This window comes from Rathayibacter sp. VKM Ac-2879 (assembly GCF_015351245.1).
Classification (GTDB): Bacteria; Actinomycetota; Actinomycetes; order Actinomycetales; family Microbacteriaceae; genus Rathayibacter.
In genome coordinates, this window is record NZ_JADKSO010000001.1 from 890,669 (window position 1) to 946,180 (window position 55,512).

A 55,512-nucleotide genomic window follows, 5' to 3' on the forward strand; every position below is an offset into this window, starting at 1 on the left:
AGCAGCCCGTCGCCGCCGCGCGTCACGACCGCGAGCTGCGCGCCCAGGCCGAGCAGCCGCGTGAGGACATCGTCGAGCTGCATCGTCGGGTAGAGCCACTCCGCGTCCTCGTCGCTCAGCTTCACGATCTCGCAGGCCGCGGCGACCCGCTCGAAGCGGGCGAGCGCCTCCCGGTGACGCCCGACGAGCGCCGGGCGGATGTTCGCGTCGACGCTCGCGGTGACGCCGGCGGGGAGGGTCTCGAGAAGCTCGACGACCGCGGAGCCGCCCGGCTCGAGGTAGACGGCGATCGAGCCCGTGTGGACGTGGTCGGCGCCGCTCGGGTCCGCGGCCGGCGGGTTCCAGGACAGGTCGAAGACGTAGTCCGCCGAGCCGTCCTCGCGCAGGAGCGCCCGAGCGGTCGAGGTCCGCGCCGCGTCGCCGTGCAGGACCGTCACTCCAGAGGCGCTGAGGTGCTCGGCGATGCGGCGGCCTCGGTCATCGTCGGCGATGTCGGTGACCAGGGTCGCGTCGCGGCCGAGGCGAGCGAGGGTGAGGGCGACGTTCGCGGGGGAGCCGCCGACATGCTCCGCGCTCTCGCCACCGCGCTCGACGATGTCGATCAGGGCTTCCCCGATCACCAGGATGCGGGGCGCCGCGCTGGTGCGGCCGTCGGTGCTGGACATCCCGCCATTGTGCCGCGCCGCCGTGCCGACCGCCTAGACGCCGTTAGACGTCGACGCGGCTAAGCCCCGAACTGTGGGTTCCGCAGCACCTCGTCGACTGTGGTCAGCGTGATCAGCGGCGCGTAGAGCGCCATGGCGTCGAGGGCTCGCGCGTGGTCGGTCTCGGAGGCGCCCGCGCAGGCGTCCCCCACCGCTCGCACGTGGACGCCCGCGTCCGCCGCCGCGAGCGCGGTCGACAGCACGCAGCACTCGGTCGAGACGCCCGTGAGCACCAGTTCGCGGGAGGCGTCGAGCGCCGCCTCGAGCTCGGCTCCCCACTTGCCGAAGGTGGTCGCCGTGACCGTCCGGTGCCCGTCGAAGCCGTCGACGAGCTCGTACAGCCGGTCGTCGGCCGGCGCCAGTGCGAAAGGCCACTCGCGGTAGTACGGGATCCACGCGCCGCTCGGCTCCGCCGGCGCGACGAACCGTGTCATGACCACGCGCTCGCCGAAGGCCTGCAGGAGGCGTCGCGTGCCGTCGGCGGCGCGCGCGAACTCGCGCGACGCCCACGGCGACTCCGCGTCGGCGAAGACGTGCTGGAGGTCGATTGCGACCAGGAGGCTCATGCGCCCGACTCCTGGCGCCGTACCGTGTGGCGCGAGAACACCAGAGTGCCGAGGAAGCCGAGCGCGAGCGCGAGCAGGACCCCCAGGTTGGCGTAGGCCCAGTCGCCGTCGCGGCCGCCGAGCGGGCCGAGCAGGTACCCCTCCCACTCGAATCCGGGGGAGGTGTTGACCACGAGACCCCAGCCGACGACCGAGGCGAGCAGCACGAGGACCACCGGAGCGATCGCGACGCTGCCGTAGCGCCCGCGCGCGTCGTACAGCGCCTCCTCGTCGTACTCGCGGCGCCGGAGCAGGAGATCGGCGAGGAACACTCCCAGCCATCCCGCGACCGGGACGCCGAGCGTGATGAGGAAGCCTTGGAACGGCCCGAGGAAGTCGCCAGCGACAAACACGACGTAGATCGCGCCGAGCACCATGAGCACGCCGTCGATCCCCGCCGCGACCGGTCGCGACACCTTCAGCCCCGTGCTGAGCAGCGCGAGTCCCGAGGAGTAAATGTCCATGACCGCTCCGCCGACGAGTCCGAGCAGGGCCACGACGATGAAAGGGAGAAGGAACCAGGTCGGCAGGATCCCGGCGAGCGCGCCGATGGGGTCGGCGGCGATGGCGGAGGAGAGATCGCTCGAGGAGGCGGCGAGCAGCAGCCCGACCACCACGAGCACGACGGGTGCGATCGCGCCGCCGACCGTCGTCCAGGCGATGACCCCGGAGGCGCGCGCACTGCGAGGCAGATAGCGGGAGTAGTCTGCGGCAGCGTTCACCCAGCCGAGTCCGAAGCCGGTCATCATGAACACCAGGCCGCCGATCACGGCGGCGATCGATCCCGCGGGCAACGCTCCCACCGCAGCGAAGTCGATGCGGTCGGCCACGAGGAGGACGTACAGCACCGTCAGCACCCCGGTAGCGATCGTGATCGCGAGCTGGAGGCGCATGATCAGCCGGAATCCCGCGACCCCCGCCACCACGATCAGCGCGGCGACGACGATCAGCGCGACCACCTTGGTCGGCACTCCGCCGTCCCAGCCGAACTCCTCGAACACCGTCGCCGTCGCGAGCACCGCGAGAGAGGCGAGCACCGTCTCCCAGCCGACGGTGAGCAGCCAGGACACGACGGCGATGAGGCGGTTGCCGTCGACCCCGAAGGCCGCCCGGCTCAGCACCATCGTCGGCGCCGATCCGCGTTTGCCGGCGACGGCGACGAAGCCGCAGAGGAGGAACGAGACGACGATCCCGACGATCCCGACCGCGGTCGCCTGCCAGAACGAGAGCCCAAACCCGAGCAAGAACGAGCCATAGCTGAGCCCGAGCACCGAGACGTTCGCGGCGAACCACGGCCAGAACAGGTCGCGAGGGCGACCGTGCCGCTCCGACTCCTGGATCGTGTCGAGGCCGTTGAGCTCGATGCCGCCGACGGTGCGGGCGGTCGTGGGGTCGGGAGAGGTCATGGCGTCCTCGTTCTCGCGGGCGCCGGCACTGCGCCGGAGCTGGATCGAACCTACAGCTCGGCCGGGCCGCGGCTCTCGAAGAGGAGGCGCAGAGCCTCGAGGTCGTCGGCGACGCGCGTGCAGTCGTCGTCCCACTCCTCGAGGCTCATGCCCGGCCGGCGGCGCACGGTGAAGGCGACCTCTGCGCCGTCCCCGTTGACGAGGATCCGCAGCGGGTTGTCCACCGCGGTCCCGTCCGGGAGCGTCACCACATGGTCGGCGACGCCGAACGGGTTGCGCGGGGCGAAGCGCACCTCGACGCGCCCCATCGGCGATTCAGCGAACCAGCGGCCGTCCACTTCCTCCACCGTCGAGGAGGCCAGGCCCGCGGCCCAGCGCGGCAGCATCGCCGGGTCGGTCACGAAGTCGTACACCTCGTCGGCCGGAGCCTGGATCACGACGCCCACCGGGCGCGATTCGTAGAGCGTCATGCCGTGTGTGTCCTAGTCCTGCAGTCGTCGATGCGGTGTCGTCGTCGCGCCGGGCAGCACCCCTCGCCTCCGAACGTCCACCGTCGCCTTCTGGACTACCAGAGTGCGGGGCGCATCGCACGTTCGACCCGCCCGACCGAAGCTGCGGCGGTACCGGATGGATCCGCGGCGATGCTGAACCGATCGCCCTGGCGCTACGTTCTCCCTGGATGAGGTGGACATGTCCGAGGACCAGGCCGAGATGCTGCGTGCCCTGCACGACGAGCACTCGAGCGCGCTCTGGCGTTTCGTCCTGCGGCTGACCGGAGACCGGCAGCTCGCCGAAGACGTGGTGCAGGAGTCGCTGTTGCGAGCCTGGAAGCATCCGGAGATCCTCGCGCAGGGCGAGACGGCGGCCCGGTCCTGGCTGTACACCGTCGCGCGCAACATCGTGATCGACGACCGGCGGAGCGCTCGTCACGCACGGGAGTTCGGTACCGACGAGGTTCCCGAGCGGGCCACCGACGACAAGACCGACCAGGTGCTCGATGCGTGGCTGCTCTCGGACGCCCTGGGCGGGATCAGCCACGATCACCGCGCGGTGATCGTGCACGCGTACTACGGCGGTCGGAGCGTGAACGAGATCGCCGAGCTTCTGGGTATCGCACCGGGCACCGTGAAATCGCGGATGCACTACGGGATGCGCGCGCTGAAGCTCGCGCTGCAAGAACGAGGAGTGACCGAGCTGTGAACCGCGGATCGAACGAGTCCCACGGGGCCGAGCACGACGACGCGTTCCGCGACTGGGACGCCGCGTACCTCCTCGGTGCCCTCTCGATCGCCGACCGTCGTGCCTATGAGCTGCACGTGCGCACGTGCCGTGGCTGCAGGGAGGCGCTGGCCGAGTTCGTCCCCCTTCCCGGCTTGCTCGCCCACCTGCCGCAGGAGGAGGCGCTCCGCCTCCTGGAGGAGCCGCGCGTGCACGAGGAGGTGGCGTCGCCTCCCGCGCTGCTCACGCGCCTCGCGGCGGCGACCGAGGCGATCCGCCGGCGCGCTCGGGTGAAGGTGGCGTTCCTCGCGCTTGCCGCCGCCGGAGTCTCGGCGGCGACCGCGATCGCCCTCCCGCTCGCCCTCGGCCCGTCGGGGACGCCGGTCGAGACGGTCGGCTCGACCGTCTCGCTCGCGGCGGCGCCCGGGGTGCCGGTGCAGGCGTCCGTCCGCTTCGTGCCTGAGCAGTGGGGCACCCGCATCGACATGGACTGTAGCTGGAGCGACACTCAGGCGCAGTATGCCGGCGCGACCGGCTACGTCATGTACGTCACCGACAGCTCGGGGGCGACCGAGCCCATCGGCTCGTGGACGAGCACGCCGGGTTCGACGATGGAGCCGAGCCTTTCGACCGGTCTGCCGCTCGCGTCGATCGCCTCGGTAGAGGTGCGGCTGCAGGATTCGGGCGAGGTCGTGCTCACCGGTCACCCCTGACTCTGCTGTTCTCAGCTCGAGCCCGAGAGGACTGAGTAGATTCTCAGTCATGACGATCGCGACATCCGCCCTCGCCCCCGCCTCCGCGGCGACCTCTTCCTCGGACAACATCGACCAGCTCTCGGGCCTCGTCGGCGTCGCCGCCCGGGTGATCGCCGCGCTCGGCGAGGTCGGCGTTGGGCTGATGACGTTGATCGAGACGGTGTTCCCGCCGATCCCGAGCGAGTTGGTGCTGCCGCTGGCCGGGTTCCTCGCGCAGCAGGGGCGGATGAACCTCGCGCTCGTCGTGGTCACGGCGACGCTCGGCGCCTACCTGGGCGGGCTCGTTCTGTACTGGCTTGGCCTTCGGATCGGGACCGAGCGCTCGATTCGTCTGCTTGCGAAGTTGCCGCTGGTCGACCGCGAGGACTTCGAGAAGGCGGTGGGCTGGTTCCGCCGTCACGGCACCTGGGCGGTGCTGTTCGGCCGACTGATCCCCGGGGTGCGGAGTCTGATCTCGTTGCCTGCGGGTGCGGAGCGGATGAACCTCCTTCTGTTCTCGGCACTGACGATCCTCGGTTCCGGCGTGTGGAACGGACTCCTGATCGGGTTCGGCGCGGCCCTCGGCACGCAATACGAACTCGTCGACCAGTACGCGAGTGTGCTCGATGCCGTGATCTACGGGGTGTTCGGCGTGCTGCTCGTGATCCTCGTCGTCCGCCGCGTGCGGAGGCACCGTGCCGTCACGCGCGCGGGCGCCGATCGCTGATCGATCGGAGGTCGGCGGAGCCGCGCGGCTCTCGGCACAAGTCCCTCCGCCACGACCCCGGCGTGCCCTAACGTTCGAGGTGTCAGCAGTGCCCGAGGAGAAGGAGCCGCACCATGTCCGAGACCGCAACTCCCACGATGTCCCGCACGGCCGTCGAGCGCGGCTGGATCCTCGCGGTCTCGGTGATCGCCATCGGTCTCGGCGTCATCGCGGTGCTGATCCCCGGACCGACCCTGTTGACCGTCGCCATCGTCTTCGGCATTCACCTCATCGCGGTAGGCGTCTTCCGGTTGCTCCAGGCGTTCACGGCCGCGCGGCTGGAGGCGCGCGTGCGCTGGCTCGCCGGTCTGCTGGGCGGGCTCATCGTGGTCGCGGGCATCCTCTGCCTCTCGAACCCCTTCGAGTCGCTCACGGTTCTGGGCCTCGTCATCGGCCTGGGCTGGATCCTCGACGGCGTCTCGAGCATCACGAGCGGCAGGACCGCGATCGGTCCGGCGTGGCTGCCGATCGCCGCGGGCATCGCCTCCGTGATCGCCGGGATCCTGACGATCATCATGCCGGTGCTCGCCCTGGCGAGCTTCGTCACGGTCGTGGCGATCCTTCTCATCGTGATCGGTGTCGCGGGGCTCCTCCTCCTGCCCGGCCGTACTCGGGCGGAGCCAGAGCGGGCGTGATCGGTTCCCACCCCGCTCCCGAGCTGCTCGTCGTCGATCCCGACGGATATCTCCTCCGGTTCCCGTCCTCCCTGGGTCGGCGTCCTGCGCCGCGCTGACGCCTGGTCCTCGCGCCATCGATATGCCATCCGCTGGGTGGGCGAGGTCATGCTTGAGGCTGATGCCGAGGGACGCTCGGAACTGCTTGGCTCCCACCATGACGCTGTATTCGTCCACCGAGACCCTCGAACAGATCACCGACGCACCGACACTCTCGACGGACCACATCGAGTTCGATCCGCTCGTGCGCCCCGCCGACCTCGTGTCGGGTCTCCTGGGTGTCGCTCTGTGCTTCTACGCTCTCTTCGTGTTCGCGATCGTCCACTGGCAGTACTTCGGGCCCGATGTCGACGAGGTCGGGATCCTCGGCTGGGTCGCCCCGCTCGTCGCCGGAGCTGCCTGCCTCCTCGCCGCCGTGACCTCGGTCGCCCTGCGAGCCTCTGCCCGCCGCGCCGACGCGCGCGACGAGGCCGCCGCGTGATCGGCGAGTCGGCGCCGGTCCTCGCAAGCCCGGTCGTGCGTGTCGCAGAAGAACTGCTGCGGCGCGCCGGCTGCCTTCGCCGAGAGCACCCGTGGAGCCCCGACGCCTCCCGCGCCACCGTCGACTTCGCGCTTCTCGCCGAGCAGGCGGGAGTGCTCGACCTGTCTGAGGAGGCGGTCGCTCGCATCGCCCTGTCCCTCGCGACGGGGCGGCCGGTCGACCTCCGTCGAGCGGCCGGGTTCCTCACGCGAGGCCATGCCGAGCTCGTCATGGTCGCCATCGCCATCGCGGCCGGGCACGATCGTGCGACGAGCAGGATCCGCGTGGTGGGCGAGGAGCGTCGGGTCGAGGTGGCGCCTCCGCTCGCCGTGTGGCCCGACGACGCCGGCGTGTAGGCAGATGCCGCCGATCCGTCGTGGACTCGGCACCCCTTCCGCGTCGCTACGACCTTTCGGAGGTGGCCGGTTTAGGGTAACCGTGTGCAACGAGTCGACGAATTCCCAGGAGCCGGACCGGTGGCGACCTCACCCGAATCCGGGCACTCGGAAGCGGCGTCCGCTCATCGACTCGCTCCGAATGCCACCTCTCCCATCGAGGTGACGAGCGGCGAGGCCGGCTATCAGAGCGGCAATGTCGCCGATCCCGTCTGGAAGTCGTGGCGGGACGAGCTCGCGACGGTGGGCGGCCCGTCGCCCCTCCTGCACTTCGTCGACTCGCCGCGGACCCGCATCGAGCTCTCGACCACGCATCCCGGCGGCCTGCCTCTGTTCATCTCGGGCAAGACGACCCTGCTCTCCTCCCTCATCCGCGACGAGCTCGCGCTGCGTACCGCCAAAAGTGCGGCAGGAGCCATCACCGACAAGGGGATCGAGCTGCGCTCCGTGCGCGGCATCGAAGGCGTGCATCTGGCCATCGGGCTCGCCCAGTGGCGCGCGGGCGACACCGAGTTCACCGCTCCCGTGCTGCTACGTCCGCTCGCGATCCGCCGCTACGGTCGCGACTTCGAGCTCAAGCTCAAAGGACAGCCCTACTTCAACCCGCAGCTCGCGCGCGCCCTCAAGCAGCAGTTCGGCATCACGATCGACCCGCAGCAGTTTGTCGAGCTGGCCGTGCAGAACGGCGTGTTCAAGCCGCAGCCGGTGATCGACCAGCTGCGCGGGCTCACCTCGCACCTGCCGTGGTTCGCCGTGCATCCGCGGCTCGTCGTCTCGAGCTTCGCCGACGTCGCGGGCGACATGCTGCGCGATGCTCGGATGCTCGAGCATCCGGTGCTCGACGCGGTCGCAGGCAACCCCGCCGCGAAGCGCGCTCTGCAGCAGTCGCAGAAGCTCGCGACGATCATTCCGCAGGACGAGCGACCGCCCGCGACCGACAACCTCCTGCTCGACGCCGACGCCGAGCAAGAACAGGTCATCGCGAACATCGCGGCGGGCAATTCGCTCGTGGTGAAGACCCTCCCGGGCACGGGAGGCACTCAGACGATCGTGAACGCCATCGGCGCCCTCGCGGCGCAGCACAAGCGGGTCCTCGTGGTCGGCGCTCGCCGATCGAGTCTCGACAGCATCCACCAGCGCCTGCTCTCGGCGGGTCTCGGTGGCATCGCGGTGAGCCCGCGCACGCTGCGACGCGACCTGATCCAGTCAATCGGGCGCAACGAGAAGGCGTCCCGTCCCTCCGTCAGCGAGATCGACGATGCCCTGTTGCGCTTGCGCAAGGTGCTGCTCGACTACCGCGGCGCCCTGTCGCGCCGCGACGAGAGCTTCGGAGTCTCGGCGCTCCAGGCCCTCGAGGAACTCGCGCGCCTGTCGCAGCTGCGCACGCCTCCCTCGACCACCGCCCGCCTCGACCGTGGCGCTGTCGCGGCGCTCGCGCACAGCCGTCCGGAGGCGACGCGGATGCTGATCGAGTCGGCCCGGCTGGGGGAGTTCCGTTACGGCCCGGGCGATTCGCCCTGGTATGGCGCCCAATTCGACTCGACCACCGAGGCCGAGGCTGCGCACGAGCTGGCCAAGCGCCTGCACCTGCGTGACCTGCCGCGCCTGCTCGACCGTGCGCAAGACGTCATCGGCCAGACCAGGATGCGCCCCTTCGAGTCGATCGCCGAGCTCGGCATCTATCTCCGGCTCCTCCAAGACGTGCGCGAGACGCTCGACAAGTTCCAGCCCGCCGTCTTCGACCGCTCCATCCAGGACCTGATCGTCGCGACCTCCGGGCGTCGCGAGGCCGCCGAACTCTCCTCCGCGAGCCGCCGTCGGCTCAAGAAGCTCGCGCGAGAGTACATGCGGCCCGGGGCCCACGTGACCGACCTCAATGCGGCGCTCCGTCGTGTCCAGCAGCAGCGCACGCTGTGGCAGCGCTACGCGGTCGCGGGCACGGTGCCGGAAGTGCCGGTCGGCGTCGCCGACGTTCAGGTCGCGTTCCAGCAGGTGAGCGAGCAGCTCACGAGGCTCGACGAGCCGCTCGGGCGCCGCGGCACGAACCGGCAGCTCGCCTCCCTGCCGTTGGCCGAGCTGCTCTCGATGGTCTCGGGACTCGCCGAGGACAGCGAGGTGCTCGCCAACCTGCAGGAGCGGACGACCCTCCTCTCGACGCTGCGCGACTGGCACCTCGACCCGCTGCTCGCCGACCTCTCGCGCCGGCACGTGCCTCCCGAATTGGTCGCGGTCGAGCTCGATCTGGCGTGGTGGCGCTCGGCGCTCGAGATCATGCTGACCGACGAGCGTGCGCTGCTCGGAGGCAACACCAGCGTGCTCGACCGGCTGGAGGCCGACTTCAAGCTCGTCGACGAGGCGCATGCCGCCTCGAGCGCCGAGCTGCTCGCGTGGAAGCTCTCGGAGACCTGGAAGATCGGGCTCGTCGACTGGCCCCAGGAGCGCGACGCCCTACGTGCCCTGCTGCGCTCGGAGGCTGCGATCACGCCCCACGAGTTGCAGAGGGCCGCGCCGCACCTCTCGCGCGTGCTCGCTCCGGCCTGGCTCGCCTCGCCCTACGAGGTGCACCGCATCGGCACCGAGACGACCTTCGACGCGGTATTCCTCGTCGACGCCGGAGCGACGACGCTCGCGGAGAACGTCGGGGCGATTCGCCGAGCCAAGCAGGTCGTCGCGTTCGGCGACCCGGTGACGCAGACGCCGACTCCCTTCGGACTGCGGGTCGACGAGGCCGTCGAGTTCGGTACCAGCGCATCGCGCACCGACGTGGAGGCGCTTCACGCGCAGTCCGCGCTCGCGCGCCTCGGGGAGCTGCTCAACACCGTCACCCTGACCCGCAGCTACCGGGCAGGAGGCGAAGACCTCGCCGAGCTCGTCAACCGGCGGTTCTACGGTGGCCGCATCGACTCCCTGCCGTGGGCCGGCTCCTTCCTCGGCCATGACTCGCTACGGTTCCACTACATCGCGAGCGGGCACGGCATGCCCGAGAACGACTCCGGAGCGGTCGAGTCGGTCGACGCCGAGGTCGCGAAGGTGGTGGAGCTCGTCCTCGAGCACGCCGTGATCCGGCCGCGGGAGTCGCTCATGGTCATCACCGCGAGCCCGCGTCACGCGGTGCGAGTGCAGCAGGCGGTCCTCACAGCCTTCGCCAAGCGCACCGACCTCAACGACTTCATCCTCGGCGACCGTCCGGAGCCGTTCGCGGTGGTCACCCTCGAGCAGTCGGTTGCGCAGAGCCGCGACCGCGTCATCTTCTCGATCGGGTACGGGCGCACTCCGCACGGGCGCCTCCTGTCGAACTTCGGTGCGCTGGCCGAGCCGGGCGGAGAGCGTCTGCTCGCGGTCGGCATGACGCGTGCCCGCCGCTCCATGGACATCGTGTCGTGCTTCCGCCCGGGTGATATCGACGAGTCGCGCATGCGGTACGGCATGGTCGCCCTCGCTCAGGTCTTGCAGGAGGCGGAGGACCGCGTCCAGCCGAGCGACCGCGACGACTATTCCGAGCCCATGCTCGTCGACCTCGCGGCACGCCTCGAGCGTCGCGGTCTGCGCGTGAACATCGGCCACAAGGGCAAGCTCGCCCTGGTGGCCGCGCACGGCACACGCGCGGTGGTCGTCGAGACCGACCGCGATGTCAGCACGCAGAGCCTTCGAGTGTCGCTGCGCCTCCGGCCTGAGCTTCTGCGGCGACTGGGGTGGCACTACCTGCGGGTGCACAACTTCGAGCTGTTCGCCGACCCGGAGGCGGTGTCCGCGCGAGTGGCCGGGCTGATCGGTGCGCCCGGCGTCGAGGCGAGCGGCGGCACGCCGGTCGCGGTGGGTGCACCCGCAGCGGCTCGTCCGGTGTCCGCAGCGTCGAACGAGGCCGAGACTCAGCCGATCGCTCCGCTTCCTCGCGACTGACCGTGCCCACGCCGGAGGCGCCCGCGGGCGGGGACCGACCGCTGCGGAGCTCGCGGGGCGGCCGGCGTGTGACCCTGCCCCCGAAGCCGGGCACCGACCCGTCCCCCCAAGACACGCTCGTCTCGGACCCGGAGGCGCCTCCGCCCCGCCCCGACACGGGCCCGAACGACGCCCGCCTGCGCCAGGACGTCCCGCCGCACTACTGACCGTGCGCCTACGTCAGGTGGGCCGCGCGGCCCACCCTCCGTTCACCGGAACACGAGTATCCCCTCTCGCCGTCCCCGGCCGTTTCCGCCTGCCGGGCGCAACGGACAGGACGATTCAGTCGACGTGCTTGCCCGAGTTCGAGGTGGTGGGGGTGCCGCCGTTGGCAAGCAGATCGCGGATATCAGCGAGGAGCTCGAGCTCGGTCGGCGCCTTGTCCTCGGCTGCCGGAGCGTCGGCGGCCTTCTTGGCGAAGGCGACGTTCTTGAGATGGTTGATCGGCAGGACGAACGCGAAGTACAGCACGATCGCGACGATCACGAACTGGATGAGCGCGGAGATGACGGCGCCGTAGGCGATGACGCTGGCGGGCTCGGTCGCTGTGGCGGCGCGGATCTGCCAGGTGAGCGAGTCGAGCGAGGACGCGTCGAAGATCACTCCGATGAGCGGGTTGAAGATGCCGACGACAATCGCGTTGACGATCGTCGTGAAGGCGGCGCCGATGACGACAGCGACAGCCAGGTCGATGACGTTGCCGCGGAGGATGAACTCTTTGAAACCCTTGATCATGGTCTGTTCTCCGTTTCTGAAGGCGGTTGGTTCCCGAAGGCGGTGGTGCGGGGAGTCAGGATCAGCTCCCCGAGGAGGCGGCCCCCGAAGAAGGAGGTGCCGCAGGCGATGCGGACGAGCCCGAGGACCCGGACGAGCCGGAGGACCCGGACGAGCCGGACGAGCCCGAGGACCCGGATCCGGAGGACCCGACGTCGCCCGCCTTCACGGGCGTCGCGCCTCCGCTCGAGGCGTCCTTCGCGGGCGACTCCGACGAGCGCGAGTCGGTGCGGTAGAAGCCCGATCCGTTGAAGGTCACTCCGACGGCACTGAACACCTTGCGCAGCGCGCCCTGGCAGCTCGGGCACTCGGTGAGGCTGTCGTCGGTGAACTTCTGCACGATGTCGAAGGCGTTGCCGCACTGGGTGCAACGGTAGGAGTAGGTGGGCACTGATGGCTCCTCGGGAGACGGGTGGGGAGGGGGATCAGCGGAGGTCGAGAACGCCCGAGGGCGTGACGACTCCGTCGACCGCCTGGTCGTGGACCTCGCGGGGCACGCGGTCGACGAGCTCGCTGTCGAAGACGACCGCGTAGACAGGAGGGCACTTCTCCATCGAGCCGAGGGTCTTGTCGAAGTAGCCGCGACCCCAGCCCATGCGCATACCTCCGCGATCGACGGTGGCGGCCGGGACGATGATGAGGTCGACGTCGTTGATCGCGATCGGGCCGAGGAGCTTGCCGACAGGTTCGGGCATCCCAAACAGTCCTTGCGTCTCGGTGTGCCCGTCGCCGACAGCCCAATCGAGGAGTCCGTCCGCGCGCGAGATCGGGAAGAGGACTCGCAGGCCATGGCTCTCTGCCCAGCCGAGGAACGGGCGGGTGTTGGGTTCGTCGGGAGCGGAGAGGTAGCAGGCGATCGATCGCGCCTTCGTGCGGGTGGCCAGCTCGATGAGGTGCTCGGTGATGTGCGTCGTCGCTTGCTCGCGAACGGTCGAGGTCTGCGTGCGGCGGCGCTCGCGGAGCTCGGCGCGCAGCGCCCGCTTCTCGTGAGTGATGTCGGCTGGCATGCGCTCAGTCTAGAACCGGCACGTCACCCGGCAGCCGCGGAGGAGAGTGACGGACTCTCGCCTAACGGCGGCCCTTAAATGGGGTGGAGGCGTGAGCGCTGGTGGTCGCGGAAGGGAAACATTCGCGTCGTATGCCGCCGATAGGATGACGCCCCATGGGCACTCGAATCCGCAAAGCCGTCATTCCCGCAGCAGGCCTCGGCACTCGCTTCCTGCCGGCGACCAAGGCCATCCCGAAAGAGATGCTGCCGGTCGTCGACAAGCCGGCGATCCAGTACGTGGTCGAGGAGGCGGCGAACGCCGGGCTCCAAGATGTGCTCGTCATCATCGGACGCAACAAGAACGCTCTGGCGAACCACTTCGACTCCGTCCCCGAGCTCGAGCAGAACCTCGTGAAGAAGAGCGACGACAAGAAGCTCGCCCACGTGCAGTACGCGAGCGACCTCGCCGACGTGCACTTCGTGCGCCAGGGCGAGCCGAAGGGACTCGGCCACGCCGTGTCGCGCGCCCAGCGCCACGTGGGCGACGAGCCCTTCGCGGTCCTGCTCGGCGACGACCTGATCGACGCCCGCTTCCCGCTCCTCTCGCGCATGATCGAGGTTGCGGAGCAGCGTGAGACCACGGTCGTCGCGCTCCTCGAGGTCGACCCGGACCAGATCCACCTCTACGGCTGCGCCGCCGTCGAGGCGACCGACGAGGACGACGTGGTGCGCATCACCGGCCTCGTCGAGAAGCCCTCCAAAGAGGATGCCCCCTCGAACCTCGCGATCATCGGGCGCTACGTCCTCAAGCCCGACGTGTTCGGCGTGCTCGAGAACACCGCGCCTGGCAAGGGCGGCGAGATCCAGCTGACCGACGCCCTCGAGCGCATGGCGCAGGATCCGGCCGAGTTCGGCGGCGTCTACGGGGTCGTCTTCCGGGGTCTCCGATACGACACCGGCGACAAGCTCGACTACATCAAGGCCATCGTGCAGCTCGCCTCCGAGCGGGACGACCTCGGTCCCGATCTCAAGCCCTGGCTGAAGGACTTCGTCGCGGGATTCTGACCCGCCTTCTCGCGAGAGTCCACCGCCTCCTCCCGCCGCGGCCGGCGCAGTAGGGTCGCATCATGCCGCTGACCACCCCGACGTTCACCGAGGGTCGGGTCGCCCTCCGCCCCATCCGGGTGCGCGACGCCCGAGCGCTCGAGCGTGAGCTGATCGTCAATCGGGCCTGGCTCCGGCAGTGGGAGGCCTCAGACCCGCGAGGCGGCGCCGCCTTCGACGTGCGTGCGAGCATCCGGGCCTTGCAGCAGAACGCTCGAGCGGGCGGAGGCGTCCCCTTCCTCGTGGACTGGGACGGTGAACTCGCGGGGCAGCTCAATGTGTCCAACATCGGCTACGGCTCGATCTCGTCTGCCTCCATCGGCTACTGGGTGTCCGAACGGTTCGCTGGTCTCGGCATCACCCCCGTCGCGGTCGCCCTCGCGAGCGATCACGCCTTCTTCGACCTCGGCCTGCACCGCATCGAGATCTGCATCCGCCCCGAGAACCGGCCGAGTCTGAGAGTCGTCGAGAAGCTCGGCTTCCGCTACGAAGGTCTGCGGCGGCGGTACATCCACATCAATGGCGACTGGCGCGACCACTTCTGTTTCGCGCTCGTGAGCGAGGAGGTGCCGCGCGGAGTCCTCCGCCGCTACCTCGACGGCCAGGTGCCGCACGACATCGGCGTACCGAGCGATGCCGATCTCCGCGCCTCCCGCCGCTCCGGCCTGTCCGGTCCGCCGGACGGCGCCGGCCTCCCCTCGATCGGTCGACTGATCCGGGATCCGCGCGGACACACCTCCCCGTAATGACGGCCGCGAGCCCCGCTGACTCCTAGCGTGGACCGCATGAGTAGCGACTGGCTGGGCGGGGGCGTCGTCTGGGCGCTTGCCGCCGTTCTGTGGGTCGCCTACCTCGTTCCCACGTGGATGCGCCGGCGGTCGTACAACGCGACCGAGCGCAACGCGGTGAGGTTGCAGCAGACGCTGCGCATCCTCGCCGAGACCGCGGAGATGCCCGAGCACGTGCGTGCGGAGGCGACGGCCCGAGAGGTCGCGCTGCAGCAGCGGCGCCTCCGGGTCACCGAGACACGACGACGAGCCGAAGAGAAGGCACAGGCAATGGAGCTGGCACAGGCGGAAAAGGCGGCGCGTGAGGCGCTGCAGCGGGCGGTCGCGAGCACGAGGCAGAGCACTCGCTCAGCCTCCGGTGCGCTGCGTTGGCGACGGGGCGCGGCGTCGATCGTGCTGATCGGCTTCGCGGCGGCGATCGTCGGACTGGCGATGCTGCCGTTCGGAGGCGGCGGTGTGCTGCCGCTGCTCGGGGGACTCGTGACCGCTCTCGGCCTCGCCGTGCTGATCGCGCTCGCGCCCGGTCGCCGTCGTGCCGCGGCTCCCGCTGCTCGCGCGACCGACGTCGATGAGACCGCCTACCGCCGCGCCGAGGTCTTCGAGGCCGAGCTCGCCGACGAGGCGCAGGCCACGGCGGAGGCGCCCGCGGAGGTCGCCGAGGAGGCGCGCTGGACACCCCGGCCGCTGCCCAAGCCGCTGTACCTCTCGCGCGGCACGGTCGCCGCCTCCGCGATGGCCTCGATCGACGCGGTCGAGCGTTTGCGCGCAGCCGCGGCGGAGGCGGAGCTCGCGCAGCGCGCCGCTGCCGCCGACATCGCGCCACTGCGCACGCCGAGGGTCGCCGAAGCGCCGCGCGCCGCGGAGGCGCCGCACGCCGCGGAGAGCACGCGTCCCGCTTCTCGCTTCGCCTCGATGGGTGTGGTCGACGGTGTCGACGCCATCGACCTCGACCAGGCCCTGCAGCGCAGGCGGGGCGCCTGACTCGTCTTGGTGGCGCCACCGCCCGTGGTAGTGTTGACGAGTTGTTCGGGCCGGAGACGTCCCGAAGGTACGGGTCCGTGGCGCAGTTGGTAGCGCGCTTCGTTCGCAATGAAGAGGTCAGGGGTTCGAATCCCCTCGGATCCACCAAAGTGTTATTATTCAAACTCTTGGCAAGAGTCAAGGCCGCTTCGTTCAAAGCTTGAGTCCCCGTCGTTAGACGGGGTCTTTTTGCGTGTGCGGTGCGGGCTCGCTGCTGGAGCATCCAGGCTCGGGTGGCGGTGGGGACTGCTGAGGGTTTCGTTGACTCGTTCTCTGTGCCGCGAGTGCGGTGGTATCGATCGTCTCGAACTTGATCGGGGTGAGTGTGCTGAGGGCGCGTTGTCGGCGTTGTCGCCGCACGCGCCGACTCTGCCCATCGATCCTTTCACGCCGGCTGCAGTGATTTCAGCGACGTGTTTCCGTGAACGGAATGGGGATCCACGGTCCGAATGTATGACCGTTCCGACCGGGTCTCGGTGACTGACAGCGCTGCGCAATGCCTGGACCGCGAGGGACGCTTTCATCCTCGAGTCGATCGACTATCCGACGATCCGGTTCGAGTACACGTCCTTGATCGCGCAGAGATACAACGTGCCCTCCCAGTGTTGTGCTCGGTGATATCGGTCAGCCAGACCCGGTTCGGACCGGATGCGGCGAACACGCGACGGACCCGGTCCTCGTGCACGGGCGGCCCGGCCTTACGGGCCAGGCCGCGCTTCTTCGCGAACACCGACCAGATCCGCTGCTGCGAACACACCCGCAAAACGCGCCGCTCCGACGCGGTGAATCCGGCCGCTCTGAGCTCCTCAGCGAGGAACCGGTACCCGAACGTCGGATCGTCACGGTGGCCATCGAACGCGGCGTCGATGAGGTGGGCGTCGTCCCAGACACGGTCCGAGAACGACTGCTTCTTCCCGGCAGAGAACGCCTGTCTCGTGACACCCAGAACCCGGCAGGGCACCGCGACGAGGACACCGTCTGCGGCAAGCTCAAGGACCAGCGGGAACCCCATTTTGGGCCGACCTCGCGGGAAGCGAAGTACGCCAGAGCCCGCCACATCACCTCCGCTTCCTGCCCCAGAAGCCGCTTACGGCGCTTCAGGTCCCGCATCTCGGCGGATTCGGCCGAGGCAACGCCGGACTTCACGCCGTCCTCGGCATCGGCCCTCTTCATCCAGTTGGTGATCGAGTTCTCCAAGATCCCGAAGTCCTTCGCGATCTGCGCCAGCGGCGTCCCGCCCTTCCGCGCGACGGCGACGACATCCCGGCGAAACCCTTCCGGATATGGCTTCGGCATGACTGCCATCCTCCCAACGGCCACCAACGGCCACCACACCTCAGGAGACAACCGAACCCTCAGCAGCCCCAATTCTACGCCGGAGTGCGCATGGCGCAGACTGGGGGAGTGGCGAAGAAAGCGACCCTTGTCGACGGCCTGCTGGCACCAGACGGCTCGACGGTGCGGTTCTCAATCGACGACGACATCTACGAGATTGACCTGTCTCCGAAGAACAGCCAGGAGCTCCGGACGGCCTTCCGTCCCTACGTCGATGCCTCTCGGCGTGCGCGCCGCCGAATCATTGACCTGCCTATCGTCGGGCTGAAGAAGTAGAGCCTGACCGCTGTAGTGATCAGTTGCGCCTAAGTGCAGCAGGTCCTGCAAGACTTGAAATATTCTCGGAGTGGCCTCTAGTAGTACTTGGTAAGGTCTGTTAATTCGTTCGGGTTTCTGTTGACTTCGCCGTGTGCAGGCGGATGAGGTCGATGAGGTGCGGAAGCTGTTGGACGCGTTCGTGGAGGACGTGTGCCGCCTCGAGCGCTCAGGCATCCGTCAGGCTCTCGCTGGAGTTGTGGTCGAGATCGGCCGGAGCTGACCCACGGTTTCCCAGCAGTGAGTCCGAGAAGGAGCTCGTCGACGATGCACCAGGGTGTCCGCCGCTCGCAACGTACTGACGAAGTTTTTCGCGGTCAAGTTCCATCGACTATGTGTCAGCGGAGTGCATCCGCCTTACGAGCTAGATTCGCGGCCTCTCTGCGGGACGAGAGTTGCTCGCAGGACTGTAGTTGAGACGACATGTCTCTACGTTCTCGCCCTCATTAAGGTGGCAGTAGGCCTGTGCGGAGACCATCGCCTGACGGCCACCTCGGCCGAGAAAGGCCTGGTCGGTCAGTAGAAAGGTGGGGGGTCATGCACGGGCGGTTTCAGCAGACGATCAAGGTTCTTGCATGTTCGTGCAACAGCACGGAAACATTCAGCTTAGGTGTCGACTGTAGAGGTGTTACTATCCCCACAGCGATAACGCTAATGGGGGCACCGCTTGGTGCTACGGAGAAATGGGGAAAGATGATCCGAAGCAAGGTTGCAAAAATCGCCGCTGGCATCCTGGTCGCAGGCGGCCTCGTCATGGTCGGTGCTACTGCCGCCTCCGCCACGACTGTCTATCCGTCTGAGGGCGGGGTCTGGAACCACGGTGTTCGATCTGGCGGCATCTACGGTAGCGGCGGACAGGTCTACTCCGAGTACCAGCACAGCGGTAAGACCCACAAGTCCACCGCCTGTGGATATCAGGGATGTGCTTACAGCGGGTGGAAGCCGTCTTCCACCCTCGCCGTTGCTCACTGGTCCCCGATGAAGGCGACGGGGAACACCGCCTACTACGACGTACTCTCCTAGGTGGTAGTGTGCCGGCGGGCCGAGCGTCCGCCGGCACGCGGTAGGATGACTGAAAACTTTCCAGCTAACGCCTCACAACGGGCTTAGCCTAATCTCCGGGCGGTTAGACATGTTGACAAAAAAGTGGTCATTGTTGGGATGCGCAATCTTGCTCTCAGGTCTCACCGCGTGTTCAAGTCCATCTCCTTCCCCAAGTGGAGCCGCGCTAGCCCCGTCAGACGTCAAATTCACCGGACCCTGGGCTGCTGAGTTCTCGGCCAGCTACGAACGCGCATCGGATGACTTCTCGCGGAACGCAATCGTTGATGGAGCAATCTCCGAGCAAGAGTATTCAGAAATGATCGATCGCTTCAAGGGTTGCGTGTCCGGTTTGGGGTATAAAATCGACGAATACAAGCTGGACGGTTCGTTCAACCTCAATTTCCCGCCTGACACAGATGCAGACATTGCCAATGAAGACGTGAAGTCTTGTTCCCGTGATTCGGGTGAGGCGGAGATCGGCTCGCTATATAGTTGGACGCACCGTAATCCGGACAGGATGGACGAAGACACCCTCATCGTCGATTGTCTCGTCGAGGCAGGAGTTGTTCCGTCATCCTACTCGATCAGCGACTACACGAGCGACACTACTCGCGACGACTTTCCTTTCGTCGACGAAGACAAAGGTCGTGACACCCTCGAAGAGTGCCGGGTCGATCCGCTTGGCGTCCAGTCTTGAAGGTGCTCGGCATAGCGGCTGACCGTGAAGTCAGGCTGTCGCAGACTGGAAATCGGCATGAGGGCTAAAGGGTTCGGACTCACTGTGCTGGCAGGCATCTCTATCGCGGGCTCAGCATTCGTCGCAGGCCTTGCCCTTTCCGCGTCACCTGTCATCCCGCAGTCCGCTGCTTTTGATTCGTCGGCGCAGGCGAATTTCGAATTGACGTCTCAGACCCTCCTAGATGCTCGTGCTGTGAAGCTGACAGTCGCTCAGGGTGCCCAAACGGAGGTGCAGGTTCCACGGACGGGAACTGTCACGGCCATCGGATGCGTTCCGGGTATCGCCATTATGTCTTGGAGCAATTTCATCGCGGTGGATGGCGTCAAGTTGCTGAGCCTGGCAACGACCACACCTCTGTATCGTGATCTACGCGCTGGAGACAGCGGCGACGACGTTCGGGCGCTGCAAGCTGAGCTGGTGCGCCTCGGTGAGAATGTCCGAGTGGATGGAGTTCTAGGATCAAAATCGATCCAGGTCGTGAACAATCGAATTCGTGAAATTGGCGGCGTTCCCTCGTCGGTTGATACGATCTCGAAAGATGAAGTCGTTTGGCTGCCGATGGAAACGGGAACGGCGGCATCGTGCCCTATTGCGCTCGGAGCGTCAGTCGCGACCGGGGATGTCGTCGCCGCGCTGGAAACACAAGCGACAGGCGCCAACGTGAGTGCGCTCCCAAGCGATCTAGTTCCCGGACCTCGAGTCGCTGTAGTGGGTGATCTCCGTCTCGCGGTCGACGAATCCGGACGAATTGTGTCCTCGGAAGAGATTGCCACCCTGCGAGCAAGCCCGACGTTCGCGCAGGCATCTCAAGGTTCCGATGTGTCCGGCGCGGCCGGAAGCGCGCAGCCTGAGGCTTCGGGCGGCGGGGTGGTCATTGACGCAAGTCTCGAGCTCGCTTCGCCTCTCGAAACGTGGGCGGTCCCTCCAGGCGCTGTCTTCGCTTTGAACAATGCGCGTGGTTGTGTCAGCTCAAACGGAGAAAGTCTCGTCGTAGATGTCGTAGGATCCGAGCTTGGCAAGACATATGTTCTGTTTCCGAATTCTGAGGTGCCACAAAGTGTGGATGTCTTAGCCGACCCTCCGAGTACGTGTCAGGCCTAGAATTGAGCGACACCTCGAGGGATCCGAATATGAAGTCCGTCGAGCTGCTCGAGGTACAACATTCTTTTAACGGCAAAGGATTCTTGTTCGCTCCTATGTCTCACATCTTCCTGCCCTCGCGGAGCTACGCCCTCATGGGACCATCGGGCTCCGGAAAGTCCACGCTCCTGGGCATCGTAGCCGGTTCTGTGGATCCGACGTCAGGGTCAATCGTGAAGACTGGTATCACAAGTACTGGCTGGGTGTTTCAAAATCCTCACGGATCCGCGAGAAGAACAGCCGTTGACCACGTTGTATTGCCTTTGCTCGCAAAAGGCGAGAAACGTAAGGCCGCCGAGGAACAAGCCATGTCCTTGCTTGAAACGTTTGGATTGCGGGACAGAAAAGGCGCGCCGTTCGCTCAGCTTTCTGGTGGCGAGGCTCAGCGTCTGATGCTAGCAAGAGCAGTTGCATTCTCGCCAGATCTGCTCCTAGTTGACGAGCCGACTGCACAGCTCGACACCAAGACAGCGGAAGTGGTCATCGAGGCACTAGCGCAGGTCTCCAGCGGTGGAAGCATTGTGGTCGTTGCAACACATGACCCGCGTGCGGCCTCGGCCTGCAGCACGACCATCGAGCTGGTGGTCTGAATTGCGGCTTTCGGTTGTGCTTTCCGAGGCCTTGAGAAACGTTTCCACTCGTACGAGCAAGCCTCTCTTCGCATTTGTCTGCTTCGTTGTGGTGGTTGGCTCATTGTGTGTTTATGACGCCGTCACCGTTACGTCCGTTCTTGGGAAGTTCCGGGAATTTCAGGCGGCTGGGGCAACAATCTCGACCGTGAGTTCTGCAAATAGCGTAATTGGAACCGCTTGTGAACGTCTTGCAAGAGTGTCGGGCGCTCGCGCAGCGGGAGCGTTGTCGGAGGGCGAAGGCGTTGTCTTCGAAGCCCTTCCATCTTCTGCGGTGCCATCGAAAAGAGTGACTCCTAAGTTCATCGAACTTCTCGACAATCAGCACGATCCCGGAGTTGCCGGCCTGTATTTCTCTCAAGACGTAGCCACCGCGTTGAGCGTCGGGGTCGGGGATGTCGTTCCGACTAAGAGCGGTCCTGTTTCGGTTGCGGGAATTTTCAACTACCCTGACGACGGACGACTTCCCGGGCTCGGCTGGTCGGTTCTAGTGCCGGCACCGGCGAATGAAATGTTTGACTCTTGTTGGCTCGATGTCCCGTTTGTTCAGTCGCAAGCCGCATCATTTATCCTCACGGCGGTCGCCCCGGGCAACGTCGAGAAGCCGACCGTGAGTCAGCTGAACAGCCGATTGGGTGAGAATTATGATGTCGCAGAAGTTGTAGATACTCGGCAATCATTAATTGCGATTCCCAGCGCGCTTATTTTTGCGATTTCTCTGGGCTATGCCTTGACTCGGTCCCGTCGCCTCGAACTGTCATCGGCGTTGCACGTTGGTGTAAGAAGATCAGCCCTCGTGGTGCAGGCCACTGCCGAGAACTCCATTTGGCTTATAGCGGCGAACATCACGATCTTCTCCTGTGCGGCGTTTGTCGTGATACTCGAATCTCCGATTGATCGAGGTGCGATCTTGCTCGGAGTTGGGCGAATTGTTATTTTGGCGTCTATGGCATTGTTGCTCGGTTCTTGTCTAGGTGTAGCGGTTACTCGGGAACGGCATATGTTCCGTTATTTTAAGGAGCGATGAGGACCGATTTGTTATGGACTGGGCGTCGGCGCGCCGACGATGTTGCGCGCGTGACTCAAGCCGAAGGGGCCAGCGAAGGTGACTAGCCGACGATCCGTTCGACCGTCTCCGCCCAGCTCTTCGCCGTGTGCTTTTGACGTAGCCGGGCGCTGAGCTGTCCCGTTTCATTCTGGTTACTCCTCGATAAAACATCGAGTACTCGATATTTCAATGCCATCAAGTAAAACTCCTCGTCGGTTATGGGTTCCGCACGCGGAACTCAACATGCATTTCTCAACTCGCTATCCTTTGTCAGAATACGCACGGTAATCCGAGGAAATCTTGCAGTCTTATTCCTGAGGTCTGATTCGTTCGTGTCGTTCTAGGGACATCGATTTCTCGCGCGAGAGAAGGGAAGTTCCTACACTTTCGATTCCCGGAACGAGAAGTTGATGCGCTATGGCTCTACTGCAGGTTTGAATTCTGGGCAGGTCACGGAATGGGTTGCTCGGATATTCCAGATCTTCTCATTCCGCCCGTCAATACCGGGAGCACCTGCTGCGTTGAACCTGCGGCAGCAGGTGCTCGTCGCGCTGCTGCTGTCGCGGCAGAACCTGAACCAGGCCGTCATCGCAGACTTGCCCGATATCTCGCAGCCCGCGGTCTCCCAGAGCTACCGGCAGATCGTTCGACGTGCCGACGCGGAACCGCGCCGACCGGTCGATCGAACCACTCCGGGAAGCGACACCGCCAAGGCGTGAACGTGCAAACCGCGGCCGATCCTCGCCGTATCGGAACCCGCGCAGGCGCCAGACACGACCGCGCCGCACTCACAGCTTTGCATCTGGGAGCTGATCCTCGATGACACAGACTGAATCGCCGACCCCGGCCACATCGGCACCACAGCAATCACCCCCCGCAAACGATCCCGCACCGAAACGCTCGACAACAATACGAAGAAAACGAACCGACACATCTCCATCATCCGCTCGTCATCCAACGACGCATCGCCCACGGGAAGAACTGGAAGATCCTTTCGACGGGATACCGAAGATGACTGGGCGAACTCCCCTACCTCATTCGCATCGTCACCGCACTCGCACTCTACTGAACCGGCCGGTAAACAACCTTTTGAATAACGCTCCCAGAAGCTCATGCGCGAGGGGTTCGCGCCTCTCGAATTCATGGAAATCGCGAAGATCTACGTGAACGCCGAGCGCCACGCCGATATGTTCTGTCTCTACATCGACTACTGCACCAAGATGGCCGACGTGTAGCAATCGGATGGTTCCGGCGGGCATTGGCGCTCTCGTTGTTTTTCTACACTTCCCGCGATGACACTGAGACGCCATAATGGGGCACAGCTATGAAAGATGACCAATTCGACAGAATCTTCAGCTATATGACCAAGCGCGTCGATGCGCTCGACAGCCGTTTTGATTCGTTCGATGAGCGCCTGGATCGATTCGATGGAAGCATTGTAGAAATTCGAGGAGAGCTCGTGCAGATCAACGGTCGTCTCGACCGCGTCGAAGCCGTGAAGGACACCCTTGAATGCCAAGCCAACGCGATCTCCAACGAGCACGAGCATGCCCTCAGGGATCACGAGCGCCGTCTCAAGAAGCTTGAGCGACGCCCGGTGTAGCGTGGCTTCATGCTCCGGTCGCGCTCAGCGAGATCTTATCACCCTTGGCATGAGCTGCCTCGTACGCACCTCGGCTGGCGTTGGAGAGCACACCACCGTGGGTGGTCACTGGGTAGCCGTTCGCTCGGCCCCACTCTCAGATCTTGTGATCGCGGTTCTGTTGGTGGATGTGCAGGAGCACCTACCGGTTCTTTGGGTGGCCAGGAGATCATGCGGGAGATGGAGGGCATCGCTCTCTGGCTCGAGGCATTCCTCGAGGAGAAGGGCTTCGCGACGACACGCGGCACCTCTTCGACGTTGTCCTTCTTGCGGGAAGCCGTCGACTCCGACGAGTCGCTCGGGGAGCGCTATGCCTGACCGCGAGACGCTCGTGCTCTGCGACCTGGACGGCACGCTCTACCAGCGGGAGGAACTCGTCCCGGGCGCCGATCGGGCGGTGGCTTCGTTGAGATCCCTCGCCACCCTCCGCTTCATGACCAATACGGATTCGACGCCCACCGACACCATCGCCCGGCGTCTGGAGGGACTGGGCCTCGGGCCTATGGACGTCGCCGACGTCTTCACCCCGGTCGCGGCCGCATCGCGACGACTCGCGGGTCTCGGGCGGGCTGTGCTCATGGTCAACCAGGGTGTCGCGAGTGAATTGGGCGCAGTGGTCCACCCGGTCTCTTCACGGGGAGAACCGGCGGACGCCGTAGTCGTCGGCGATGTCGCGGGGTTGCTTGACTACGAACTGCTCGACCGCGCGTTCGACGCGATCCGTCGCGGCGCTCAGCTGCTCGCTCTGCAGCGAGGCCGCTACTTCCGTGCAGCGGACGGAGACCACATCGACACGGGAGCGGTCGTGGCGGCGCTCGAGTACGCGACGGGTGCGACGGCCCAGGTCCTCGGCAAGCCGAGCGTCGATTTCGTCGAGCTCGCGATCGCCTCGGCCGGAGGGCGGGATCGATTCCGGCGCATTGTCGTCGTGGGTGACGACCGTTCGAGCGACATCAGGATGGCGGTGGACGCCGCCCTCGAATCCGTCCAAGTGCGCACCGGCAAAGCGAGCGATCAGGTGGGGGATCCCAGCCTGCCGGTCGCCGATCACGTGATTGACAGCATCTCCGATCTCGTCCAGCTGGTCGGCGGCCGACCGTGAAAGTCCTCTGGCATATCTGGGACGGGGCGGCAGCCTGGATCGTCGACGCTCTCATCGAGAGATGGACCCTTCCCGTGGTCGCCGGTCTCCGTGCTGACGGGCAGTGGGGGAGCGCCGAGGCTCCGCGCCCAAATTGTCAGACGCCGACAGGATTGGCGACGCTCCTGACGGGTACGCCTCCCGCTGTGCATGGGATCGCGGGCTTCTGGGTGCCCGGGCCCGACGCATCGACGCGGAAGACGCCGATCCGTGGTTTCACCGAAGGGCTCCGGCGCGCGGAGACCCTCTGGGAGCGAGACGGCTTCGACTCGACGATGATCTCGGCCCATGTGCCGTGGGTCATCGCGGCCGACGGCTCCGTGCCACGTTCGACGGTCGTCGCGTCCGATGCGTTGAACGCGCGGATCGCGTACGAGGGATTCGTCGCTCTCCCGGATCGGGGCGACGCCGAGCTCCCTTTCGCCGACGAAGGCAGCCCGGATGCCGTCGTGACGTGCCGATCCGACGGGACAATCCACCTCGCCGAAGGAGGACGGACAGTGCTGCTGGGCGACCGATGGCATCCCGTCTGGGCCGCCAATGGCAATGGCCGGTGGTATCGCACCGCACGCAACGAGAGCGGCGCGCTCGTGGTGGTCCGCTCGGCGATGTGGCAGACACGGGTGGAAGGCTCCCCGGAGGTCGTCGAGCGGGCGCGAAGAATGGAACGCGAGATCGGCCCGTTCCTCGGCGACGGGATGGGATCGCTCTATCGCTCGGGGATCTTCGGCCGACGCCTGATCGATGGCGGCTCAGGAGACGCGGAACGCATCCTGCTCGAGGCTGCCGAGATCGTCGTCCGGACCATGTGGGGGCCGTTGGATGTGCGCGGACGTTCGGTTGGTGTTCTATCGCGAACGGCCGTTCCGCAACCGGAGCTGCGTACAGTCGCTGCATGGTGACTGCCGGCCACAACTCGAGTCAGGGTGGGACGCTATCTGCGTTCTATTCGGCGCTACGAGTGTTGGACAACGACAAGTATGCTGTGACTACGACACAGTAGAACGGAGCATCATGCGCGTCTATTCGGACTTTCACGCAATTGCCGTTGCCGACGAGTATCGCTGGGACTACTTGGGTACGCGAGAGTGGAAGAATAGGATTTCTGCTAGGACCCCGGACGGGGGTTTGGAAATCTACACCGGTGTGCACGACGGTTACGTCGAGGTCACAGCAATCCGGGCGGAAACGGCGCCAGCAATTGACCTGGACTCTTGGGAAGTTGTCGGAGAGATGAGTATTTTCTCCGAGGATGGCTCCCTGGAGGTGCGTTCCCGTGAAGGCGATCCGTTTGAGCAGGAGAGTCTGGCTCAAGGTCCAGGTTGGTACCGGATTCGTGTGTCTGCGCGGGGAAGAGACCGCCATTTCGACCAGGCCGTGCTGGAGTCCGGCGAAGAGTACGAGATCGTCGCTTGGTCCGAGACCGAGTTTCGGATGGAGACGAATTTGAAAGCTGCTGATCATGTTTCGGTAGAGCTTTCGCTCTGGTGATCCGGCTCTTGCACGGAGGCGCGGCGGTGGTTCTTACCGCGGCGCCTCCGTGCAAGGCAGCGCGTCGTTTTGCGCCAGCAGGATGAGTTTGAGCTTCGGCTCTTGCATTTCATACGGCGGCGCGGTTGCTCCTGTTGTAGCTCCGCAATATAGACCTAGTCCCCGCCCTCTCTCAGCGAGGAACTCTGCCACGGAGTACCTCTGTCCGTAGCCGGATCCGCGGTTTCACCGAAGGGCGCCGGCGCGCGGAGACCCTCTGGGAGCGAGACGGCTTCGACTCGCTATCGGAGTGACCAGGTTCGAGGTCAGCATCGCGTGCCGCGAAGCCCGCTTCCGCGGAGGCGAACTCCGCCGATCCGCAGGGCTGCGCTCACCAGCCCGAAGTCGCAGCGACCGGCGCGCGCTTCGTGCGCTCGTGCGCAGTGGCATGCAAGATTCGTGCGTCGAGTGACGATTCCCGCCGCAAAGGCGACGTTTTGCTCGCGCGAAACGCAAAGGAAATGCTGCCGTAACAGATGCTTTCTAACTTTGCGCTGTGAATCGTCTCTCAAAGCTCTTGATGGCCAGCGCCACCGGCGCAGCCCTTGTCCTCGCGGGCGTAGCCCCCGCCTCCGCCGCCACCGGATCGCCAGGAGGCGCAGACGGTGGCGATCCCTACTTCCCCGGTTACGGCAATACCGGCTACGACGCAGCGGGCTACAGCCTGGCGATCCGCTACGACCCGGCATCGAAGGTGCTCAAAGGGACGGCCAAGATCGTCATCGCCGCGCAGAAGGATCTGTCGCAGTTCAACCTCGACCTCGCCGACTCCCTGGCCGTCACCGCGGTGAAGGTGGCGGGAGCAGCGGCCACCTTCACGCACAGCGGGGGTGAGCTCGTCATCAAGCCGAAGCGAGTCGTCTCGAACACGTCCCAGGTCATCGTGCAGGTCGAGTACGGCGGCACGATGGGATGGCAGACCGATCAGACGGGCGCGCCGATCGGCTGGCTGGCGACCGACAGGGGAGCCATCGTCGCGAGCGAAGCGCAGGGCGCACCGACCTGGTTCCCCGTGAACGACCTCGTGACCGACAAGGCCGTCTACTCCTTCACCATCACGGTGCCTCAGGGCAAGACCGCGGTGGCGAACGGGCAGTTGCAGTCGAAGCCGCGCACCAGCAACGGGTGGACCACTTTCCGCTACGGCATGGGCGAACCGATGTCCTCCTACCTCGCGACGGTCGACATCGGCGATTACACCGTCAAGCAGCGTACGACGTCGTCTGGCATCCCCTTGATCGAGGCGGTCGACAACAACCTGCCGCAGTGGCGTAAAGATCAGACGGCCGACTCGTTCGGCAAGGTCGACCAGATCCTGGACTACTTCGAATCGCGCTTCGGCCCGTATCCCTTCTCCTCTAGCGGAGGAATCAGCGAGAGCACGGACATCGGCTACAGCCTCGAGACCCAAAGCCGTCCTCTCTACACCGGAACGACCGATACCCAGACGGTGGCCCACGAGCTCGCCCACCAATGGTTCGGCGACAGCGTCGGCCTGAAGCGGTGGAGCGACATCTGGCTGAACGAGGGCTTCGCGACCTATGCCGAGTGGTCCTGGGCGGCTCACACCGGCGGCGAGAGCCTCGACCAGCGCGCGGACAGCGTGATGGCACGTTCCGCGGACGACGGTTTCTGGACGCTGAACATGGTGGATCCGGGAGCAACGAGCATGTTCGACGGTCCGACGTACGAGCGGGGCGGGCTCGTCCTCGTCGAGCTCGAGAAGCGCATCGGAAGTGACGCCTTCGCCACCCTCCTGCAGCGCTGGGCAGAAGAGTACAAGTACACGAACGCCACCACCGCGCAGTTCGTCGCCCTCGCGCAGGACGTCTCCGGCACCGATTTGACCACATTCTTTCAAAACTGGCTCTTCGGTCGGCACAAGCCGACCCTGAGCTGACCTCGGACGGAGAAACCACTCATGCATCCCCGATCATTCTTCACCAGTCGCCGAGGCGCACTGGTCGGTGCCCTCCTTCTCGCCGTGACTTTCGGCGCCCCCTCGCTCGCCGCTGGCCCGATCCCGTCCACGACGGCCAGCCCGAGCTCCTCACCGTCCGCTTCGGAGGAATGCGCGACGAATGCGGTCTCGGCCCGCTTGCGCCCGGGAAGCGGCAGCACCGTCGAGCCCACGGAGGACTTGACTCCGGCGCAGATGAAGCAGGTGGAGAAGAACTTCGCGGCGAAGCTCACGGCGAAGGGTCTCACGAAGAACTCAAACGCGCCCGGCGGCGTCATCACGATCAATACCTACGTGCATGTCCTCCAGAACGACGACGGCTCTGGCGGCATCTCTTTGGACCAGATCAAGCAACAGATGACCGTCCTCAACGCCGCCTACTCCGGAAAGGCCTCCGCTACCGACGCGAAGACCGCCTTCACCTTTCGACTGATCAACGCCGACTTCACGAACAAGAGTGCGTGGTCCAGCTTCTGGGCGTATGACGACACCGACAAAGAGCTGTCCACGGCGTTGCACAAGGGGGGTCTCCGCGACCTGAACATCTTCGTCGGTCATCTCAAGGGCGACGTGCTCGGGGTGGCGAACATGCCCTGGGATGCGGGCTGGTACGGCAAGCAGGACGGCGTCAGAGTGACGACGGACTCCATGCCCGGCGGAGCGTTCGGCGGTTACAACCTCGGCGACTCGGTCGTCCACGAAGTTGGTCACTGGCTGGGTCTGTCGCACACGTTCGAGAACGGCTGCGGAGGTGACGGCGATGGCGTTGCGGACACCCCCGCGCAGGACAGCGGCGACAACATCTTCTCCTGCGACGAGAATCTCGACACGTGTCCGGCAGCAGGCCTTGACCCTGTCCATAACTTCATGAGCTATGGAACCGACTACTGCATGGATAGATTCTCGCCCGGACAAGCGAAGCGCATCGGACTCATGTATTACCTCTACCGCAGCGGGTACGACCGAGCATGAACGACGGATGGTCAGACGCGTCGTCGCCGCGTCTGACCATCCGTCGTCCTCGGTTGCTGCGACGCGACCCACTCACGCTCGATACAGGTCCTCAGCTCTGCACGACGTCGCCTCCAACGACGCTGATCGCGCAGGCCGGTGACCGCCCTCACGAGGCCTTGCCTCCGCCGCCCAGGGCCCGCGACACGACTACTCGGCGCGCAGGCCCGCCGAGCCGAGCACGAGGTCGACATCGATGCGGATGGCCACGCGGAGCGGGTTCTCGCGCGGCACACGGTAGCGCTGCGAGTACAGCTCGACCGCGTGCGCGACGGCGTCTGGCTCCTCCTCGATCGAGGCGGGGCCGCCGAGGCTGAGCCAGCGGATGCCGTCGACCTGGCCGACGGTCGCAGTGCCTCCGCGGCGCACGTTGAGCACCTTCTGACTCTCGCGAGAGGTGATGATGCGCACCACTCCCTCCTCATAGGTGAAGCCCACGGCGACGACGTGTAGACGGCCGCGACGACCCGGAGTGGAGAGGGTGGCCAGGTGCCGCTCGGTCACGAAGGAGAGACCGTCGGCGCTGAGGATGCTCATCCATCGAGAGTAACGGGAGGGATCAGGCCTCCAGCAGCAACGCTTCGCCCTGGCCGCCCCCGCCACAGAGGGCCGCGACGCCCAGACCGCCTCCGCGGCGCCGCAGGGCGAGCGCCAGATGCAGAGCCAGCCGTGCGCCCGAGGCGCCAACGGGATGTCCGAGCGCGATGGCGCCTCCGTCGAGGTTGACGCTCTCGGGAGGCACGCCCAGATCGTCGGCCGACTGCAGCACGACCGAGGCGAACGCCTCGTTGATCTCGATGAGGTCGAGGTCGCGGACCGCGCCTCCCCGACGCCGCAGCGCTCGGAGGATCGCGGCTGAGGGCTGCGAGTGCAGCGAGTTGTCGGGCCCCGCGACCTGGCCGTGCTCGCCGACCGCCGCCAGCCACGAGAGTCCGTGTGCGCGGGCCCAGCCACGGCTCGCGACGACGAGCGCGGCGGCACCGTCCGAGAGCGGCGAGGAGCTGCCTGCGGTAATGGTCCCCTCGGGCGAGAACGCGGGCGTCAACCGGGCGAGCACCTCGGCGGTGCTGTCCTCGCGGATCCCCTCGTCGTCGGTGACGAGGGTCTCGCCTCCTCGTCGCTGAGGGACACGCACCGGCACGATCTCCTCCGCGAGCACCCCCGCGGCGCGGGCTCGGGCCGCCCGCTGGTGCGAGAGGGCGGCGAACGCGTCTTGACGCTCGCGGCGGATGCCGCGCTCGGCGTTGCCGTCGTCGGTGACGCGGCCCATGATCCGCTGGTCGAAGGGATCGAGGAGACCGTCCAGCAGCAGAGCGTCCTCGAGGGGGCGATCGCCGACTCCCACGCCTCCCCGCGAGCCGCGGAGGAGGTGCGGCGCGTTGGTCATCGACTCCTGGCCGCCTGCCACCACCACGTCGGCCTCGCCGACGCGCACGAGCCGGGCGGCGTCGATGACGGCGGTGAGCCCCGAGAGGCAGAGCTTGTTGAGCGTGACGGTCGGCACCTCCCAGCCCAGGCCCGCCCGGATGGAGGTCTGGCGCGCAGGCCCCTGACCGGTTCCCGCCTGGATCACCTGCCCGAGGATCACGGCGTCGACCTCGTCAGCGCGGACGCCGGATCGCTCGAGGGCGGCCCGCACGGCCGCAGCACCGAGATCGGTCGCCGAGAGCGAGGCGAAGGCGCCGGAGAAACGGACGAAAGGCGTGCGGGCGCCGCCCAGGATGACGGGGGTGCGGTCGTCTTCGATCACAGGAGGCTCCTTCTCGACGGGTTCGACGGTGGGGGTTCGGCGGCTCCGCGGCTCACTCCAGGAGTCGCGCGCGCACTTCCCGGCGCAGGACCTTGCCGATGAGCGAGGTCGGTAGCTCGTCGACCGCCACGATGGTCTTGGGCACCTTGTACGGCGTGAGCTGTCGGCGGCAGAAGTCGCGCAACGCCTCGGGATCGACGGCGGTACCCGGACGCAGGACCACGGCGGCGGCCACGTTCTCGCCCCCGTCGGAGCGGGGGAGGCCGACGACCGCGGCGCGCACGACGTCGGGATGGGACTCCAGCACGCCCTCGACCTCCGACGGCGACACGTTGAAGCCTCCCGTGATGATGAGCTCTTTCGCGCGGTCGACGATGGTCACGAATCCGTCGACGGAGACGGTGGCGATGTCTCCGGTTCGGAGCCAGCCACCGGGGAGGAGGGCCGCGGCCGTCTCGTCGGGACGCCTCCAATAGCCCTGGAACACCTGCGGGCCGTGCAGGAGCAGCTCTCCGGCCTCGCCGGGCGCGCGATCGACCGACGGATCGTGCGGATCGACGATGCGGATCGTCGTACTCGGGAACGGCACGCCCACGGTGCCGGGGCGACGGCTCGGACCGACCGGGTTGCCGAGCGCGACGGGAGAGCTCTCGGTCATGCCGTAGCCCTCGACGAGCAGGCCCCGGCTCGCGCGCTCCCAACGGTCGACCGTCGTGACCGGCAGCCCCATCGCTCCCGAGATCGCGAACCGGATGCTCCGCAAATCGACCTCGTGCCGCTCGGAGGCGCGCGCGAGCGCGTCGTAGATGGGCGGCACGGCGGGCAGGAACGTGGGCGGAGAGGACTTGGCGGCGGTCGTGACCAGCGTGACGTCGAAGGTCGGGAACAGCACGACCTTCGCGCCGATGCTGATCGCGAAGGTGAGGCAGAGCGTGAGTCCGTAGGCGTGGAAGAGCGGCAGCACGGCATAGAACGTCTCGTCGCCCTCGCGCAGGCCCGGCACCCAGGCCTGGCCCTGCATCGCGTTGGCTCGGAGGTTCGAGTGCGAGAGGATCGCTCCCTTCGGGGTGCCGCTGGTACCGCTCGTGTACTGCAGCAGCGCCGTGTCGCCGAGGGAGGGGCGGGGGTAGGAGCGGGCCAGGCGGCGGTTCTCGAGGAGGCTCGCGAAAGCGATGAGGGAACGCGAGCGCGGACGTGTGGTCAGCCTCGCGCGAGCCCGTCGCGCCTTGGGCAGGGGCAGGCGCAGGGCCACGCGCTTGACGAGGGGGAACGAACGGGTGAGGTCGACCGAGACGACGCGTTCGACGCCGACGTCGGCGGGCATCGTCACAACCATGTCGGCGATCGTGTCCCATACGATCGCGAAGCGTGCGCCGTGGTCCTCGAACTGCCGCCGCAGCTCCCGAGGGGTGTACAGCGGATTGTGCTCGACGACGATCGCGCCCAGCCGCAGCACGGCGTAGAAGGCGATGACGTGCTCGGGACAGTTGGGCAGGACGAGCGCCACGCGGTCACCGGCCGAGACGCCCAGGCGGCGCAGGCCCTCCGCGGCGCGCGACACCTTCTCGCCGAGCTCGGCATAGCTCGTCGTCGCGCCGAAGAACTCGAGCGCGTCGCGCCGACGAAAGCGGGCCACCGAATCCTCGAGCAGGTCGACGAGGGTCTGGGTGGGCGGGTCGATCTCGGAGGGCACACCGTCGGCGTAGGAGGACAGCCACGGCTTGGTCGCCAGGTTCGAGGAGGTCACCGGAGCGAGTATCCGGCATCCCCCTCCGCACTTGCTCGGAGCCCGCTTCTCTCCGAGGCGCCCGAGAAGGGGTGTCGAGCGGGGAGGAACCGCGCCAGGCTGGAGCCATGACCGCATCGATCGACCTCCTCCGCGACGCCTTCGGCCGGGTGCACGAGAACGTGCACGCCGTCCTCGAGGACAGCACCCCGGAGCGGCTCGCCTTCCGGGCCGACGCCCGGGCCAACTCGCCCGCCTGGCTCGTCTGGCACCTCCTGCGTGTGCAGGACGACCACCTCGCCCCCCTCGCCGGACACGAACAAGCCTGGACGGCCGAGGGGTTCCACGAGCGCTCGGGCCTCCCCTTCGCCCCGGCCGAGACCGGATTCGGCCACGATCCCGAGCAGGTCGCGGCGCTCGCCGCGCTCCCCGCCCCGCTGCTCGCCTCCTACGCCGACGCGGTGCACGAGCGCACGCTCGCCTTCCTCGACGCGCTCGACGACTCCGACCTGGAGCGCGTGGTCGACGACAGCTGGGACCCGCCGGTCACGCTCGGCGTACGCCTCGTCTCGGTCGTCGACGACGACGCACAGCACATCGGCCAGGCGGCCTTCGCGATGGGGCTGGCGGAGCGCGCAGAGAGCTGAGCGCCTTCCGAGCCGGGCGCCGCGCCCAACCGTTACCCTTGACCCCGGCGCTCGCGAGGGCACCCGCGGAGCGAGGACCGCGCCACCGAGAGGAACACCCGTGACGTTGCCCCAGACGACCATCGCCGCCCCCGGCCAGCGCAAGGGGCGCGATGTCGCCCCCGAGATCGCCCGCTCGTGGCTGCTGGTCAACGCCACGCGCACCGAGACGTTCGACGCGGCACACGCCTCCCGGGCCGACCAGATCGTGCTCGACATCGAAGACGCGGTCGACCCCAAGGCCAAGCCGGACGCGCGCGCCGACGTGGTCGAGTGGCTGAAGGGCGACAAGCGCGCCTGGGTTCGCATCAACGACCACTCCACGCCGTTCTGGTCGGACGACGTCGACGCGCTCAAGGGCCTGCCCGGCCTCGCCGGGGTCATGCTCGCGAAGACCGAGGCGGCCGAGCATGTGACCGAGACCTTCGATCGCCTCGGCGGCGTCACTCCCGTGCTCGCGCTGGTCGAGTCGGCGCTCGGCATCGAGGAGGCGGTCTCGATCGCCCGCGCCCGAGGCACCTTCCGCCTCGCCTTCGGTAGCGGCGACTACCGCCGCGACACGGGGACGAGCGCCGACGACCTCGCCATGGCGTACCCGCGCTCCCGCCTCGTCGTCGCCTCCCGCATCGGCGACCTGCCAGGCCCCATCGACGGACCGACCGTGTCGAACAGCCACCCGGTGCTGCGCGAGCAGTCGGCGCTGACCGTCTCGCTCGGCCTCACGGGCAAGCTCTGCCTCGACACCGAGCAGCTCGCCGTGATCAACGAGGTCATCAGCCCCACTCCGTCCGACGTTGCCTGGGCGCGCGACTTCCTCGACGACTTCGAGGCCCGTGGCCGGGTCATTCGCGACGGCAGCGACCTGCCGCGTCTCGGCCGTGCCAAGAAAATCGACAAGCTGGCGACCGCCTTCGGGGTCAACCCGCTCTGACCGCTCGCGCGGGAGCCTCCTCGACGGCACACTGAAGGCGACGAGGAGGCCCCATGAGCACCATCAGCACGTTCCTGTGGTTCGACGACGCGGCCGAGGAGGCTGTGGAGTTCTATACAGGGCTCCTCCCGCGCTCGCGGATCCTCGACCGCCAGGTCGTGCCCGAGGGCTCGCCGGCGCCGAGCACCGTGGTCTCGCTGCTCTTCGAGCTCGGCGGGCAACGCTTCCAGGCGATCAACGCGGGCCCGCAGTTCACCTTCACCGAGGCGATCTCGATCGTCGTGACGGTGACCACACAGGAGGAGCTCGACCGCATCTGGGACGCGCTCGCCGCCGGAGGCGAAGAGAGCCGGTGCGGCTGGGTGCGCGACCGCTGGGGCCTGTGGTGGCAGGTCGTGCCGACCGTGCTCCCCGAGCTGCTCGGCGGCGGCGACTCCGAGGCCGCCTCCCGCGCGATGCAGGCGATGCTGTCGATGGGGCGGCTCGACATCAGGGCACTCGAGGAGGCATATGCCGGCCCGTGAGTCCGGACGCCGACGCTCCTCCGCGACGCTACGCGCCGGCTACCTCCGCGACTACCGCTATGCCTACGCCTCCCGTTTCACGCACCTGCGCGAGGGGTGGGACGTGTCGCAGTACGCCTCCGGAGACGGGGCGCCCGTGCTGCTGATTCCGGGCATCTACGAGACGTGGCAGTTCCTGCGGCCGGTGGCCGAGCGGCTGCACGCGAGCGGGCACCCCATCCACGTGCTGCCCGCGCTCGGCTACAACACGCGCCCCATCGTCGCCTCGGCCGCGCTCGGGCAGCGCTACCTGCGCGAACGCGACGTGCGCGACGTGGTCGTCGTCGCGCACAGCAAGGGCGGGCTGATCGGCAAGCACATGATGGTGGTCGACGACCGGGAGGAGCGGCGCATCGACCGGATGATCGCCGTCTCGACGCCGTTCAACGGCTCCTCCCTCGCCCGGATCGCGCCGGCCCGAGCATTGCGCGAGTTCTCGCCGCACCGGCCGCTCATCCGGCGACTCCTCGCCGAACGGGAGGCGGATGCGCGCATCACGTCGATCTACGGGATGCGAGACCAGTACATCCCCGGCGGGAGCAGGTTGACGGGCGCGCGCGAGAACATCGCCGTATCGGTGGTCGGGCACTTCGCCCTGCTCTCGCACCCGCGGGTGCTCGATCTCATCGCGGCGCGGGTCGACCCCGCGTGAGGGCGCTCAGGACCAGGGCGTGAGCAGCACGAGCGGGATCTGCCGCTCGGTCTTGGCCTGATACTCGGCGTAGTCGGGCCACGCCGCGACCGCGCGGTCCCACCAGACGTCGCGCTGATCGCCGTCGAGGACGCGGGCCGTGTAGTCCTTCTTCACCGGGCCGTCCTGCAGCTCGACGTGCGGCTCCTTGAGCATGTTGCCGTACCAGACGGGATGCTCGGGCGCGCCACCTTTCGAGGCGACGACGACGTACTCGCCGTCGTGCTCGACCCGCATGAGCGCGGTCTTGCGCAGCTTGCCGCTGCGCGATCCGACGGTGGTCAGGACGATGATGGGTCGGCCGCGCAGGAGGTTGCCCTCGGCTCCTCCGGTGCGCTCGTAAAGCTCGGCCTGCTCGCGGGCCCAGGCGGATGTGCTTGGTTCGTACTCTCCGATGAGGGGCATGCCCCGATCGTAAACGCACAACCTCAGCCAGGATGGCTTCTCGCGCACGACGGTGCGTGAGAGAGCGTCTCGGCTGACGTTGTGTCGTGCGCCCGTGCACGAGGATGGAGCGGTGCAGTCAGCAGCCCCCCTCGACCGAGTCCGGATCGCGCTCTTGCGTGACGACCTGACCCGTGCTTCCTACCGCGTCGACGCCGTGCGCGAGCTCTGGGGCGACGCCGCGGGGCAGGCGCTGCACCGCGGCGACCGCATTCCCGCCCGCCGCGCGCTGGAGGGCGCCAGCGCTCGCGGCCCTCTGGCGTCTCTCGCGCGGCTGTTCCTGCTGGCCGATCCGGTGTCGTCCGACGAGGCGGAGGAGGCGTTCCGCGCGCTGTCCCTCGAGGGCGCGATCGAGCTCGGCCTCGTGCGCATCGACGCGGGCTCCGCGGTGGTCGCAGCTCTCGATCTGCGGCCGTACGATGTCGTCGATGTGCACGGCGCCGCCTCCTGGTGGATCGCCTCCGATCTGGGCGAGCTCGCGCTCGGGCGCGCGCTCGCCGAGGATCACGTGCTCGGCGTCGGTGGCGCGAGCCTCACTCTCACCGGGCTGATGATCCAGCGCCCGGTCGGACGCGTCCTCGATCTCGGAACCGGCTGCGGGATCCAGGCGCTCCACGCCTCCCGACACGCCGAGCACGTGGTGGCGACCGACATCTCGCAGCGGGCGCTGACCCTCGCCGCGTTCACCGCTGCGCTCAATCAGATCGACACCATCGAGTTCCGCCTCGGCAGCCTCTACGAGCCGGTCGCCGGCGAGCGCTTCGACCACATCGTCAGCAACCCGCCGTTCGTCATCACGCCGCGCGCCGAGGGCATTCCCGCCTACGAGTATCGCGACGGCGGCCTCGAGGGCGACGAGATCGTGCGGCAGGTGATCCTCGGCGCCGCCGAGCATCTCGTGCCGGGCGGAGTCGCGCAGCTGCTCGGCAACTGGGAGTACCGCGAGGGCGCGGACGCCTTCGATCGGATCGCCGACTGGCTCGATGGCCCCGGCATCCAGGCCGTCGAGGTCGAGCCCGCCGGCCGGAACGTGCGTCGGGCTGGGGCGGTGTCTCCGCTCGACGTGTGGATCGTGGAGCGCGAGCGACAGGATCCGGCGGTGTACGCCGAGACGTGGATCCGCGACGGGGGCACCACGCGTGGCGCCGAGTTCGACACATTGGTCGACGCGTGGTTGAGCGATTTCGAGCGCAGGGGGGTGACCGGCGTCGGATTCGGCTACGTGACGCTGCGCCTGCCCACGAGCGCCCGCCCGCCGTTGCGCCGACTCGAGCGGCTCGACGGTCCGGTGGCCACGGCGGGCCTCGGTGGGCATCTCGCGCACTGCCTGGAGGCGACGGAGGCGCTCGCCGCCCTGGAGGACCGCTCCCTCGCCTCCCTCGCCCTGGTCGTGGCCGGCGACGTGACCGAGGAGCGGCACTACTGGCCGGGGAACGACGACCCGACGGTCCTGCGGCTGCGGCAGGGCGGAGGGTTCGCTCGTGTCGAGGAGGTGGAGACGGCACTCGCGGCGGTCGTCGGGGCGTGCGACGGCGAGCTCACGATCGGGGCGATCGTCGCGGCGGTCGCGTCGCTCCTGCGGGTGGAGGAGGAGGCGGTCGCCGACGCGGTCCTCCCGCGGGTCCGCGAGCTCGTCGCGACCGGTGTCCTCCTCCTGCCCTGAGCATCGGCGTGAGGGCGGGCGCCGAGACGCCGCTGTCGTGCCGAGGTGCCGGTGTCTCGGCACGGAGGCAGGTGTCTCGCGCGCTAGAAGAGCGTCGAATCCTTGAGCGGCGCGGCAGGGGCGGTCGCGGCGGGGCCGGCGCTCGACCAGCCAGGGCCGGCGTCGACGGGCTGCCGGCGCTGGTAGGCGGTCGCCGCATTGCGGGCGCGCACGTCGGCCGCCTCATTCATCCGATGGTTCGCGTGCCCCTTCACCCACTCGAAGGTGACAGCACGGCCTTGCAGCGCCTCGTCGAGCGCCTTGATGATCTCGACGTTCATCACGGGCTTGCCGTCGGCCTTGCGCCAGCCCTTCCGCTTCCAGCCGGCCAGCCACTCGGTGCACGCCTTGATGGCGTACTGGCTGTCGCAGAGGACGTGCAGCGGCTCCTTCTCGTGCGCGGTCGCACGCAGGAGCTCGAGCACGGCGGTGAGCTCGCCGATGTTGTTGGTGCCGTGTGGCCAGCCGCCGGCCGCCCAGTGCTCGTCGTCGACGTACCAGGCCCACCCGGCGGGGCCGGGGTTGCCGAGGGCCGATCCGTCTGCGGCGGCGATGATACTCACGTACTGCTCCTTGCGCGGGGGGTGGCGCCCGGGCGGCGCCCTCCGAGGGTAGTCGGCTGGGGTCTCGAGCCGAGCGCGGAGGAGGAGTCGTGGCGCGTCGTCATCACGCGCGCCGTGACCGCCGCGCGAGCGTCACCCGCGTCGAGTACGGCATTGCGACCCGTTCCTGCTCGTCGAACTCCGCCGCGAGCACTCTGTCGACGGCGGCGAGCACAGCCTCCCGCTCCGGCGCCGCCATGGCGATGACGTAGCTCCGAGAGGCGAACATGTCGCGCACCCCCGCGCGGTCCAGTTCGAAGGACCAGCCGAACTCCGCGTACGCCAGCGTCTCGAGCGCCGAGCCCAGCGGAGGCCTCACGGTCTCGAAGCGCTCCGCGGTCGAGACGCCCGCGACGTCCCCGAGCTGACGCACCCACGGCACTGACTCGTCACGGATGTTCCAGACGAGCGCGAGGATTCCCTCGGGAACGAGCACCCGCGCGACCTCGGCCCCGGCGCGCTCGGCGTCGACCCAGTGCCACGACTGCGCCGCCGTGACCAGCTCGACGGAGGCGTCGGCCAGCGGAAGCGCCTCGGCGCTCCCCGCGACGCGGCGCACGGAAGGGAGGTGCTCGCCGAGTCGCGCGAGCATGGCCGGATCCGGTTCTACAGCCGTCACGTCGAGCCTGCGCGCCACCAGGGAGGCGGTGAACTTGCCCGTTCCCGCACCCAGATCCGCGACACGCTGGGGTGCAGAGGAGGCGCCGTCCCGCTGCGGCGTATGCGCCACCAGCCAGTCGACCGCCTCGTCCGGATAGCCGGGCCGTCCGCGATCGTAGGCATCGACCGCACGACCGAAGGCGCGGGCCCAGTCGTTCATCGCCCGCTCGCGCCGATCGTGCGCGCGAGCACGTCGACCGCGTAGCCGTAACCGGCGACGCCCGCGCCGACGATCACTGCGACGGCGATGTCCGACAGGTAGGAGTGGCGGCGGAACTCCTCGCGCCGGTGGACATTGCTCACGTGCACCTCGACCATCGGAAGTTCGGTCGCGAGCACGGCATCGCGGATCGCGACGGAGGTATGGGTGTAGGCGCCGGCGTTGAGGACGAGGGCGGACGCGGATCCGCGTGCCGCGTGCAGCCGATCGACGATCGCGCCCTCGGAGTTGCTCTGGAAGGTCTCGATCGCGAAGCCGAGCCCGCTCGCGGTGCGCGCGGCGAGCGCCTCCGCGTCGGCGAGAGTGTCGGAGCCGTAGAGCGCGGGCTCGCGCGTGCCGAGCAGGTTCAGGTTCGGGCCGTTGACGACGAGGATCGGGAGCTTCACGCCTCCGACCCTAGCGGCGTGTGCCGGCGGTCACCGGGCGACGAGAGTGCCCAGCGGCAGCGGCGGCAGCTCGGCGCGCAGACGGATCAGCTCGCGCGCGTGCTCCTCGAGGCGCCGGTCCTCCTCCGAGCGCACCTCGAGCGGAGGGATCGCGACCGCCGCCCCGTCGGCGCCGCGCGCGACGAACACGCTCATGCACTGCGTCGTCAGCTCGAGATCGCCTGTCCGCGGATCGCCTGAGCGGACGTGCACCGCCAGGTGCATGCTGTGGGGTCCGGTGTGGATGAGCCTGGCCTCGACCTCGACGAGATGCCCGATGCGCACTGGGCGGTAGAAGTGGATGCCGCCGGAGTAGACGGCGACCGCGTCGCGCCCGCACCAGCGCTGAGCGACCGCATCGGCCGCCTCGTCGATCCACCGCATCACGATCCCGCCGTGGGCATTGCCTCCCCAGTTGACGTCGCCCGGCGCGGCCAGGAAGCGGAAGACGGTGCGCAGGCCCGTGCCGGCCTCGGTATATTGCTGCGCCTGCATCACCTCGTGCAGGCGGCGGCGGCCCCGGATGCGGGCTTCGGCCCCTTCGGCGAGCGCGAGGTCGTCGAGCGAGCGCGGACCCCACTCCGGCACTGCGCGCGGTCGCTTCTCGTCATCCACCGCAACGAAGATCAGGAGGCAGTGGGTCGCGTCCTCGTAGCGTCCCGTCCGCGGGTCGGCCTGCGCGACGCGCACCAACACATGCATGCTCGTGCGGCCCGTGTGGATGATCTGCGCGCTCGCCTCGATGAGGTTGCCGACGGTGATGGGCCGGGTGAAGTGCACGTTTCCGACGTAGGCGGTGACGCAGTAGCCGCCGCTCCAGCCGACCGCGCACGCATAGCCCGCCTTGTCGATCCACTCCAGCACACGGCCGGCTTGGGCGCTGCGGCCGTCGGCAGTGGCGTCCTGCGGGGCGGCGAGGAAGCGGAGGGTGATGCGATCGTCCATGGTGCCCGTCTCGGAGGGGGGAGTGGACCCGCGGAAGGGGTGCGAGGATGGGATGTCCTCCCGCGGGCCACAGCGGTACCGACCCGCAAGGAGCCGGCAAGAGGGGGAGCCGTCGCGTCAGGCCGCGACGGACAAGCGCTCGGCCAGGAGGCGCAGGCGCAGCGCACGCAGCTCCTCTGCCAGCTCGCTCGGGAGGCGCTCGCCGAAGCGCGCGAAGAACTCCTCGGTCAGCCGGCACTCGTCGAGCCAGGCGTCGACGGGGATGGAGAAGAGTTCCTCCTGAACCTCCGCCGGCAGGTTGAGGCCGTGCACGTTGAGGTTCACCGGCAGGTCACCGAGCGGGCTGCGCCGCGCCTCCGCCGTGCCCTCGAGGCGACGCACGAGCCACTGCAGCACGCGCGCGTTCTCTCCGAAGCCGGGCCAGAGGAAGGTTCCGTCCGCATCCTTGCGGAACCAGTTGACCTGGAACACGGCAGGCGCCTTCGGGCCGAGCTCCTCGCCGATCGCGAGCCAGTGCGCGAAGTAGTCGGCCATGTTGTAGCCGCAGAACGGGAGCATCGCGAACGGGTCGCGACGCAGTTCGCCCACGGTCCCCTCCGCCGCGGCCGTCTTCTCGGAGGCGATGGTCGCGCCGAGGAAGACCCCGTGCTTCCACGAGGTGGCCTGCGTCACGAGCGGCACGTTGCTCGCCCGGCGTCCGCCGAAGACGATCGCGTCCAGCGGCACGCCCTCGAAGGCGTCCCAATCGTGCGAGAGGGAGGGGCACTGCTCGGCTGGAGCCGTGAAGCGCGCGTTGGGGTGCGCGGCGGGCGTCCCGGAGGACGGCGTCCACGGCTGCCCCCGCCAGTCGGTCAGACGCTCGGGGACCTCCTCCGTGAGGCCCTCCCACCACACGTCACCGTCCTCACGGAGCGCCACGTTGGTGAAGATCGTGTTGCCCCAGAGCGTTTGCACGGCGTGCGGGTTGGAGCTCTCGCCGGTGCCGGGGGCGACTCCGAAGAAGCCCGTCTCGGGGTTCATCGCCCAGAGGCGGCCGTCCTCGCCTGGGCGCATCCAGGTGATGTCGTCCCCGAGGGTCTCGACGCGCCAGCCCGGGAGCGAGGGCTGCATCATCGCCAGGTTGGTCTTACCGCAGGCGCTCGGGAACGCGGCGGCCACGTGGAAGCGGCGGCCCTCCGGAGAGACGATGCGGATGAGCAGCATGTGCTCGGCGAGCCAGCCCTCCTCGCGGCCCATCGCGGAGGCGATCCGCAGGGCGAAGCACTTCTTGGCGAGCAGGGCGTTGCCGCCGTAACCGGAGCCGTACGACCAGATCTCCCGAGTCTCGGGGAACTGCGTGATGTACTTCGTCGCGTTGCAGGGCCACGGCACGTCCTCGTGAATGGTGCCGTCGGCGTCGCGGAGGGGAGCGCCGACCGAGTGCACGCCGCGGACGAACGGAGTCTCCTCCGTGAACGCGGCCAGCGGCTCGGAGCCGACGCGCGCCATGATCCGCAGATTCGCCACGGCGTAGGCCGAGTCGGTGAGCTGCACGCCGAGCTGCGAGAGAGGACCGCCGACCGGCCCCATCGAGAACGGCACCACGTACATCGTGCGGCCCCGCATCGACCCCTCGAAGTAGGGCGCGAGCTCGGCCTTCATCTCGGCGGGGTCGCGCCAGTTGTTGGTGGGCCCGGCGTCCGCTTCGTCGCTCGTGCAGACGAAGGTGCGGTCTTCGACGCGGGCGACGTCGTCGGGGTCGGTGCGGGCGAGGAAGGAGCCGGGCCGCCACTCCGGGTTGAGTGGGAGGAGGGTGCCTGCGGCGACCATGCGCTCGGTCAGGCGGTACCACTCGGCGGGTGAGCCGTCGCTCCACTCGATTGCGTCGGGCTGGAGGATCTCGGCCATCTCACGCACCCAGCGGCGCAGGGCACGTGGCGCGGGCGGGACGATCGATGCGGGGATCGCGGTGGGCGCGGTCATCGTGCTGGGCTCGAGTCGGACGGTGTTGCTGAAGATGCTCATGCTGGCTCCGCTTTCGGTGGTCGTCGTCGACGAGGGTGGGGAGTCGCCGGCCTGGGCCGGAGAGGGGCGATCACTGGCGCCTGAATCCAGAATGGGCGAGGATCGAGGGGTATTTGCGAAAGAAGAGCCGTCAAGAACCGCTCTTTTTTCGCCATCGTCACAACCGACCTCGGGAGCCCTCGTGACCGACCCCTCCGACGCCCCAGCCTCCGGCACGACCACCGGAACCGATGCGGTGCTCCTCGGGCAGCGCATCCGCCACTTCCGTACGCGGCACGCGCTCACGCTCGGCCAGCTCGCCGAACGGGTCGGCGTCTCGGGCAGCCAGCTCTCCCTGATCGAGACGGGCCGCCGTGAACCCCGGCTCTCGCTCATGCAGAAGCTCGCCTCCGCGCTCGGCGTCGAACTCGCGGCCCTGCTCTCGGACGAGCCGCCGAGCGAGCGGGCAGCGCTCGAGATCGAGCTCGCCCGGGTGCAGAACGGCTCGCTCTACCGCTCGCTCGGCCTGCCGGAGTTCAAAGTCAACAAAGGGCTGACCACTCCGGTCCTGGAGGCGTTTCTCGGCGTCTACCGCGAGCTCGCCCGTCGCCGCAGCGAGGCCAGCGCCACTCCGGAGGAGGCTCGCCGAGCGAACACCGCGCAACGCCTCCAGCTGCGCGACCACAACGCCTATCTGCCCGAGATCGAGGAGGTAGCGGGCGAGATGCTGCGCACCGTCGGCCACCGCGGGGGAGCGTTGACCCACAGCTCCGTCTCGAAGATGGCGCGGCACCTGGGCTTCGAGATCATCCACGTGGGCGACCTGCCCCACTCGGCGCGCTCGGTGATCGACCTCGCCAATGGGCGCATCTACCTCCCGCCGGCCTCGATCCCCGGCGGTCACGGACTGCGGGCGCTCGCGTTGCAGGCGATGGCCCACCGCCTCCTGGGGCATGAGCGACCGGTCACCTATGCCGACTTCCTCCGGCAGCGGCTCGAGATCAACTACTTCGCGGCCGCGTGCCTCATGCCGCTCGAGCCGGCCGTCGCGTTCCTCCAGGAGGCGAAACGGGGCCGGGACATCTCGGTGGAGGACTTTCGGGACGGTTTCGGCGTGACGCATGAGGCGGCGGCGCTGCGGTTCACGAACCTGTTGACCTCGCACCTCGACATCCGCATGCATTTCCTCCGCGTGCTCGGCGACGGCTCGATACAGAAGGCGTACGAGAACGACGGTCTGCCGCTGCCGACCGACGTCACGGGAGCGGTGGAGGGCCAGATCGTCTGTCGCTACTGGTCGGCACGGTCGGCGTTCAGCCGCACCAATCGCACGACCGAGTATTACCAGTACGTCGACACTCCGGCAGGGACGTTCTGGTCGGCGTCGCAGACGGGAACGACCGCGACCGAGGAGTTCTCGATCACCGTCGGCGTGCCCTTCGCGGAGGCGCGGTTCTTCCGCGGACGGGACACCGATCGGCGTGAGCTCTCGCGGTGCCCGGACGAGTCGTGCTGCCGTCGGGCGCCGGCCGAGTTGGCGGCCCGCTGGGATGGGAACGCGTGGCCGAGTGCCCGCTTGCACGCCCACGTGCTCGCGCCGCTGCCGTCGGGGACCTTCCCCGGCATCGACGACGCCGAGGTCTACGAGTTCCTCGACGCGCACGCCCGCGAATCCTGACGCGCCGCCTGCCTGCCTCCCTCCCGCGAGATGCCACTTATGACCGCATCGCGCGGCGTGTCGCCCTCATAAGTGGCATCTCGCGGGAGGGGCTGTGGACAACTCGAGCGGGCATCCGTGCGGAGGCGGCACCCTTCTCGGCATGGACGAGACAGACAACCGCGGGGTCGTGAACGCCTCGACAAGCTCTTTGGCCAGACACCGACTCGTGGCGGACTACCCCGTCGGCGTGTTCCGGGGCGCCCGCGCGGCCGTCGCGCCGACGGATGCCGACGAACGGATCGCCGCTTTCTCGGCCATCATGCGACCGGGAGAGTTCTTCTCGCACGGGACAGCGGCCCATCTGCTCGGCCTTCCCGACCGGACGGTAACGGCGACCACTCCCTTGCACGTCTCGGTCGCCCCGCCGATGCGCGCGGCTCGCCGAGTGGGTGTCCGCTCGCATCATCTCTGGGACGAGGCGGTCTCGATCATCGACGTCGGCTATCCGGTAGCGGACCCGGCGTCGACCTTCTGTCACCTCGCCGACTCCCGATCGCTCGACGAACTGGTCATCCTCGGTGATGCGCTGGTCCGGCCCGACGACGAGGGACGGCGGCGGGGACTCCGGGTCGACCTGGAGGTCCTCGTGCGCCGTGCCGCGACGTTCCGAGGGAGGGGCGGACGACGGGCGCGCGAGGCGGTCGGCCACGTCCGGGTCGGCTCCGAGTCTCCGATGGAGACGCTGCTCCGCCTGCTCCTCCTGCGCGCCGGGCTTCCCGAGCCTGAGCTCAACGTCGAGCTGTTCGACGCGGAGGGACGCTTCGTCGCCCGCGTCGACATGCTCTATCGGATCCAGCGGGTCGTCGTGGAGTACGACGGTGACCAGCATCGGACGGATGTGGTCCAGTACGAGCGCGACATTGTGCGGATCGAGGCGATCGAAGCGCTCGGCTACCGCGTTCTCCGCGTCCGCGCCTCCGGAGTGCTGACGGACCCGGCGAGCACGATCGCGCGAGTCCGACGCGCGCTGGCGCTCTGACCGCGCCGCCGCCCCTCCCGCGAGATGCCACTTATGACGCGCGACACGCCGTGTCGGGCGCTCATAAGTGGCATCTCGCGGGGGAGGGGGCGGGGTCAGTGGGAGATCAGGGCGCGGGCGGTGCCCTCGTCGAGGATGAGGTCGGTTAGGAGGCCCGCCGCCAGAGCGCCGCGCAGACCCGGCAGTTTCGACGCGCCGGACACGACGCAGATCCGGCGGGAGGCCCGTCGCACCGTCGAGAGGTCCGGACCGCTTGCACGTTCGTTCATGGGGATGTCGTCCCAGCTCCCGTCGGAGCGGTAGAACACCGTCGCGACGTCGCCGACCACCCCGGAGGCGCTGAGCGAGGTGAAGTCGCTCGGCTCCAGATACCCGCCGATGTAGACCTTCGACGGCACCGCGGCGAACGGCGAGCCGAGCCCGAAGAGAGCCACGTCCATCCGCTGCTGGAGCTCGAGGACGCGCTTGGTCGAGCGCTCGCGCCACACCGCCTGCTTGGTCCGTGGATCGTCGAAGAACGCCGGCACCGGGAACTGCTGCACCTTCGCGGCATAGGCGTCGCCGAAGCGCCGGAGGATCTCGCTCGAGTAGTTGATGCCGGTGGTCTCGGTGTTGCCCGCCCCATTGAGCTGCACGATCTGCGTGTTGTGCGTCTCCTTCGCGATGAGATGGCGGCTGATCGCGCTCATCGTCGAACCCCAGGCGATGCCGACGATCATGTTGGAGTCGATGAACTGGCCCAGGATGCGCGCCGCCGACAGCGCCACCCGCTCGAGACGGTCGATCTCGCTCGTATGGTCGGGCACCGGCACGATGTGCGCGGTGATGTCGAAATGTGCGCGCACCTCCGCCGAGAGAGCGCTCGCGCGATCGAGCGGCGAGCGGATCTGGATGTCGACCAGCCCGGTCGCCCTGGCGTGCGAGAGCAGACGCGACACGGACGAGCGTGATGTGTGCAGCTCGTGCGCGATGGCATCCATCGTGAGGTCCTGCATGTAATAAAGCTGGGCCGCTCGGAGTGCGTCGCGGGTCTTGTCCGGATGGGTCGCGTGGGTCGTCTCGTCGAGTTCGACGACCGGTCGGACTGGGGTCATTACCGCTCCCTGCACGTATTTCCACCCGCCTTGACCGGATGTGATGACGGGTCAAGGATGGCTGTATTCCTTCGTGAAATCAATCGTCCATCTCAGAGGTGGAGGATCCGCGGAGGCTCGACGAAGCACCTACGACACGAAGGCGAGTACGAAGTGGCACAGTCTGTCGGAACTCCCGGAAACTCCGCCGTCCGCGAGAGCGTCTCCGCTCTGCGCGACACTCCCCGCGCCACGGTGTTGGTCATCGGTGGTGGCATCAACGGCATCGGCACCTTCCGTGAGCTCGCGCTCAACGGCGTCGACGTGGCCCTCGTCGAGCGCGGCGACTACGTCTCGGGCGCCTCCAGCGCCTCGAGCCACATGATCCATGGAGGCATCCGCTACCTCGAGAACGGCGAGTTCCGTCTCGTCAACGAGGGCGTGCACGAGCGCAACGGTCTCCTGAAGATCGCGCCGCACTACGTCAAGCCGCTGCAGACGACCATCCCGATCTACTCGACCTTCTCGGGCATCCTCGCCGCACCGCTGCGTTTCCTGACGCACAAGTCGGGCAAGCCGCAGGAACGCGGCGCGCTGCTGATCAAGGTGGGCCTCACGCTCTACGACTTCTTCTCGCGCGACGGAGGCACCGTCCCGCGTCACCAGTTCCACGGGCGTCGGCGCTCGCTGAACGAGTTGCCGCACCTCGACCCCCAGATCAAGTACACGGCGACCTACTTCGACGCCTCTGTGCACGAGCCGGAGCGTCTGGCACTCGACGTGCTGCACGATGCACTCGTCGGCGGCAAGAAGGCTCGCGCGGCCAACTACGTCGAGGCCGTCGGCGCCGACGACACCGGCGTCGTCCTCCGCGACCGCGAGAGCGGCGAGGAGTTCACCTTCGAGGCCGACCTGGTCGTCAACGTCTCGGGCCCGTGGACGGACTTCACGAACACTGCGCTCGGCACCGAGACCCGCTTCATGGGAGGCACCAAGGGCTCGCACATCGTGCTCGACAACCCGGAGCTGGTCGAGGCCTGCGAGGGCCGCGAGATGTTCTTCGAGCACAGCGATGGGCGGATCGTCCTCATCTACCCGCTCAAGGGCCGCGTGATGGTCGGCACGACCGACATCGACGTCGACCCGACGAAGCCGGCCGTGTGCACCGAGGAGGAGATCGACTACTTCTTCGAGCTCGTCAACCACGTGTTCCCGGCGATCCGCGTGGACCGTTCGCAGATCGTCTTCACGTTCTCCGGCATCCGCCCGCTGCCGCGTCACGACGACGAGGCCCCCGGTTTCGTCTCGCGCGACTACCGCATCGAGCCCTCGACGCTCCCGGGCAAGGGCACCACCGTCCTGAGCCTGGTCGGTGGCAAGTGGACGACCTTCCGCGCCCTCTCGGAGCACCTCGCGAACGAGGTCTTCAACCGCATCGGCATCACCCGCCGCGTGTCGACCGTGAAGACCCCCATCGGAGGCGGCAAGGGCTTCCCGCGCACCGACGCCTCCCGCGCGCAGTGGATCAGCCAGCACCGCTCCGGCCTCTCGTCGGCGCGCACCGGGCAGCTGCTCGAGCGCTACGGCACTCGGGCCCAGGAGGTCATCGAGGCCCTCGCCGACGGCCACGACGAGGCGTTGGACTTCGACAAGGACTTCACCACGGGTGAGATCCGCTACCTGGCGCAGCACGAGAGCGTGGTGCACCTGATCGACCTGGTCATGCGTCGCACCAATCACGCCTTCACCGGCGGACTGAGCCGCGAGCTCCTCGAGGAGCTCGCCGAGCACACCGGCTCCGTCCTCGGCTGGGATGATGCGAAGCGCGCCCAGGAGGTCGACGCGACCATCGCGCACCTCAAGACCCACAACGGAGTCGACGTCGGCGGCACCTCCGTCCAGGCTCCGACCGCCGTCCCCGCCTCCTAGGACGGGACCGGGCCCGGGCGACGTTCTGCGTCGGCCCGGGCCCCTCCCGCGACAACGCACATACGTGCACGCGCCCCTGCTTGTCGCAGTGACGGGGCGCGGATAACTTCACACTCGTCGGGCATCGAGGCCCGCAGCGGACGCGGCGTGCGTCCGTCCTACACAGAGGAAATGGTCAACGTGGACAATCTCGGAGTGGTGTTCCTGGCTGAGCTCGTGGGGACGGCGATGCTCGTCCTCCTCGGCTGCGGCGTCGTCGCCAACGTCGCGCTCGTTAAGAGCAAGGGTCTCAATGGCGGAACCCTCATGGTCAACATCGGCTGGGGCTTCGCGGTCTTCGCCGGCGTCATCGTCTCGTACAACTCGGGCGCGCACCTCAACCCGGCGGTCACGCTGGGCCTCGTGGCCAGCGGAGCGAAGGAGTTCGGATCGGGCGTCCCGGTCAACCTCGTCTCGATCCTGGTCTACATCCTCGCCCAGATGATCGGAGCCCTCCTCGGCGCCGTCTTCTGCTGGCTCGCGTACAAGCAGCACTTCGACCAGGAGCCCGACGCGGCCAACAAGCTCGGCGTCTTCTCGACCGGCCCGTCCATCCGCTCCTACGGCTGGAACCTCGTCACCGAGATCATCGGCACCTTCGTCCTGGTCTTCGTCGTCATCGGCTTCGGTGGCGGACGCCAGGGCGAGAACGGCGGCCTGGCGGCCCTGGGCGCGCTGCCCGTCGCCATCCTCGTGATCGCGATCGGCGCGTCCCTCGGCGGCCCGACCGGCTACGCGATCAACCCGGCACGTGACCTGGGCCCGCGCATCGCGCACGCTCTGCTCCCGATCAAGGGCAAGGGCTCCAGCGATTGGAGCTACGCCTGGGTCCCCGTCGTCGGGCCGATCGTCGGAGGCGTGCTCGCGGGCCTGGCCTCGACGCTCCTGCTCCCGCTCCCGATGGCGTGAGCCATCACGTCCTCTGAGCCTCGCTCCTCTGAGCCCCGCGCTCCACTCCGCTACACCCGTTACGAAGGAGTAATCATTCATGGCTGACTACGTCATCGCTATCGACCAGGGGACCACGTCCTCCCGCGCGATCATCTTCGACAAGAAGGGCTCCATCGTCTCCACCGGACAGAAGGAGCACGAGCAGATTTTCCCTCGCGCCGGCTGGGTGGAGCACGATCCGATCGAGATCTGGAACAACGTCCGCGAGGTCATCGGCCAGGCGCTGTCCCGAGCCGACCTCACCCGCCACGACATCGCCTCCGTCGGCATCACCAACCAGCGCGAGACCGCCGTGGTCTGGGACAAGACGACCGGCCAGCCCATCTACAACGCCATCGTCTGGCAGGACACCCGCACCCAGTCGATCGTCGACCGGCTCGCCGGCGACGAGGGCCCTGACCGCTTCAAGTCGATCGTCGGTCTCCCGCTCGCCACCTACTTCTCGGGCACCAAGATCGTCTGGATCCTCGAGAACGTCGAGGGAGCGCGCGAGAAGGCCGAGGCGGGCGACCTGCTCTTCGGCACGACGGACACCTGGGTGCTGTGGAACCTCACCGGAGGAGTCGACGGCGGAGTCCACAAGACCGACGTCACCAACGCCTCCCGTACCCTCTTCCTCGACCTCGAGACCCTCGAATGGCGCGACGACATCCTCGAGGCCTTCGGGGTCCCGAAGTCGATGCTGCCAGAGGTGTGCTCCTCGTCCGAGGTCTACGGGCACGTGGAGTCGTCGTCGCTGCTGCGCGAGGTCCCGATCGCGGGCATCCTGGGCGACCAGCAGGCCGCGACCTTCGGTCAGGCGGCGTTCGATCCGGGCGAGGCGAAGAACACCTACGGCACCGGCAACTTCCTGATCTTCAACACGGGCACCGAGATCGTGCACTCGAAGAACGGACTGCTGACCACGATCGGCTACAAGCTCGGCGACGGCGAGGTGCACTACGCGCTCGAAGGCTCGATCGCGGTCTCGGGCTCGCTCATCCAGTGGCTGCGCGACAACCTCGGCCTCATCGGCTCGGCGTCCGAGGTCGAGGCCCTGGCGGCCACGGTCGAGGACAACGGAGGCGCGTACTTCGTCCCCGCGTTCTCCGGCCTGTTCGCGCCGTACTGGCGCTCGGACGCGCGGGGCGCCCTCGTCGGCCTCACGCGATACGTCAACAAGGGCCACATCGCTCGCGCCGCGCTGGAGGCGACTGCCTTCCAGACGCGCGAGGTCCTCGACGCGGTGAACGCCGACTCCGGAGTGCCGCTGCAGGAGCTCAAGGTCGACGGCGGCATGATCGCCAACACCCTGCTCATGCAGTTCCAGGCCGACATCCTCGGCGTGCCTGTGGTGCGCCCGGTCGTCGCCGAGACGACCGCGCTCGGAGCGGCCTACGCGGCCGGTCTCGCTGTCGGCTTCTGGGCGAACCTCGAGGACCTGCGCCAGAACTGGCAGGAGGACTCGCGCTGGACTCCGCAGATGGACCAGGACGAGGCCGCCCGCCAGTACCGCCTCTGGAAGAAGGCCGTCACGAAGACCTTCGACTGGGTCGACGAGGACGTGCAGTAGCAGCCGCGTTCCCCGCACGAGGGCCCGCGTACCTGACGGTGCGCGGGCCCTCGTGCGTTCCGCGCCAGCTCGTGGCAAGGATGCGACGATCTGTCACCATATTCGTATGGGAACACTGGAGGGGATGCGGTCGGAGCCAGCGGAAGAGCGCCACGCGGAGGGCGCTCCTCCCGTCTTCGCGCTCGTGGAGGCATGGGTCACCGGACGCGAGCTCACGGGTGTCGAGCGCATCGGCTTCGCCGAGCACGAGGTCACCGTCGCGCCGATGATAGACGTCCTTCTCGCTCCGGCAGGAAGCGCGGCCGGCACCGCATCGCGGGTCATCGAGTACGAGGGGCGCTTCGTCGAGGTCGGCGACGAGATGACGATCGAGGGCCACACACTCGAGCTCCAGGACTACGCCGCGGCGGGCTTCCTCGAGGTCGTCGGTCCGATGGTGGTCCGCCTCGGCGATACGGCAGGGTGGGAGGCGCTGCTGGAGGACGCCGACCGCGCCCACTCCGACGGGGAGTTCCCGGCGCACCTCCTCCACCCCGGCGTTCTCCTGGGCGAGCGGAACGCCTTCCTCGCGCGGGCGGCTGGCCGTCCGCGTGCGCCGCGTCCCGTCTTCGGCGTCGGGGGAGTGCCCCGCCATGCTCCGGAGGGGCCGCCACTCGAGGTGGTCGGGTCGCCCCTCGTCGAGGCCTTCGGCGGCGTGATCGAGCCCGCCCGGCTCGAGGCCGATGTCGAGGACCGCCCCTGGCTCGGGCGCTACATCGCCGCGACCGAGCTCCTCCGTCGTACCCGCCGCGGCACGCAGGCCCGCATCAGCGGCGTTAGCGCCTCGCTCCTCGACGACGGACGCGCCGACCGCCCGACACCGATCGATGCCCCATTCCTCAGCGAGGTCGACGGCTCGTGGCTGCTCGAAGACCTCGCGACGCGGCGCCGCTTCCGGCTCCAGGAGGATGCGGCGACGATCGTCGAGGCGCTGCACACCTCAAGCGATCACGACCTGGCCGCCCGGCGATGGTCGGACGCGTTCGCCCTCAGCCTCGAGGAGGCCGCCGCTCACGTGGCCGCGGTCGCCGCTCGATGGGCGGAGGTCTCGGATCCGGCCCTCGCTCCGACGCGGGAGGAGTCGTGACCGGCGTGCCCTCATCCGCGCGCGGACACTCGGTGTGGACGGCCCTGGCACCGGCCGGGAGCACGGTGTTCCGGGCGGCTTCCGCGCGCGGCGTGCGTGTCACCGGCGCCGACGGCCGCCGCTACCTCTGCGCCGACAGCGGTCTCTGGAACGTGCCGCTCGGGTACGGCAATCCCGTCATCGCCGACGCGGTAGCTCGTGCGCTCCACGACTCCTCCTACCTGCCCGTCTTCCGGTCGAGCCACGTCGGCGCAGAGTCGGCGGCCTCGGCCCTCCTCGCGCTCGCGGGAGGTCGCTACCGGCGAGTGGTCTTCTCGACCTCGGGAGGTGCGGCGAACGATGCCGCGATGAAGCTCGTCCGTCACTACTGGCACCTCCGCGAAGCCCCCCAGCGGCGTCTCGTGATCGGGCTCGAGGGCAGCTACCACGGGCTCACCCACGGCAGCCATGCCCTGAGCGGCGACGCCCTGCTGCACGACGTCTACGCCCTCGACCGTCGGAGTGTGCGTCACGTCCCGTTCGACGACGGCGGGGAGCGCCTCGAGGCGCTCCTGCGACGGGAGGGCAGCCGGGTCGGCGCCCTCGTGCTCGAGCCCGTCCTCGGATCGGGGTGCCGAGTCGTCCCTGACGAGTTCCTCCGTCGTGTGCAGGAGCTACGCGAGCAGTACGGCTTTCTCCTCGTCGCCGACGAGGTCGCGACGGGGTTCCACCGCACGGGGCCGCTGTTCGCCTCCGAGAGGTGGTCGCCCGCGCCCGATGTGCTCGTGCTCTCGAAGGCGCTCACCCACGGCAGCTGCGCCGCCGCGGTGCTGCTCGTCGGGGAGTCGATCGTGTCGGTCGCCGATCGCTCGGAAGCCGTCTTCGTGCACGGCGAGACGCAGGCGGGGACACCGTCCACTTGCGCGGCGATCCTCGCGACACTGGCCGAGTTCGAGCGACGGGAGGCCGGCCTCCTCGCCGCGGGCGTGGGCGATCAGCTCGATCGCCTCGCCGACCGCCTCCTCCGTTCGCCGCTCGTCACCGAGGTCACCGGTGCGGGGTGCTTCCGCGGCGTGCACCTGCGTCATGCCGACGGGTCGGCGTTGTCGGGGAGCGAGGTGACCGCTCTCGTGACGAGCGTCCGCGAGGCCGGAGTCCTCGTGCATCCCGGCCCGTCGGCGATCCAGCTCGTGCCGGCGTTCGTGTTCGACGACGAGAACATCGGCGAACTCGAGAGCACCCTACTGACGGCCTTCGACCGCCCCGAGCGGGTGCTCGACGGAGGCGCTCCGTGAGCGCGGCGGCGCTCTGGTGCCCGACGCGGATCATCGCGGGTCGCGGCATCACGGCGGGCGTGCTCGCCGAGCTGCCGCGGGGCGACCGCAGCCTCGTCGTCGTCGACGAGCGCCTGGTGGGGCGTGTCGACCCTGTCGGGGGTGCGGTGGCGCTGGAGGCGCGGGCCGAGCTGTCGGTCCTCGAGCGCCTGGTCGATCGGATCGACGGGCAGCGTCCGGAGGTCGTGGTCGCGCTCGGAGGCGGCTCGATCCTCGACCTGGTCAAGCTCGCGGTCGCCGTGCCTCCCGAACGGTGGCGAGGCTTCAGTCGGCGACTCGAGGGTGGTCTCGTGCTGACGCGGCGCCCCCTTCGCGAGGCCGCGCCACGGGTCGTCGCCGTTCCGACCACGATCGGGACCGCCTCCGAAGTCAGCCCGGTCGCATGCGTCACGGCTCGGGGCGGGCACCGGCTCGTGGTCGGAGACGACCTCCGCCCCCATACCGCGGTGGTCGACCCGGAGCACCTCGATTCGCTGTCGGCGCGCGCGGTGGGGGAGGGAGCGCTCGAGGCGCTGCTGCGCGTCGCAGGCACCGCCGCCTCGGGCTCGCTCAGCCCGTTCGCCGTCGACCGCGCCGTCGACCTGGGCCGGAGGATCGTGGCCGCGGGCGACGCAGCGCTGCTCGACGGAGCGGGCGAGGCGCGAGGAACGCTCGCGCTCGTGAGCGCCGAGACGCGGTATTCGTGGAGCGCGCATCCGGCCGACGCCTTCGCCGCCCGGCACTGGTACCCCGCCAATGAGCTTGCCCACGCGGCGTCGATCGGCAAGATGGCGGCGACGCTCTTCGTGCTGCCCCGCCTCTGGCGACTCCTCCTGGGGGGCGACGCGCGCCTCGGGTCGGCGGAGGCGCTCCGGCGATTCTGGCGCGGCGTTCGCCCCGACGCCGCCACCCGTCCCGATCGAGACGTACTCACGCTCGCCGCGCGCTGGGGCATCCCCTCCCCTCCCGCGCTCGACGCGTCGACGCTCGAGCGCGCCGCTGCGGCGACTCGCCATGTCTGGACGGGGACGGGCGCGGCGCTCGCGGGGTGGGACACGGAGCTCACCGCTGCCGTCGTCGGCACACGCCAGCCGCCATCAGGCCACGGCGCGGCACCCGTCGCGTCGACCGAGCAGACAGCGGAGGAGGTGAACACATGGACACGAACCGCGTGAGCTCCGGCGCCGCGCTCGCTTTCGTCGAGCTCGACCCTCTCGATGCGCCGTCGGAGGACTCCTACTGGCAAGGGATGGTCGCCGGAGTCGGCGTCCTGGGCATCGTGGCGATCGTCGCGACCTGACCCGACCCGCACACACGACCACACCGCAGTCACGGATGAAGGAGAACAGCATGACGAACGACACCGGCCTCGCCTTCGAGAGGCTCGAGGCGATGGACGCTCCGGACGACGGCCTGGACTGGTTCCACGGCTTCTCGATCGGCGTCGGCCTCGGCCTCATCGCGCTCAGCGCGACCTGACCGGCGGCTCGACCGCATGGCCGTGAGGCGGGGCCGGCCAGAGGGCACAGGCTCCGCTCGACCAGGCAGAGGGAGGTGACATGGACAAGACAGCACTCGCCTTCGACGAACTCGACGCGCTCGCCGCACCACTGGAGTGGTGGCAGACCGCGGGATACGTGATCGCCGTCGCCGGCGGACTCGCCGCGATCGCCGCGACCTGACGATCCGCCTCGTCGGGGTCGAGCGGGCTGTGACCCGCTCGGCCCCGATCGGGCCTCCTCCGCGATCCTCCTTCCCCGTCTCGCCCAGAAAGGAACCTCGTGACCGACTCCGCTTCGCCGCCGGTTCCGGTCGTCGGCGTGCCGACCGTCGAGCTGACGCAGCGTTCCCACGCCCTCCTGCGCTCTCGTCGCGTCGACCGCGTGCGCCTCGAGCCGCTGTACGGCCCGCGCGGCTCGGAGGCGTATGCCGCCCTGACCGCAGGCGACCGCTCCGAGGTTCGCGAGATCATCGCGATCGCGCGTCGGGTGTCGGGGCGGATCCTCGAGCTCGCGGCCGGGGCGGGCCGCCTGACGGTTCCCCTCCTCGCGCTCGGCCGACCGGTTGTCGCCGTCGACTCCTCGGCGACGATGCTCGCGCAGCTTCGCCGCGCGGTGCCGGCTCGGCTGGCGGGCCGTCTCCGGACCGTGCTCGCCGACATGACGACCCCCGTGGAGGGAGAGGCCTTCGGTCTCGTCGTGCTCGGAGCGACCTCCATCACCCTCCTCGACCAGCAGGGGCGCGAGGCGCTGTACGAGGCCGTCGCGCGAAGTGCGGCGCCCGGCGCGCGCTTCCTCCTCTCGGTCGCGGAGGAGGACGCGCGATCTCCGCAGACGATCCCCGACGAGCCGGAC

At 68.2% G+C, this 55,512-nt stretch carries 59 protein-coding genes, 1 tRNA gene and 3 pseudogenes (2 of these 63 only partly in view); 44 read left to right on the plus strand and 19 right to left on the minus strand.

All coding sequences use genetic code 11. The annotated features are described in order from the left end of the window. The 4 genes in view from ITJ45_RS04410 to ITJ45_RS04425 are tightly spaced (at most 59 nt apart) and all read right to left on the minus strand, a layout consistent with a single transcriptional unit that may run on beyond the window. Positions 1 to 665, minus strand: the 5' portion of a protein-coding gene (locus ITJ45_RS04410) for a carbohydrate kinase family protein (protein ID WP_194607576.1). It extends 247 nt beyond the left edge of the window; the window shows 665 of its 912 coding nt (coding positions 1-665); the start codon lies at positions 663 to 665; its stop codon lies off the left edge, out of view. Positions 666 to 724: 59 nt separating this feature from the next. After that, complete coding sequence (locus ITJ45_RS04415) at positions 725 to 1,270, minus strand: cysteine hydrolase family protein (RefSeq protein ID WP_194607577.1); 546 nt, start codon at positions 1,268 to 1,270, stop codon at positions 725 to 727. Continuing rightward, entirely contained in the window at positions 1,267 to 2,715 is a 1,449-nt protein-coding gene (locus ITJ45_RS04420; protein WP_194607578.1) for a purine-cytosine permease family protein, read from the minus strand. The genes ITJ45_RS04415 and ITJ45_RS04420 overlap by 4 nt, the downstream gene beginning before the upstream one ends. A 50-nt stretch (positions 2,716 to 2,765) precedes the next feature. Next, positions 2,766 to 3,185 (minus strand): SRPBCC family protein, encoded by a 420-nt coding sequence (locus ITJ45_RS04425; RefSeq protein WP_194607579.1) that lies wholly within the window; start codon positions 3,183 to 3,185, stop codon positions 2,766 to 2,768. Positions 3,186 to 3,405: 220 nt separating this feature from the next. Here ITJ45_RS04425 and ITJ45_RS04430 point away from each other — a divergent pair, with 220 nt between their 5' ends. From ITJ45_RS04430 to ITJ45_RS13990, 8 genes are all read left to right on the plus strand, one after another. Next, positions 3,406 to 3,915: a sigma-70 family RNA polymerase sigma factor gene (locus ITJ45_RS04430; protein ID WP_194607580.1), complete on the plus strand. Its 510-nt coding sequence runs from the start codon at positions 3,406 to 3,408 to the stop codon at positions 3,913 to 3,915. Then, positions 3,912 to 4,646 (plus strand): anti-sigma factor family protein, encoded by a 735-nt coding sequence (locus tag ITJ45_RS04435; RefSeq protein WP_194607581.1) that lies wholly within the window; start codon positions 3,912 to 3,914, stop codon positions 4,644 to 4,646. The genes ITJ45_RS04430 and ITJ45_RS04435 overlap by 4 nt, the downstream gene beginning before the upstream one ends. Before the next feature lie 49 nt (positions 4,647 to 4,695). After that, complete coding sequence (locus ITJ45_RS04440) at positions 4,696 to 5,394, plus strand: DedA family protein (RefSeq protein ID WP_194607582.1); 699 nt, start codon at positions 4,696 to 4,698, stop codon at positions 5,392 to 5,394. A gap of 113 nt (positions 5,395 to 5,507) precedes the next feature. Next, a complete protein-coding gene (locus ITJ45_RS04445; RefSeq protein WP_194607583.1) occupies positions 5,508 to 6,068 on the plus strand; it encodes an HdeD family acid-resistance protein in 561 nt (186 codons plus the stop codon). A gap of 196 nt (positions 6,069 to 6,264) precedes the next feature. Next, complete coding sequence (locus ITJ45_RS04450; protein ID WP_194607584.1) at positions 6,265 to 6,588, plus strand: hypothetical protein; 324 nt, start codon at positions 6,265 to 6,267, stop codon at positions 6,586 to 6,588. Continuing rightward, positions 6,585 to 6,983, plus strand: a complete 399-nt coding sequence (locus ITJ45_RS04455) for a hypothetical protein (RefSeq protein WP_194607585.1) — start codon at positions 6,585 to 6,587, stop codon at positions 6,981 to 6,983. The genes ITJ45_RS04450 and ITJ45_RS04455 overlap by 4 nt, the downstream gene beginning before the upstream one ends. 201 nt (positions 6,984 to 7,184) lie before the next feature. Then, positions 7,185 to 10,922, plus strand: a complete 3,738-nt coding sequence (locus tag ITJ45_RS04460; protein ID WP_323742851.1) for an AAA family ATPase — start codon at positions 7,185 to 7,187, stop codon at positions 10,920 to 10,922. A gap of 68 nt (positions 10,923 to 10,990) precedes the next feature. After that, positions 10,991 to 11,128 (plus strand): hypothetical protein, encoded by a 138-nt coding sequence (locus ITJ45_RS13990; RefSeq protein ID WP_228493423.1) that lies wholly within the window; start codon positions 10,991 to 10,993, stop codon positions 11,126 to 11,128. A gap of 115 nt (positions 11,129 to 11,243) precedes the next feature. Here ITJ45_RS13990 and mscL read toward each other — a convergent pair whose 3' ends face one another. The 3 genes from mscL to ITJ45_RS04475 form a co-directional block, all read right to left on the minus strand. After that, positions 11,244 to 11,696 (minus strand): large conductance mechanosensitive channel protein MscL, encoded by a 453-nt coding sequence (mscL, locus tag ITJ45_RS04465; RefSeq protein ID WP_194607587.1) that lies wholly within the window; start codon positions 11,694 to 11,696, stop codon positions 11,244 to 11,246. 61 nt (positions 11,697 to 11,757) lie between these two features. Beyond that, a complete protein-coding gene (locus ITJ45_RS04470; RefSeq protein WP_194607588.1) occupies positions 11,758 to 12,126 on the minus strand; it encodes an FmdB family zinc ribbon protein in 369 nt (122 codons plus the stop codon). Positions 12,127 to 12,160: 34 nt separating this feature from the next. Then, a complete protein-coding gene (locus ITJ45_RS04475) occupies positions 12,161 to 12,742 on the minus strand; it encodes a 5-formyltetrahydrofolate cyclo-ligase (protein ID WP_194607589.1) in 582 nt (193 codons plus the stop codon). A 155-nt stretch (positions 12,743 to 12,897) separates the two neighbouring features. On the opposite strand from ITJ45_RS04475, the gene galU reads away from it, so the two are divergent. The 4 genes from galU (at position 12,898) to ITJ45_RS04495 (ending at position 15,743) form a co-directional block, all read left to right on the plus strand. After that, a complete protein-coding gene (gene galU, locus ITJ45_RS04480; protein ID WP_194607590.1) occupies positions 12,898 to 13,788 on the plus strand; it encodes a UTP--glucose-1-phosphate uridylyltransferase GalU in 891 nt (296 codons plus the stop codon). 62 nt (positions 13,789 to 13,850) lie between these two features. Continuing rightward, positions 13,851 to 14,573, plus strand: a complete 723-nt coding sequence (locus ITJ45_RS04485) for a GNAT family N-acetyltransferase (RefSeq protein ID WP_194607591.1) — start codon at positions 13,851 to 13,853, stop codon at positions 14,571 to 14,573. A 39-nt stretch (positions 14,574 to 14,612) separates the two neighbouring features. Further along, positions 14,613 to 15,596, plus strand: coding sequence for a hypothetical protein (locus ITJ45_RS04490; protein ID WP_194607592.1), 984 nt, complete (start codon positions 14,613 to 14,615; stop codon positions 15,594 to 15,596). A gap of 71 nt (positions 15,597 to 15,667) precedes the next feature. Next, positions 15,668 to 15,743: transfer RNA gene (locus ITJ45_RS04495), tRNA-Ala, on the plus strand. 236 nt (positions 15,744 to 15,979) lie between these two features. Here the strand turns inward: ITJ45_RS04495 and ITJ45_RS13995 are convergent. Then, a pseudogene (locus ITJ45_RS13995) lies at positions 15,980 to 16,727 on the minus strand (IS3 family transposase); the annotation flags it as partial. 50 nt (positions 16,728 to 16,777) lie between these two features. Next, positions 16,778 to 16,931 (minus strand): annotated as a pseudogene (locus tag ITJ45_RS14425) (transposase); the annotation flags it as partial. 108 nt (positions 16,932 to 17,039) lie between these two features. On the opposite strand from ITJ45_RS14425, the gene ITJ45_RS04505 reads away from it, so the two are divergent. The 15 genes and pseudogenes from ITJ45_RS04505 to ITJ45_RS04570 all read left to right on the plus strand — a co-directional run bounded on the left by ITJ45_RS04505 (position 17,040) and on the right by ITJ45_RS04570 (position 29,130). Beyond that, the gene (locus ITJ45_RS04505; RefSeq protein WP_323742853.1) at positions 17,040 to 17,246 is read left to right on the plus strand and encodes an Lsr2 dimerization domain-containing protein; all 207 of its coding nucleotides are present in this window, start codon (positions 17,040 to 17,042) and stop codon (positions 17,244 to 17,246) included. Between the two features lie 792 nt (positions 17,247 to 18,038). After that, positions 18,039 to 18,308: a lactococcin 972 family bacteriocin gene (locus tag ITJ45_RS14430; protein WP_416365269.1), complete on the plus strand. Its 270-nt coding sequence runs from the start codon at positions 18,039 to 18,041 to the stop codon at positions 18,306 to 18,308. A gap of 337 nt (positions 18,309 to 18,645) precedes the next feature. Next, on the plus strand, positions 18,646 to 19,026 hold the full coding sequence (locus ITJ45_RS04515; protein WP_194607595.1) for a hypothetical protein: 381 nt from the start codon (positions 18,646 to 18,648) through the stop codon (positions 19,024 to 19,026). Positions 19,027 to 19,110: 84 nt separating this feature from the next. Continuing rightward, positions 19,111 to 20,169 carry a peptidoglycan-binding domain-containing protein gene (locus ITJ45_RS04520; protein WP_194607596.1) on the plus strand — a complete coding sequence of 353 codons (1,059 nt, stop codon included), beginning with the start codon at positions 19,111 to 19,113 and terminating at the stop codon, positions 20,167 to 20,169. A 29-nt stretch (positions 20,170 to 20,198) separates the two neighbouring features. Continuing rightward, positions 20,199 to 20,798 (plus strand): ABC transporter ATP-binding protein, encoded by a 600-nt coding sequence (locus tag ITJ45_RS04525; protein WP_194607597.1) that lies wholly within the window; start codon positions 20,199 to 20,201, stop codon positions 20,796 to 20,798. Positions 20,799 to 20,985: 187 nt separating this feature from the next. After that, entirely contained in the window at positions 20,986 to 21,864 is an 879-nt protein-coding gene (locus ITJ45_RS04530) for a hypothetical protein (RefSeq protein WP_194607598.1), read from the plus strand. A gap of 542 nt (positions 21,865 to 22,406) precedes the next feature. Continuing rightward, positions 22,407 to 22,604: a hypothetical protein gene (locus ITJ45_RS04535; protein ID WP_194607599.1), complete on the plus strand. Its 198-nt coding sequence runs from the start codon at positions 22,407 to 22,409 to the stop codon at positions 22,602 to 22,604. 641 nt (positions 22,605 to 23,245) lie between these two features. Continuing rightward, a complete protein-coding gene (locus ITJ45_RS04540) occupies positions 23,246 to 23,488 on the plus strand; it encodes a hypothetical protein (protein WP_194607600.1) in 243 nt (80 codons plus the stop codon). Between the two features lie 210 nt (positions 23,489 to 23,698). Further along, entirely contained in the window at positions 23,699 to 23,845 is a 147-nt protein-coding gene (locus ITJ45_RS04545) for a hypothetical protein (protein WP_194607601.1), read from the plus strand. After that, complete coding sequence (locus ITJ45_RS04550; RefSeq protein ID WP_194607602.1) at positions 23,838 to 24,629, plus strand: HAD-IIA family hydrolase; 792 nt, start codon at positions 23,838 to 23,840, stop codon at positions 24,627 to 24,629. Before ITJ45_RS04545 ends, ITJ45_RS04550 begins: the two co-directional genes overlap by 8 nt. Next, a pseudogene (locus ITJ45_RS14435) lies at positions 24,626 to 24,967 on the plus strand (alkaline phosphatase family protein); the annotation flags it as partial. The gene ITJ45_RS04550 and the pseudogene ITJ45_RS14435, both read left to right, overlap by 4 nt. Positions 24,968 to 25,168: 201 nt before the next feature. Continuing rightward, on the plus strand, positions 25,169 to 25,570 hold the full coding sequence (locus tag ITJ45_RS14000; protein WP_228500687.1) for a hypothetical protein: 402 nt from the start codon (positions 25,169 to 25,171) through the stop codon (positions 25,568 to 25,570). Between the two features lie 112 nt (positions 25,571 to 25,682). Then, positions 25,683 to 26,159 (plus strand): hypothetical protein, encoded by a 477-nt coding sequence (locus ITJ45_RS04560; RefSeq protein ID WP_194607604.1) that lies wholly within the window; start codon positions 25,683 to 25,685, stop codon positions 26,157 to 26,159. 535 nt (positions 26,160 to 26,694) lie between these two features. After that, positions 26,695 to 28,098 (plus strand): M1 family metallopeptidase, encoded by a 1,404-nt coding sequence (locus ITJ45_RS04565; RefSeq protein ID WP_194607605.1) that lies wholly within the window; start codon positions 26,695 to 26,697, stop codon positions 28,096 to 28,098. A gap of 21 nt (positions 28,099 to 28,119) precedes the next feature. Beyond that, a complete protein-coding gene (locus ITJ45_RS04570) occupies positions 28,120 to 29,130 on the plus strand; it encodes a zinc metalloprotease (protein ID WP_194607606.1) in 1,011 nt (336 codons plus the stop codon). 189 nt (positions 29,131 to 29,319) lie between these two features. Here ITJ45_RS04570 and ITJ45_RS04575 read toward each other — a convergent pair whose 3' ends face one another. The 3 genes from ITJ45_RS04575 to ITJ45_RS04585 are packed head-to-tail and all read right to left on the minus strand — an operon-like array spanning position 29,320 to position 32,666. After that, on the minus strand, positions 29,320 to 29,706 hold the full coding sequence (locus ITJ45_RS04575) for a pyridoxamine 5'-phosphate oxidase family protein (RefSeq protein ID WP_194607607.1): 387 nt from the start codon (positions 29,704 to 29,706) through the stop codon (positions 29,320 to 29,322). Positions 29,707 to 29,728: 22 nt separating this feature from the next. Then, on the minus strand, positions 29,729 to 30,916 hold the full coding sequence (locus ITJ45_RS04580) for an acetyl-CoA C-acyltransferase (RefSeq protein ID WP_194607749.1): 1,188 nt from the start codon (positions 30,914 to 30,916) through the stop codon (positions 29,729 to 29,731). Positions 30,917 to 30,971: 55 nt separating this feature from the next. After that, positions 30,972 to 32,666 (minus strand): long-chain-fatty-acid--CoA ligase, encoded by a 1,695-nt coding sequence (locus ITJ45_RS04585; protein WP_323742854.1) that lies wholly within the window; start codon positions 32,664 to 32,666, stop codon positions 30,972 to 30,974. Positions 32,667 to 32,773: 107 nt separating this feature from the next. On the opposite strand from ITJ45_RS04585, the gene ITJ45_RS04590 reads away from it, so the two are divergent. From ITJ45_RS04590 to ITJ45_RS04605, 4 genes are all read left to right on the plus strand, one after another. Next, complete coding sequence (locus ITJ45_RS04590; protein ID WP_194607609.1) at positions 32,774 to 33,292, plus strand: mycothiol transferase; 519 nt, start codon at positions 32,774 to 32,776, stop codon at positions 33,290 to 33,292. Between the two features lie 100 nt (positions 33,293 to 33,392). Then, a complete protein-coding gene (locus tag ITJ45_RS04595; RefSeq protein ID WP_416365264.1) occupies positions 33,393 to 34,262 on the plus strand; it encodes an HpcH/HpaI aldolase/citrate lyase family protein in 870 nt (289 codons plus the stop codon). A 53-nt stretch (positions 34,263 to 34,315) separates the two neighbouring features. After that, positions 34,316 to 34,786: a VOC family protein gene (locus ITJ45_RS04600; protein WP_194607610.1), complete on the plus strand. Its 471-nt coding sequence runs from the start codon at positions 34,316 to 34,318 to the stop codon at positions 34,784 to 34,786. Further along, positions 34,773 to 35,477 (plus strand): esterase/lipase family protein, encoded by a 705-nt coding sequence (locus ITJ45_RS04605; protein WP_194607611.1) that lies wholly within the window; start codon positions 34,773 to 34,775, stop codon positions 35,475 to 35,477. Before ITJ45_RS04600 ends, ITJ45_RS04605 begins: the two co-directional genes overlap by 14 nt. Positions 35,478 to 35,483: 6 nt before the next feature. On the opposite strand, the gene ITJ45_RS04610 is transcribed toward ITJ45_RS04605, so the two are convergent. Continuing rightward, positions 35,484 to 35,921 (minus strand): nitroreductase family deazaflavin-dependent oxidoreductase, encoded by a 438-nt coding sequence (locus ITJ45_RS04610; RefSeq protein ID WP_194607612.1) that lies wholly within the window; start codon positions 35,919 to 35,921, stop codon positions 35,484 to 35,486. A 112-nt stretch (positions 35,922 to 36,033) separates the two neighbouring features. Here ITJ45_RS04610 and ITJ45_RS04615 point away from each other — a divergent pair, with 112 nt between their 5' ends. Next, positions 36,034 to 37,623 (plus strand): methyltransferase, encoded by a 1,590-nt coding sequence (locus ITJ45_RS04615; protein ID WP_194607613.1) that lies wholly within the window; start codon positions 36,034 to 36,036, stop codon positions 37,621 to 37,623. Positions 37,624 to 37,706: 83 nt separating this feature from the next. Here ITJ45_RS04615 and ITJ45_RS04620 read toward each other — a convergent pair whose 3' ends face one another. The 5 genes from ITJ45_RS04620 to ITJ45_RS04640 all read right to left on the minus strand — a co-directional run bounded on the left by ITJ45_RS04620 (position 37,707) and on the right by ITJ45_RS04640 (position 42,476). After that, entirely contained in the window at positions 37,707 to 38,225 is a 519-nt protein-coding gene (locus ITJ45_RS04620; protein WP_194607614.1) for a ribonuclease H family protein, read from the minus strand. A gap of 103 nt (positions 38,226 to 38,328) precedes the next feature. Further along, positions 38,329 to 39,084: a class I SAM-dependent methyltransferase gene (locus ITJ45_RS04625; protein WP_194607615.1), complete on the minus strand. Its 756-nt coding sequence runs from the start codon at positions 39,082 to 39,084 to the stop codon at positions 38,329 to 38,331. Continuing rightward, positions 39,081 to 39,530, minus strand: coding sequence for a type II 3-dehydroquinate dehydratase (gene aroQ / locus ITJ45_RS04630; protein WP_194607616.1), 450 nt, complete (start codon positions 39,528 to 39,530; stop codon positions 39,081 to 39,083). Before aroQ ends, ITJ45_RS04625 begins: the two co-directional genes overlap by 4 nt. Before the next feature lie 30 nt (positions 39,531 to 39,560). Beyond that, positions 39,561 to 40,514: an acyl-CoA thioesterase gene (locus ITJ45_RS04635; protein ID WP_194607617.1), complete on the minus strand. Its 954-nt coding sequence runs from the start codon at positions 40,512 to 40,514 to the stop codon at positions 39,561 to 39,563. Between the two features lie 117 nt (positions 40,515 to 40,631). Then, positions 40,632 to 42,476, minus strand: a complete 1,845-nt coding sequence (locus ITJ45_RS04640) for a phosphoenolpyruvate carboxykinase (GTP) (protein WP_194607751.1) — start codon at positions 42,474 to 42,476, stop codon at positions 40,632 to 40,634. Positions 42,477 to 42,609: 133 nt separating this feature from the next. On the opposite strand from ITJ45_RS04640, the gene ITJ45_RS04645 reads away from it, so the two are divergent. Then, complete coding sequence (locus tag ITJ45_RS04645; RefSeq protein ID WP_194607752.1) at positions 42,610 to 44,175, plus strand: helix-turn-helix domain-containing protein; 1,566 nt, start codon at positions 42,610 to 42,612, stop codon at positions 44,173 to 44,175. Positions 44,176 to 44,317: 142 nt separating this feature from the next. Continuing rightward, positions 44,318 to 45,196, plus strand: coding sequence for a DUF559 domain-containing protein (locus ITJ45_RS04650; protein WP_194607618.1), 879 nt, complete (start codon positions 44,318 to 44,320; stop codon positions 45,194 to 45,196). 95 nt (positions 45,197 to 45,291) lie between these two features. On the opposite strand, the gene ITJ45_RS04655 is transcribed toward ITJ45_RS04650, so the two are convergent. Beyond that, positions 45,292 to 46,290 (minus strand): sugar-binding transcriptional regulator, encoded by a 999-nt coding sequence (locus ITJ45_RS04655; RefSeq protein ID WP_194607619.1) that lies wholly within the window; start codon positions 46,288 to 46,290, stop codon positions 45,292 to 45,294. Between the two features lie 153 nt (positions 46,291 to 46,443). On the opposite strand from ITJ45_RS04655, the gene ITJ45_RS04660 reads away from it, so the two are divergent. The 10 genes from ITJ45_RS04660 to mpaM all read left to right on the plus strand — a co-directional run. Further along, on the plus strand, positions 46,444 to 48,198 hold the full coding sequence (locus ITJ45_RS04660; protein WP_323742856.1) for a glycerol-3-phosphate dehydrogenase/oxidase: 1,755 nt from the start codon (positions 46,444 to 46,446) through the stop codon (positions 48,196 to 48,198). Positions 48,199 to 48,369: 171 nt separating this feature from the next. Continuing rightward, positions 48,370 to 49,146 (plus strand): MIP/aquaporin family protein, encoded by a 777-nt coding sequence (locus tag ITJ45_RS04665; protein WP_194607621.1) that lies wholly within the window; start codon positions 48,370 to 48,372, stop codon positions 49,144 to 49,146. Positions 49,147 to 49,225: 79 nt separating this feature from the next. After that, positions 49,226 to 50,740 carry a glycerol kinase GlpK gene (gene glpK, locus ITJ45_RS04670; protein ID WP_194607622.1) on the plus strand — a complete coding sequence of 505 codons (1,515 nt, stop codon included), beginning with the start codon at positions 49,226 to 49,228 and terminating at the stop codon, positions 50,738 to 50,740. Between the two features lie 124 nt (positions 50,741 to 50,864). After that, positions 50,865 to 51,866: a daptide biosynthesis RiPP recognition protein gene (gene mpaB, locus ITJ45_RS04675; RefSeq protein ID WP_194607623.1), complete on the plus strand. Its 1,002-nt coding sequence runs from the start codon at positions 50,865 to 50,867 to the stop codon at positions 51,864 to 51,866. A gap of 5 nt (positions 51,867 to 51,871) precedes the next feature. Then, a complete protein-coding gene (mpaD, locus tag ITJ45_RS04680; protein ID WP_323742857.1) occupies positions 51,872 to 53,140 on the plus strand; it encodes a daptide-type RiPP biosynthesis aminotransferase in 1,269 nt (422 codons plus the stop codon). Next, on the plus strand, positions 53,137 to 54,333 hold the full coding sequence (locus ITJ45_RS04685) for an iron-containing alcohol dehydrogenase (RefSeq protein ID WP_194607625.1): 1,197 nt from the start codon (positions 53,137 to 53,139) through the stop codon (positions 54,331 to 54,333). Before mpaD ends, ITJ45_RS04685 begins: the two co-directional genes overlap by 4 nt. After that, positions 54,315 to 54,458, plus strand: coding sequence for an MpaA1 family daptide-type RiPP (mpaA1, locus tag ITJ45_RS04690; protein WP_194607626.1), 144 nt, complete (start codon positions 54,315 to 54,317; stop codon positions 54,456 to 54,458). The genes ITJ45_RS04685 and mpaA1 overlap by 19 nt, the downstream gene beginning before the upstream one ends. 50 nt (positions 54,459 to 54,508) lie before the next feature. Beyond that, on the plus strand, positions 54,509 to 54,637 hold the full coding sequence (mpaA2, locus tag ITJ45_RS14165; protein WP_267238133.1) for an MpaA2 family daptide-type RiPP: 129 nt from the start codon (positions 54,509 to 54,511) through the stop codon (positions 54,635 to 54,637). Between the two features lie 80 nt (positions 54,638 to 54,717). Further along, complete coding sequence (mpaA3, locus tag ITJ45_RS14170) at positions 54,718 to 54,840, plus strand: MpaA3 family daptide-type RiPP (protein ID WP_267238134.1); 123 nt, start codon at positions 54,718 to 54,720, stop codon at positions 54,838 to 54,840. Positions 54,841 to 54,939: 99 nt separating this feature from the next. Then, a protein-coding gene (gene mpaM / locus ITJ45_RS04695) for a daptide-type RiPP biosynthesis methyltransferase (RefSeq protein WP_323742858.1) crosses the window boundary here: on the plus strand, positions 54,940 to 55,512 show its 5' portion. The gene runs 240 nt beyond the window's last position; 573 of the gene's 813 nt are visible here — the first part of the coding sequence; its start codon is at positions 54,940 to 54,942; its stop codon lies beyond the right edge, outside the window.

Bases quoted from the DNA above. Each gene is read 5' to 3' on its own strand.
- ITJ45_RS04655 (WP_194607619.1), bottom strand. From the start codon at position 46,290: ATGACCCCAGTCCGACCGGTCGTCGAACTCGACGAGACGACCCACGCG.
- mpaA2 (WP_267238133.1), top strand. From the start codon at position 54,509: ATGACGAACGACACCGGCCTCGCCTTCGAGAGGCTCGAGGCGATGGAC.
- ITJ45_RS14430 (WP_416365269.1), top strand. From the start codon at position 18,039: ATGGTCGGTGCTACTGCCGCCTCCGCCACGACTGTCTATCCGTCTGAG.
- ITJ45_RS04525 (WP_194607597.1), top strand. From the start codon at position 20,199: ATGAAGTCCGTCGAGCTGCTCGAGGTACAACATTCTTTTAACGGCAAA.
- mscL (WP_194607587.1), bottom strand. From the start codon at position 11,696: ATGATCAAGGGTTTCAAAGAGTTCATCCTCCGCGGCAACGTCATCGAC.
- ITJ45_RS04560 (WP_194607604.1), top strand. From the start codon at position 25,683: ATGCGCGTCTATTCGGACTTTCACGCAATTGCCGTTGCCGACGAGTAT.
- ITJ45_RS04545 (WP_194607601.1), top strand. From the start codon at position 23,699: ATGCGGGAGATGGAGGGCATCGCTCTCTGGCTCGAGGCATTCCTCGAG.
- ITJ45_RS04415 (WP_194607577.1), bottom strand. From the start codon at position 1,270: ATGAGCCTCCTGGTCGCAATCGACCTCCAGCACGTCTTCGCCGACGCG.
- mpaB (WP_194607623.1), top strand. From the start codon at position 50,865: ATGCGGTCGGAGCCAGCGGAAGAGCGCCACGCGGAGGGCGCTCCTCCC.
- glpK (WP_194607622.1), top strand. From the start codon at position 49,226: ATGGCTGACTACGTCATCGCTATCGACCAGGGGACCACGTCCTCCCGC.
- ITJ45_RS04625 (WP_194607615.1), bottom strand. From the start codon at position 39,084: ATGAACGACTGGGCCCGCGCCTTCGGTCGTGCGGTCGATGCCTACGAT.
- ITJ45_RS04515 (WP_194607595.1), top strand. From the start codon at position 18,646: ATGATCGATCGCTTCAAGGGTTGCGTGTCCGGTTTGGGGTATAAAATC.
- ITJ45_RS04550 (WP_194607602.1), top strand. From the start codon at position 23,838: ATGCCTGACCGCGAGACGCTCGTGCTCTGCGACCTGGACGGCACGCTC.
- ITJ45_RS04420 (WP_194607578.1), bottom strand. From the start codon at position 2,715: ATGACCTCTCCCGACCCCACGACCGCCCGCACCGTCGGCGGCATCGAG.
- ITJ45_RS04430 (WP_194607580.1), top strand. From the start codon at position 3,406: ATGTCCGAGGACCAGGCCGAGATGCTGCGTGCCCTGCACGACGAGCAC.
- ITJ45_RS04485 (WP_194607591.1), top strand. From the start codon at position 13,851: ATGCCGCTGACCACCCCGACGTTCACCGAGGGTCGGGTCGCCCTCCGC.
- ITJ45_RS04600 (WP_194607610.1), top strand. From the start codon at position 34,316: ATGAGCACCATCAGCACGTTCCTGTGGTTCGACGACGCGGCCGAGGAG.
- ITJ45_RS04425 (WP_194607579.1), bottom strand. From the start codon at position 3,185: ATGACGCTCTACGAATCGCGCCCGGTGGGCGTCGTGATCCAGGCTCCG.
- ITJ45_RS04650 (WP_194607618.1), top strand. From the start codon at position 44,318: ATGGACGAGACAGACAACCGCGGGGTCGTGAACGCCTCGACAAGCTCT.
- ITJ45_RS04540 (WP_194607600.1), top strand. From the start codon at position 23,246: ATGACCAAGCGCGTCGATGCGCTCGACAGCCGTTTTGATTCGTTCGAT.
- ITJ45_RS04450 (WP_194607584.1), top strand. From the start codon at position 6,265: ATGACGCTGTATTCGTCCACCGAGACCCTCGAACAGATCACCGACGCA.
- ITJ45_RS04610 (WP_194607612.1), bottom strand. From the start codon at position 35,921: ATGCCCCTCATCGGAGAGTACGAACCAAGCACATCCGCCTGGGCCCGC.
- ITJ45_RS04665 (WP_194607621.1), top strand. From the start codon at position 48,370: ATGGTCAACGTGGACAATCTCGGAGTGGTGTTCCTGGCTGAGCTCGTG.
- ITJ45_RS04440 (WP_194607582.1), top strand. From the start codon at position 4,696: ATGACGATCGCGACATCCGCCCTCGCCCCCGCCTCCGCGGCGACCTCT.
- ITJ45_RS04490 (WP_194607592.1), top strand. From the start codon at position 14,613: ATGAGTAGCGACTGGCTGGGCGGGGGCGTCGTCTGGGCGCTTGCCGCC.
- ITJ45_RS04475 (WP_194607589.1), bottom strand. From the start codon at position 12,742: ATGCCAGCCGACATCACTCACGAGAAGCGGGCGCTGCGCGCCGAGCTC.
- ITJ45_RS04445 (WP_194607583.1), top strand. From the start codon at position 5,508: ATGTCCGAGACCGCAACTCCCACGATGTCCCGCACGGCCGTCGAGCGC.
- mpaA1 (WP_194607626.1), top strand. From the start codon at position 54,315: ATGGACACGAACCGCGTGAGCTCCGGCGCCGCGCTCGCTTTCGTCGAG.
- ITJ45_RS04590 (WP_194607609.1), top strand. From the start codon at position 32,774: ATGACCGCATCGATCGACCTCCTCCGCGACGCCTTCGGCCGGGTGCAC.
- mpaA3 (WP_267238134.1), top strand. From the start codon at position 54,718: ATGGACAAGACAGCACTCGCCTTCGACGAACTCGACGCGCTCGCCGCA.
- ITJ45_RS04645 (WP_194607752.1), top strand. From the start codon at position 42,610: ATGGGCGAGGATCGAGGGGTATTTGCGAAAGAAGAGCCGTCAAGAACC.
- ITJ45_RS04570 (WP_194607606.1), top strand. From the start codon at position 28,120: ATGCATCCCCGATCATTCTTCACCAGTCGCCGAGGCGCACTGGTCGGT.
- ITJ45_RS04640 (WP_194607751.1), bottom strand. From the start codon at position 42,476: ATGACCGCGCCCACCGCGATCCCCGCATCGATCGTCCCGCCCGCGCCA.
- ITJ45_RS04635 (WP_194607617.1), bottom strand. From the start codon at position 40,514: ATGGACGATCGCATCACCCTCCGCTTCCTCGCCGCCCCGCAGGACGCC.
- galU (WP_194607590.1), top strand. From the start codon at position 12,898: ATGGGCACTCGAATCCGCAAAGCCGTCATTCCCGCAGCAGGCCTCGGC.
- ITJ45_RS04605 (WP_194607611.1), top strand. From the start codon at position 34,773: ATGCCGGCCCGTGAGTCCGGACGCCGACGCTCCTCCGCGACGCTACGC.
- ITJ45_RS04575 (WP_194607607.1), bottom strand. From the start codon at position 29,706: ATGAGCATCCTCAGCGCCGACGGTCTCTCCTTCGTGACCGAGCGGCAC.